A 56198-nucleotide genomic window follows, 5' to 3' on the forward strand; every position below is an offset into this window, starting at 1 on the left:
TCGTCGAGGCCGACGCCGCGCGCATCGTGCACCCGGTGCGTCCCGCGCGCTGGGGATCGAGCATCGGCGCGCAGTCGAAGGTGTATTTCGATGCGCTGCTGTACAAGAAGCATCGCACGACTTACCGGCGTCATATCCGGCCGATGCCGCCGTGGCATTACTACGCGGCCGTGCTGGCCGCGCTCGGTGCGCTCGGGTTTTTCGCCGCCGGCTGGCCGGCGCCCGCCATCGTGTGCGCGGCGGTGTGGGCCGCGATTACCGCGGCGTTCTGCGCGAAACGGTTGCGCGGCACGCAGCTCACGCCGTCGCACGTGGCCGAAATGATCGTCACGTCCATCGCGATTCCGCCCGTGTCGCTGTACTGGCGCATGCGCGGCGCGCTTCACTTCAGGGTGCTGTTTTTATGAAGCTCGAACCCAGCATCGATTCCGACGGCCCGCGCGGCCCGAAACGGATCGCGGTGTTCCGCGCGCTGCAGCTCGGCGACATGCTGTGCGCGGTGCCCGCGCTGCGTGCGCTGCGGCGCGGCGAACCGGATGCGCGCATCACGTTGATCGGCCTGCCGTGGGCGCGCGAGTTCGCGTCGCGCTTTTCGGACTACATCGACGGTTTCATCGCCTTCCCCGGCGCGGCGGGGCTCGGCGAACAGCCCGAACCCGACGCGGCCACGCGTGAGGCGTTCATCGCCGAATGCCGCTCGCGCGACTTCGACCTCGCGATCCAGCTGCACGGCAGCGGCACGCACACGAATGCGATCGTCGCGTCGCTCGGCGCGACGCGCACGGCCGGTTTCGTGCCGGCCGACGGCGGCACGGCCGCGCTCGACTGCACGCTCGTGTGGCGCGACGGCGAACCGGAAGTGGCGCGCTATCTGGCGCTCACGCGCAAGCTCGGTTACGCGGACTGGGGCGACTACCTCGAATTCCCGCTCGGCGGGCTCGACTACGCGCTGTGGCACGTGCTCTGCGACGAACACGCGCTCGATCCCGGCCGCTACGTGATCGTCCATCCCGGCGCGCGGATGGCGTCGCGGCGCTGGCCGGTCGAACGCTTCGCGCTCGCCGCGCGGCAGCTCGCCGACGACGGCTGGCAGATCGTGCTGACCGGCACGCGCGCGGAACTGGCGCTCGCGAGCGCGTTCGCCGAGCACCTCGGGCGGCCGTGCGTGAACCTGTGCGGCCGCACGCCGCTCGGCGCGCTGGCCGCGCTGATCGCCCGCGCGCGGCTGCTGCTGTGCAACGACACGGGCGTGTCGCACGTCGCGGCGGCGCTCGGCACGCCGAGCATCGTCGTCGCATGCGGCAGCGATACGGCCCGCTGGGCGCCGCTCGACGCCGAACGTCATCGCGTGCTCGCGAACTACCCGGCGTGCCGGCCGTGCATGTTCGATACGTGCCCGTACGGGCACGAGTGCGCGACGGCGATCGGCGTCGGCGAAGTGATCGATCGGGCGGGCGAGCTGCTCGCCGAGGAGAGACGTCATGTCACGTAAGCGATTGCGCGTGCTGACCTGGCACGTGCATGGCAACTACCTGTATTACCTGTCGCAGGCGCCGCACGATTTCTACATCGTGACGAAGCCGCAGCATCCGCCCGGCTATGCGGGCCGCGTCGGGCACCTGCCGTGGGGCGACAACGTGCACGAGGTGCCGGCCGAGTGCGTGCGCGACACCGCATTCGACTGCGTGCTGTACCAGCACGTGAATCATTACCGGAACGACCGCCTGCGGCTGCTGAGCGACGCGCAGCGCGCGCTGCCGACGCTGTTCGTCGAGCACGATCCGCCGCGCGAGCATCCGACCGACACGCTGCATCCGGTGCAAGACCCGAACGTGTTGCTGGTGCACGTGACGCCGTTCAACGCGCTGATGTGGGACAACGGCGTGACGCCGACGCGCGTGATCGAGCACGGCGTGCTGCTGCCGGAAGGCGTCGAGTATCACGGCACGCTGCCGAAGGGCGTCGCCGTCGTGAACAACCTCGCGCGGCGCGGCCGACGCCTCGGCGCGGACCTGTTCGAGGTCGTGCGGCACAGCGTGCCGATCGACCTGGTCGGGATGGGCTCGACCGAACTCGGCGGGATCGGCGAAGTGCCGAATCCGGCGCTGCCGCAATTCCTGTCGCACTACCGATTCTTCTTCAATCCGATTCGCTACACGAGCCTCGGGCTCGCGGTGATCGAGGCGATGATGATCGGGCTGCCGATCGTCGCGCTCGCGACGACCGAGATGGCGCAACTCGTGAAGACCGGCAGCAACGGCGTGGCCGACACGCGGCCGGCCGTGCTGATCGACGCGATGCGGATGCTGATTCGCGATCAGGAACTGGCGCGCGAGTGGGGCGCGGCGGCGAGGCGCGACGCCTGCGAGCGATTCGGCATCGAACGCTTCGCGCACGACTGGGACGCCGCGCTGCGCGACGTGACGGCGTGAGGTAACGGCGTCACGTCGCAATTCACTGCGTCGTCGCGGGCGGCGAAGCGGGCGGACTGCCGCCGTTCGCGGCGTTCGGCGCCGCCGGCGCGCTGCCGCTGGCTGCATTGCGCTCGCTTTCGGGCAGCAGCGCGAGGCGGTTGTACAGCGTTTTCAGGCTGATGCCGAGCGCCTTCGCGGTGCGCGGCTTGTCGCCGTTGAAATGGCGCAGCGACGCGACGATGAAGCGCTGCTGCGTATGCGCGAGCGTCGTGCCGATATGCAGCGTCATCGCGTTGTGGCGCACTTCCTCGCGCGGCGGCTGGCGGCGCGGCAACTGCAGTTCGATCTGCTCGTCGGCGAGGATGAACGCGCGCTCCAGCGCGTTGCGCAGTTCGCGTACGTTGCCGGGCCACGTGTACGCACGCAGCGCCTTCATCGCCTGCGTCGACAGGCGCTTCCTCGTGCGGTGCCGCGCGTTCAGCCGTTCGACGATCTGCAGCGCGATGTCGCCGACGTCGTCCTCGCGCTGCCTGAGCGCGGGCACGTGCAGCGCGATCGGCGCGATCCGGTAGAACAGGTCCTCGCGCAGCCGGCCGCTGCGCAGTGCCTCGACCGGATCGTGGTGGGTGGCCGCGACGATTCGCACGTCGAGCGGAATCGGCTCGTGGCCGCCCACGCGCACGATCGTGTTGGTTTCGAGCGTGCGCAGCAGCTTGACCTGCAGCTCGGCGGGCATCTCGGCGATCTCGTCGAGAAACAGCGTGCCGCCGCGCGCGGCCTCGAACATGCCCACATGTTGCGCGACGGCGCCCGTGAAGCTGCCTTTTTCGTGACCGAACAGCTGCGACTCCGCGATGTCCTTCGGAATCGCGCCGCAGTTGACGGGCACGAACGGCCCGCGCCGGCGCGGGCTCATGTCGTGAATGAGCCGGGCGACGATATCCTTGCCCGCCCCGCTTTCGCCGACCACCAGCACACTCACGCGGGTGGCGGCGACGCGCGACACTTTCAGCAGCAAATCCTGAATTGTTCGCGAACGCCCGAACAGTCGCGTGCCGTCATCGTCGGATTTCGACATGGAGTAGGACCGAGTTGGGAAGTTTTGACCGAAGGTGTCGTGATCAGGTAAAAAACGACGTGGCACACGTCGTCATTCACGTATGCAGGATACCTTTTATACCGATTCGTCGACATTGAATCTGGCAATGCGGCTGGCGTCGATAGATAGATTTATTCGATGAGCGGCGAATGCACGACACCGTTCTTCTATACTGCTAAGCACTCGTTTTCAGTGCAGGACCGCTTGTCTGCCCGATCGTGTGCAGCGTTGAAGATGCGTCGTGTGCCCGATGCGTGCATGACGCTGCACGTGTCGCGGTGCCGGCCCACGCATGCGCCGGGCCGCATTAAAAGGAGCCTCGATGCCTTACGTCCTGATCGTCGAAGACGATGCCGATACGCGAACGATGCTGGCCACGCTCGCGCGTACGCAGCAGCTTTCGTGCGATACGGCCGCGACGCTTGAAGAAGCGCGCACGCTCGTCTCGACGCATACCCCCGATCTCGTGCTGTGCGACCTCGTGCTGCCCGACGGCAACGGGATGGATCTGTTCGACGCATTGCCCAAGCGCGGGCATTGCGAAATGGTGTTGACCACCGGCCACGCGAGCCTCGAAACCGCGATCGACGCGTTGCGGCGCGGCGCGACCGACTATCTGGTGAAGCCGCTCAACATGCAGCGGCTGAACAGCATCTTCGCGCGCGTGCCGCGCACGACCGCGCTGCACGAGGAAATCGCGGAGCTGCGCTCGGAGCTGCAGCGGCTCGGCCGGTTCGGCCGCATGCTCGGCAGTTCGCCGGCGATGCAGGCCGTCTACGATGCAATCGGCCGCGTCGCGCGCACCGAAGCGTCGGTGCTGCTCACCGGCGAATCGGGCACCGGCAAGGAGCTCGCCGCGCAGACCGTGCACGACCTCAGCCTGCGTCGCCGCGGCCCGTTCCTCGCGGTGAACTGCGGCGCGATCGCCGCGAATCTCGTCGAGAGCGAGATGTTCGGCCACGACCGCGGCAGTTTCACCGGCGCGGAACGCCAGCACAAGGGCTTCTTCGAACGCGCGGACGGCGGCACGCTGTTTCTCGACGAAATCACCGAGATGCCGGTCGAATCGCAGGTCAAGCTGTTGCGCGTGCTGGAGACCGGGCGCGTCACGCGGCTCGGCTCGACGCGCGAGATCGACGTCGACGTACGCATCGTCGCCGCGACGAACCGCGATCCGGAAGCGGCGATGGCGGAAGGCAAGCTGCGGCCCGACCTGTTCCACCGGATCAACGTGTTCCCGATTCCGCTGCCGTCGCTGCGCGAGCGCGGCGACGACATCCCGATGCTCGCCGATGCGTTCCTGCAGCGCTACAACGAGGAGAGCGGCCGCAACCTGCGTTTCTCGCCCGCTGCCCGCGAAGCGCTGAAGGGCTACGAATGGCCCGGCAACGTGCGCGAGCTGCGCAACTTCGTGCAGCGCGCGAGCATCTTCACCGATGCCGACGTGATCGAAACACTGCCTCCGCCGATCATGGACGAGTTGTCGAGCATGGTCGATTCGCATGAAGATCGCGTGACGGTGCCGTTCGGCACGCCGCTCGAGGAGGTCGACCGCAAGCTGATCCTCGGCACGATCGCGCAATGCGGCGGCGTGAAGGCGCAGGCGGCCGAGGTGCTCGACGTCAGCCTGAAGACGATCTACAACCGGCTCGCGCAACTGGAAGACGAAACGGAAAAACCGGACTCCTGATGTGGCCCCGCTCGCGCTCAGGGTTCCGCTCATGGTCCCGTTTCGGCCTCGCGGTGCGCGTCGCGCTCGAGCCTCCGCCGCATGCGTTCGACATGCGGCGGAATCGCGCGTCGTTCGCGCACGATCCACGGCAGGCCGGCGAACGTGCGCACGATCGCCCGTTCGCGGCGCAGCAGCGGCAACATGCGCACCGTATGCAGCCACGCGGCCGCGGCCGGCCATCTGAGCCACGCCGTCCATACCGCGTTGCGGGCGGCGGTGCGCGCGCGCGTGGGCCGGTCGCGCTGCGCCGACGGGTAGTGATGGACCGTCAGGTGCGGCGCATACACGAGCCAGTGGCCGGCGCGACACAGATCGAGCGCGAGCAGCGCTTCCTCGCCGCCGAGAAAGTAGCGCGGATGGTAGCCGCCCGCGCGCACGAACGCGTCGCGCCGGAACGCGGTCGCGCCGGCCAGCAGCCCGAGGATCGGGCGGCCCGGCAGCGCGACGGGCGCGTCCAGCGGGCTGTCGGCCATCAGCCGGCAGGTCGGGTCCTCGCGTCGGTCGGGGCCGACGAGCACGCGTGCGGTGACGGCCGCGACGTGCGGATACGCGTCGAGCAGGTTCGCGGCTTCGGCGATCGAACCGGGCGCCCACCACGTGTCGTCGTCGCAAAACGCGACATGGCGCGTGCGCGCCACGGCGACGCCGAGATTGCGGCCGGCCGCGCCGAGGTTGCCCGGCGCATGCACGAGCGCGACATGCGCGAAGCGCTCGCGGATCAGCGCGGCCGTCTCGGCGTCCGCCGCGTTGTCGACGACGACGATCGCCGGCCGGTCGGGCAGCGCGGAAAGATGGTCGAGCGTGCGCGCGAGTTCGGCGGCGCGCCGGCAGGTCAGCACGATGGCGGTCATGCGCGGTTCGCCCGGCGGCAGCGCGATGCGCGCGGGCGTTACGCGGACGTGACGTCGCATTCGAGCCGCCAGATCGTTTCGGGTTCGTGGAGAGCGGCGCGCATATGAGGTTCGAACAGCGTTACCTGGCTCGCATAGGCATCGACGGCGGCGGCTTTCGCGGCGGCGCCCGTCGCATCGCGGCCGGCGGGCGGCGCGACCGGGTGCGCGATCCAGCCGCGCTCGCGCCAGCCGATCAGGCGCCTGGCCATCAGCCCGTCGATGCGGCGATACGGCACGTCCTCGTAGAAGCGCCAGATGCGCGCCGGATCGTCTTCGCGCAGCAGCGACAGCATGGCTTCCTGCACCTGCAGGTGATCGCGGTGGAACAGGCCGGCCGGCGCGAGCACGCCGACGCCCGGGTGCGCGTCGATCGTCGCGGCCACGCGCGCCGCGATCGCGGTCGACGTGGCCGGCATGCCGTACTGATCGTCGAGGAAGTCGAGCCACACGGGGCGTGCGTCGAGCAGCGCGAGCGCGCGGCGGTCTTCGTCGCGGCGCGTGCGCACCGCTTCGTCGGCGTCGCGAAACCCTGCGCGGCGATCCCACGGCGGCGCGGGCGTGCCGCGCGGCGGGATTCCCGCGAATACGGTGACGACGATCGAGCCGGGCGCCTGCGCGAGCAGTTGTCCGCAACTGAAGACGGCATCGTCGAGATGCGGCGAGACGACGAGCCAGCGTGTCGGGTCGGGCATGGCGTGAGGATCTCCATCGTGAGCGGCCGGGCCGCCGGTGCCGATCGGCCAGCATGCGCCGTGCCCGCCGGCGGCGCCCCCGGCGCCCGCTGTCGACTGTTCCCGCAGGAGCGTGTTCAATGACCGAAATTGCACGGCCGCAGGCCGGAAATTACGCAACGGCCGTGATGCTGGTCGCGATCGCGACCGTGCTGCAGACGCTCGCGATCCGGTTCGGCGGCGTGAATTTGCCGTTGGTGCTGTATTACCCGCTGCTCGCCGGCGCCGCGTGGGTGACATCGTTCCTGTTCGGCATCGTGTCGACCGTGGTCAGCGGGCTGCTCGTGTGGACGCTGTTCCTGTCCGACCCGGCCGCTTATACGGCGCCGCTGCCCGAGCGGCTCGTGCAGCTCGGCACGTTCATGCTGATCGGCGCGCTGGTGTGCGCGATCGCGTCGATGCTGCATCACACGCGCGTCACGAACGATCGCGCCGGCCGGCGCGAGGCGGCCGCGCGCCGGCAGCTCGAAGCCGTGCTGGGCGCGCTGCCGCACGGCGTGATCGCGACCGATGCGACAGGCCGGCTCACCTATCTCAACGCGGCCGCGGCCGAACTCGTCGGCTGCCGGCCGGACGACGCGATGGGGCGGCCGGTGCGCGACGTGCTGCGGATCGTCGATCACGAAGGCCGCCGCGTGCCGACCACGCCGCTCGATCGCGCGCTCGGCGGCGCCGAGGCGACGTCCGACCGGCACTGGCTGCAGGCCGGCAACGGCGATCCGGTGCCGATCGTCGCGGTCGCGTCGCCGATGGGCGATGCGGACGGCAATCTCGACGGCGCGGTGCTGTTGCTGCGCGATGCCGGCGCGGACCGTGCGCGCGTCGACGCGTCGCGGCTGCTGCATGCGGTCGTCGATGCATCGCCGGATGCGATCGTCGGGATCGACGCCGACGGCCGCATCGCGAGCTGGAACCCGACCGCGCAGCGGATCTTCGGGTACGACGAGGCCGATGCGCGCGGCCGCCGGTTCGACACGCTGATCGCGCCGCGCTGGTTGCGGCGCCATCCGCTCGCCCAATCGTTCGACGCGATGCGCGAGCCGGTCGGGCCGCTCGAACTGCTGTGCGTGCGGCGCGACGGCCGGCGGTTTCGGGCGACGGTATCGGCGTGCCCGGTGCAGGGCGACGCGCGGGCCTGCGTCGCGCTGTCGCTGACGCTGCGCGAAACCGGCGCGCAGCGCCGGCACGACCTCGGGGCGCGGCGCTCGTTGCAGGGCGCGCGCCATGCGCGCGAGCAGGCCGACACGTCGAACCGGCTGAAGGACGAGCTGCTGGCCACGGTGTCGCACGAATTGCGCACGCCGCTGAACGTGATCTACGGGTGGATCGAGGTGCTGCGCAATACCGGCGACCACGCGCTGCAGCATCAGGCGATCGACGCGATCGACCGCAGCGCGCGCTCGCTCACGCGGATGGTCGGCGACATCCTCGATGCGTCGTCGCTCGCGACCGGCAAGCTGCGGCTCGACACGACGCCGGTCGACATCGTCCGGCTGTTCTCCGACCAGGTCGGCACGTTCCAGACCGCCGCATCGTCGGCCGGCATCATGCTCGAATTCGACTGCGACGCGTCGGCGTGCATCGTGTCGGGCGACGCCGAGCGGTTGCGGCAGATGCTGTCGAACCTCATTTCGAATGCGCTGAAATTCACGCCGGCCGGCGGCAGCGTGAGGGTCGGGCTTGCGCGCGACGACGCGCATGCGGTGCTGACCGTCGCCGATACGGGGCAGGGCGTCGCGCCGGAGTTCGTCCCGTACGTGTTCGACATGTTCCGCCGTGCGGACGATTCGCCCGCGTCGCCGCGGCGGGGGCTCGGTCTCGGCCTGTCGATCGTGCGGCACATCGCGCAGCTGCACGGCGGCCGGGTGACCGTCGCGAGCGCGGGTCGCGATCGCGGCACGACGTTCACGGTGACGCTGCCGGCCGGGTGGCAGCCGGGCGGCGCGATAGCGTGGGGAATCGTGCAGGCGGGCAGCCGTCGCGACGCGCTCGTGCTCGATACGCAGCGCATCCTGATCGTCGACGACGATCCGACCACGCGTGCCAGCCTCACGGCCGCGCTGACCACGTTCGGCGCGGCCGTCGCGATCGCGTCGTCGGGGCGCGAAGCGCTCGCGATGGCGGCCGACATGCGGCCGACGGTCGTGCTGTCCGATCTCGCGATGCCCGACGGCGACGGCTTCTGGCTGCTGGACGCATTGCGGCGCGGCACGACGAACGGCGACAGCGGCCCGCCCGACGTGCGCGTGCTGGCCGTCACCGCGCACGCGGGCCTCGCCGACGAACGCCGCGCGCTGGAGGCCGGCTTCGACGGCTACCTGTGCAAGCCGGTCGACGTGCGCGAACTGGCGCACAAGATCGTGCACGTGACGAAGCGCGACGGCTGACGCGGCTGACGCGCTTTGCGCACCGGCCGCGTCAGGTGGTCGGCGCCGGCCGGTTCTGCGTGTGCACTTGCGCGAGCAGATGCGACGCGATGCGCGTGCTGCGCACGAGGTCGCCGGGCGTGTGGTGCGTGACCTGACGTTGAATGAAGTAGCGCGCGGTGTGCGCGAGCCCGTTCGCGAACGTCGTCGTCGCGCGCCAGCCGAGCCGCTTCTGCGCGGCGGCCAGATTCGGCCGCCGCTGGCGCGGGTCGTCGGACGGCAGCGGCCGGAATTCGATCGGTACGGTCGCGCCGACGATACGCACGACCTCCCGTGCGACGTCGATCATCGCGATCTCGACGTCGCTGCCGAGATTGACCGGCTCGCTCGCATCGCCCGGTTCGTCCATCAGCCGGACCAACGCATCGACCATGTCGTCCACGTAGCAGAACGAGCGCGTCTGCTTGCCGTCGCCGTAGACGGTCAACGGCTGTTCCGCGAGCGCCTGCGTGACGAAGTTCGACACCACGCGCCCGTCGGCCGGATGCATGCGCGGGCCGTACGTATTGAAGATCCGCGCGATCCGCACGTCGACGCCGTACTGGCGGTGATAGTCCGCGAACAGCGTTTCCGCGCAGCGTTTGCCTTCGTCGTAGCACGCGCGGATGCCGGTCGGATTGACGCGGCCGCAATAGTGCTCGTCCTGCGGATGGACGTCGGGGTCGCCGTACACCTCGCTCGTCGACGCCTGCAGGATGCGCGCCTTCACGCGTTTCGCGAGGCCGAGCAGGTTGATCGCGCCGTGCACGCTGGTCTTCGTCGTCTGCACGGGGTCGCGTTGATAGTGAATGGGCGACGCCGGGCACGCGAGGTTGTAGATCTCGTCGACTTCGACGTAGAGCGGAAACGTCACGTCGTGGCGCATCAGCTCGAAGTTCGGCGCATCGAGCAGGTGCGCGATGTTGTCCTTCGTGCCCGTGTAGAAATTGTCGACGCACAGCACGTCGTGGCCGGCCGTCACGAGCCGTTCGCACAAATGCGAACCCAGGAAGCCGGCGCCGCCGGTGACGAGGACGCGTTTTCGATCGTAGCCCTTCATTACGTATTCTCCTTGCGGTGTGCGAGCATGGCCGTCGCGGTGCCGACGGGCGTGCGCCGGCCGGTGCCGGCCGACGTGCCGGCGCGCTGCGCGTGCGCGACGTCGCGGTAGATGTCGACGAGCCGGTCGGCCACGCCTTGCCAGGTGTAGAAGCGATGCGCGCGCAGGTAGCCGGCGCGGCCGAGCGCCGCGCACAGCTCGGGCTTCGCACGCAGTTGCAGGAGGCGCGCGGCCAGCGCGGCCGGGTCGCGCGGCGGCACGAGATAGCCGGTCGTGCCGTCGTCGACCGTCGTGCGGATGCCGCCGACGTCGCTGCCGATCACCGCCGCCGCGCACGCCATCGCCTCGACCGGCGTGATGCCGAACGGCTCGTACCACGGCGTCGTCACGAACACGTCGGCCGCGCTGTAGTACAGGTGCAGCGCGTCGCGATCGCGCCGGCCGACGAAGGTCACGCGGTTGGCAATCCCGAGTTCGTGCGCGAATGCGGCGAGCCGCGCGAGTTCCGGGTCGCGGGCGGGGTCGGGCGTCGCCTGGCTGCCGCCGACGACGTACAGGTGCGTCGGCCGCCGCGGATCGCGCGGCATGCGCGCGAGCGCGTCGATCACGGTATCGATGCCCTTGCGCGGCACCAGGCGGCCCAGTTGCAGCACGACGAACGCGTCCTGCGGCCAGCCCAGCCGCGCGCGCGCATCGACGCGCGGCACCGGCCGGAATTCCCGCTCGTCGAAGCCGCACGGCACGATCTCGATGCGCGCGGTGTCGGCGCGATAGTGCGTCGTCAGATCGAGCGCATCCTGAGGGCATTCGGCGATCAGGCGGTCCGAGCGGCGCGCGAGCGTGTCCTCGATCGCGAAGCGCGCATCGGGGAAGCCGTCGGCCGTGCCCTGGTGCAGCCGCCGCACGCGGCCGAGCGCATGGAACGTCGTGACGAGCGGGATGCCGAGCGCTTTTTTCACGCGCAGCGCCGCGTCGCCCGACATGAAGAAGTTCGCGTGCATCACGTCGACCGGGTCGGGCTCGCGCCGCATTCGCGCGATCATGTATTGCGCGAATGCGCCCATGTACGGCAACAGCCGCTCCTTGGGCACGTCGGTCGGCGGCCCGGCCGGCACGTGGATCACGCGCATGTGCGAGCCGATCGGCACGACTTCCGGCAAATGCGGATTGTCGCAGCGCGTGTAGACGTCGACGTCGAGGCCGCGCTCCGCGAGCTGCTTCGCGACGTTCGCGACATAGATGTTCTGACCGCCGGCATCGACGCCGCCGATCACGCCCAGCGGCGATGCATGTTCACTGATCAACGCGATTCTTTGCATGGTCTTGCTCCCGATATCGGGGCCGCGCTCATGGGCCGCCGTCGTCGGTACATCGGCAATCGGCATGCCCGCCGGATTGCGGGGAAAACCGCTTCCCGGTGTGCCGAAAAAATTACAACGCGTTGGATGAAAGGGCGTCTGATCGCGGTTTCCCGCCGGCATGCGGCGCGCACGCCGCGGCACGCGATTTGCGCGACCTCTGTTCACCTGCCGGCTCGCCCGGCCCGATGAAAAGGAGGTCACGATGAAGGTATTCCAGCTGCAAGCCCGCTCCCCGCGCATCCGCCGCCAGCGCGCGATGCGCACCGGCATGGCGGTCGCGGCCGCCGCGGTCGCCGCGTGCATGGTCGTCGCACCGAACGCGGTCGCCGCCGGCGACGACGGCGCCGCATCGTCGTCGACGTCGTCGTCGCATTCGAGTACCGGCACGAAGATCCGCGACGCAACGATCACGACCAAGGCAAAAGCGGAACTCGTCGGCACGAGCGGCCTGTCGGCCGGCGACATCCACGTGAAGACGCGGCACGGCACCGTGACGCTGACCGGCAGCGTGCCCGACGAGCAGCAGCGCACGCAGGCCGTCGGCGTCGTGAAGCAGGTGGACGGCGTGCAGTCCGTGCGCGACCAGTTGACCATCCGGCCCAAATAACCGCGCGGCCGCAAAGGAGTCCAGCGATGAACTGCATGCTCAAACCCGTCGGCGAACAGACGATCGTCATCACCGGCGCGACCAGCGGCATCGGTCTCGTCACCGCGCGCAAGGCGGCACGGCGCGGCGCGAAGCTCGTGCTGTTCGCGCGCAACGAGGAAGCGCTGAACACGCTGTGCGAGGAAATCCGCCAGCACGGCGGCCTCGCGGTGCCGGTCGCCGGCGACGTCGGCAATATCGAGGATCTGCAGCGCGCGGCCGCGGCGGCGGCCGACACGTACGGCGGCTTCGACACCTGGGTCAACAACGCGGGCGTGTCGATCTTCGGCACGGCGGCCGCGGTACCGCTCGAGGATCAGCGCCGGCTGTTCGACACCAACTACTGGGGCGTCGTGCACGGCTCGCTCGTCGCGGCCGACCATTTCCGGCGCAAAAGCGATTTCCACGGCGGCGCGATCATCAACATGGGCAGCGAGGCGTCCGACGCGCCCGTGCCGCTGCAAAGCGCATACGTCGCGTCGAAGCACGCGGTGAAAGGCTTCACCGATTCGCTGCGGCTCGAGATGGAAGCGGACCACCTGCCGGTGTCCGTCACGCTGATCAAGCCGGCCGCGATCGACACGATGTTCGTGATGCACGCGAAGAACTACATGAACGTCGAGGCGAAGCTGCCGCCGCCGATCTACGACCCCGACCTGGTGGCCGACGCGATCCTGTTCGCGGCCGCGCACGCGCGCCGCACGCTGTTCGTCGGCGGCGCCGCGAAGTTCACGTCGGCGAGCGCGTACCACGCGCCGCGCCTGTTCGATCGCGTCGCGGCCACGCTGTTCTCGCGCGGCCAGCGCACGGTGCGCCCCGCGCGGCCGCGCGACGACAACGCGCTGTACGACTCGCGCCACGCGCTGCACGAGCGCGAGGGCATGGAAGGGCCGGTGCTGCGCAGCTGTGCGTACAACACGGTGGTGCAGCGGCCGAAGATGGCCGGCGCGGTCGCGCTGGGCGCGGCGGCGGTGGTGTTTGCCGCGTACGCGCGCTCGCGCCGCTCGTCCGCGTGATTTCATCGATTTTCCAAGGAGGCTTTCATGACATCCCGACAACATACGGGCCACGAATACAGCCACTCGCGCGCGCACGAAGGCGAGCGCACGCAGCAGGACCACGACAAGGGCGGGCACCAGACGGGGCACGGCAAACCGCCGAGCCCGGTCGACGTGCAGAAGGCGCTGAAGGGGATGGACTACCCGGCCAGCAAGTCGGACGTCGTGCAGTGCGCGGAACGCGCGCATGCCGACCGCGAGGTGCTCGACATGCTGCGCAAGATTCCCGAGCGCGAGTACGACACACCGGCGTCGGTATCGAAGGAACTCGGGCGGCTGATGTAGGCGCCGCCCCGTCGCGCCGCGTGCGCGAGCGCGAGCGCGAGCGCGCGGCGCACCCATCACGAGGAGCACGACCATGGCGATGATCGTCGCAGGCCGTTTCACGACGTTCGATGAAGCGGAAGGTGGGGCGCGTCACCTTTACGAGCGCGCGTTCGGGCGCGACGACGTGTCGATCTTCTTCCTGAACCCCGGCGGCCAGCACGCGCGCTTCCCGATCGGCGGCGACGTGTATGCCGATACGGCGGCGAAACCGGGCGGCCGCGGCGCGATGGTCGGCGCGATTCGCGGCTTGCTGATCGGCGTCGTCGTCGGATTGATCGTGTATGCGCTCGGCGTGCGCTACTGGTTCGTGCCGGCCGCGGGCGCGCTGGCCGGCGCGTATCTCGGCGCGTTCGGCGGCGCGCTCGGCCGGATGCGCGGCGAGCAGGCCGAAGGCAAGGGCACGCTCGCGCAGAGCGAAACCGGCGTGATCCTCGCCGCGCGCGTGACGCCCGACACCGCGACGACCGCGGAAGACGTGCTGCGCGCGACTGGCGCGAAGTCGATCGAGCGCGTCGAAGGCGACTGGCAGGACGGCGAATGGCGCGATTTCGATCCGGTGCGCCGGCCCGACGAAGCCGCGTCCGGCGGCCCGCGCTGACTACGCCCTTTTTCCAGACGCTTGCAACGCCAACCGTCGAAACACGCTCGCCGCGCGCAGGCCGGCGTGCGGCGCACGCGGCACGCCGCTTGCGCGGCATCGGCGGCATTCGTTCAAGGAGGAACCCATGACCCACGAACAGACCCCGCCGCCGCAGAAGCAGTCGCATCGGCCGGGCACCGAGCGCGAGATGCATCCGAAGCCGCGCGACGAAGCGGCCGACTACGTCGGCAGCGGCAAGCTCGCCGGCAAGGTCGCGCTGGTGACGGGCGGCGACAGCGGGATCGGCCGCGCGGTGGCGATCGGCTTCGCGAAGGAAGGTGCGGACGTCGCGATCGTCTACCTGAAGGAATCCGACGACGCCGCCCATACGAAGCAGCTGATCGAGCAGGCCGGCCGGCGCTGCGAGGCGATCGCATGCGACGTCGGCGATCGCCGGCAGGCGCGCGACGCGGTGGCGCGCACGGTCGAACGGCTCGGCCGTCTCGACGTGCTCGTGAACAACGCGGGCGAGCAGCATCCGCAGCCGGGCATCGAGGACGTGTCCGAGGAACAGCTCGAACGCACGTTCCGCACGAACGTGTACGGGATGTTCTTCTGCACGCAGGCCGCGCTGCCGCACCTGAAGCCGGGCGGGCGCATCGTCAACACGGCGTCGGTCACCGCCTATCACGGCAGCCCGAAACTCCCCGACTACTCGGCGACCAAGGGCGCGATCGTCGCGTTCACGCGGTCGTTGTCGATCGAGCTGGCCGAGCGCGACATCCGCGTGAACGCGGTCGCGCCGGGGCCGATCTGGACGCCGCTGATTCCGTCGACGTTCACGCCCGAACAAGTCGCGAAATTCGGCTCGAACGTGCCGCTCAAGCGGCCGGGGCAGCCGGACGAACTGATCGACTGCTACGTGCTGCTCGCGTCGGACGGCGCGAGCTACATGACCGGGCAGACGCTGCATCCGAACGGCGGCTCGATCGTCGGCGGCTGACGGCCGCACTCACGCAATGCCAAGGAGAAAGCAGATGAGACAACCCAACTGGACGATCGCCGCGCTCGCCGCCGGCGTGCTCGCCGTGTCGGGCTTCGCCCGCGCGCAGATGCCGAGCGAGCCGCCGGCGTCGAATTCGCATGTGCCGGGCGGCGTGATCAATCCGTCGTCGGGCGCGGGCGCCGCGGGCGATCCCGGCATCGCGAAAGCGCCGAAGGGCGCCGACGCGGAGTTCGTCGACAAGGCCGCGATGGCCGGCAAGGCGGAAGTGCAGGCCAGCCAGCTCGCGCTGAAGCAGGCGCAGTCGGCGGACGTGCGCGCGTTCGCGAAACGGATGGTCGCGGATCACGGCAAGGCGAATGCGAAGCTCGAGGAACTCGCCGCGCGCAAGGGCATGAAGCCGCAGGTCGATCAGATCTCGGATCCCGACGTGGAGGCGCTGCGCGGCAAGAGCGGGCGCGATTTCGACACCGCGTATCTGACGGCAGCCGGCCCCGATGCACACAAGAAGGCGGTCGCGTTGTTCGAAGACGAAGCGCGCGACGGCCAGGATGCGCAACTGCGCGCGTTCGCCAAGTCCACGCTGCCGACGCTCAAGCATCACCTGAGCATGGCAGAGACGGTTGCACGCAAGGTGGGCGCGCAATAACGCGCGCCCGGTTCCACCCTCGGGCCGCACGGGCGGCCCGCTTTTTCGGAGAAGCAGTCATGGCCCAACGGCAATCGAAGCACGAAGGCATCCTCGAACTGCTCTGCCAGGCATACGAGACCGAGCTTGGCGGTGCGCAGATCTACGAGGCCGCGCTCCAGTGCGCGACCGACGAGGATCTGCACAAGGAATGGGAGAAGTACCACCGCGAGACGCTGCATCACCAGGAGGTGCTGCGCAAGGTATTCGAAACGCTCGGCCTCGATCCCGATGCGCAATCGCCGGGACGCGCCGCGGTGGCCGCCACCGGAAAGTCGCTGGTGCAGGTGATCGAGCAGGCGAAGAAACAGGCCGACCCGGCCGTCGCGCAGGTGGTGGCAGCCGAGTGCGTGGTGCTGGCCGAAACCAAGGATCACCTGAACTGGGAGCTGATCGGCTACGCGGCCGACCAGTTGCCCGACAGTGACGCCGCGAAGGCGCTGAAGGCCGCGCACGACGAGGTGGAGGCCGACGAGGATCATCATCTGTATCACACGCGCGGCTGGGCGCGCGAGATGTGGATCGAGTCGATGGGCTTCAAGGCGGTGCTGCCGCCGCCGGAGGAAGTGAAGAAGGTGGAATCCGCCGCCGATGCGGCACGTGCCGAGCGCTCGCGCGGCAAGATGATGTAACGCCCGGGCGGGCGGCGTCGCGCTCCGCGCAGCGCCCGCCCGCCGCCCATGAAGGTTGCGTGCGCAACCGACATCGATCGATTGTGTCGGTCCTTCACGTCAGCAGGTCGACGAGCATCGTCACCACCGACGCCGCCATCAGCGCGACCGCCACCCAGCCGAACAGTTTCGATACCGGGCCGCTTCCGGGCTGGCCGGCCGCATCGCGCTTGCCCGACAGCAGCATCACGAGCACGAGCATCGGCACCGCCGCGACGCCGTTGAGCACGGCGCTCCAGTACAACGCCCGGATCGGGTCGATCGGGCTGAAGCAGATCGCGATGCCGACGATCACGCACAGCGCCAGCACCGTGTAGAACGCGGGCGCGCGCCGCACGGGCTCGTTCAGCCCTTCGCGGAAGCGCCAGGCTTCCGCGCAACCGTAGGCGGCGCTGCCCGCGAACGCGGGAATCGCGAGCAGCCCGCAGCCGACGATGCCGAACGCGAACACCAGGAACGCGGCTTCGCCGGCGATCGGCCGCAGCGCCTCGGCGGCCTGCGCGGTGCTGCCGATGTCGTGCCGGCCGTGCGCGAAGAAGACGGCCGCGCCGATCACCATGATGCAGAACGACACGGCGTTGGTGACGACCATGCCGGTCCAGGTATCGACCGTGACGCGCTGCTCGGTCTCGCGGCGCGTGTCGCGCTCGCCGTTCTTTTGCTCGGCCGTGGTCTGCTCGACTTCCAGCGCGGCCTGCCAGACGAACAAGTACGGGCTCAGCGTCGTGCCGAGCACGGCGACCGCGGTGGTCGCATACGCATGCGTGAACGCGATCTGCGGCAGCACGATCGCATGCAGCACGCCGCCCCAGTCGACGTGCACGAAGCCGAGTTCGAGCACGTACGCGATCAGGCCGAGCGTCATCCATTTCAGCCAGCGCGCGTAGCGTTCGTATGACAGCATCACCTGCAACGCCAGCGATGCGATTCCATAGAGCGGCGCATACCAGTAGCTGCGGCCGCCGACGACGAGCGCCGTCGCATCGCCCATCGCCGCGAGGTCGGCGCCGACGTTGACGACGTTGACGATCACGACCATTGCGATCAGCGTCTTCGCGACGCGATCGGAAAACCGTTCGCGGATGCCGGCCACGAGGCCTTCGCGATTGCGTCGCCCGACGAACGCCGCCGCGAGCTGCACGGCGACCATCATCGGCAGCGTGACGACGATCATCCACAGCATGTTGAAGCCGAACTGGCTGCCGGCCTGCGCGTAGACGGCGACGTTGCTCGGATCGGCGTCCGACGCGCCCGCGAGCAGGCCGGGGCCGAGCCGCCGATACCACGGTTTCGCGGCGGGCGGCGGCGCCTCGGCCGCCGCTCGCGCGCCATCGCCCAGTCCGCTCATCCGGCGTCCCCGTGCGACGGGCGAGCGCCGCCGCCGCGTCGCTCGCGCGCGAGGCGCGACGCGGTACGCAACGCGTCGACCAGCGTGCGGTACGCATGTTCGCGGGAATCGGCGCCGCGCGTGCGCAGCACGTACGACGGATGATAGGTGGCGACGACGAGCCGGCCGTCGTCGGTGCGCACCGGCGCGCGCGTGCGCTCGAGCGTCGCGTCGTTGTCCTGCAGGACCGCGCGCAACGCCGTCGCGCCGAGCGCGACCACCACGCGCGGCTGCACGGCTGCCAGCTCGCGTTCGAGCCAGTAGCGGCACGCGGCCACTTCGCGCTGCGCGGGCGTCTTGTGCAGTCGCCGCTTGCCGCGCGGTTCCCATTTGAAGTGCTTGACCGCATTCGTCAGGTAGACGTGCGAGCGTTCGATTCCGGCTTCGTCGAGCGCGCGGTCCAGCATGCGGCCGGCCGCGCCGACGAACGGCATGCCCGCGCGGTCCTCCTGGTCGCCCGGTTGCTCGCCGACCAGCATGATCGTCGCGTCGACGGGCCCGGCGCCCGGCACCGGCTGCGTCGCGTGTTCCCACAGCGCGCAGCGGCGGCACGCGTCGAGCGTGCGCGGGGCCTCGTCGTCGGGCGGCGGTGCCGGCGCGTCGGGCGCCTTGCGGGTCATGCGGCGGCTCCGGTGCGGGCCGGCGCGGCGGCGCGCGGCGAGCGGGCGGAACGCTTCGGCGATCGCATGGTCGCACGCGCAGAGGGACGCAAACGGGACGATTGATGCCGCATCGCACGCATGAAGGACTCCCGGATCGACGATGCGAACCATGCAGCAACCGGCATGCCGCATGCAGTCGGTATGGGCGCGCGCCTTGCGTGACAGGTCCGTCCAACGACAGGAGAAGCAGATGCTACCCGACCCCGGCGACGACCCGGCCGCCGACGACGTGCTGCTGTGGCGCGCCCCCGACAGCGTGCCGCGCCGCCCGCGCCGCGTGCTGGTCGTCGACGACTATCGCGATGCGGCGGACGCGCTGCGCCTGCTGCTCGAGGCGCGCGGCTTCGAGTGCCGGGTCGCCGACGATCCGTTCGCCGTGTGCGACGTCGCACGCGACTGGCAGCCGTTCGCGGTCGTGCTCGATATCGCGATGCCGGGCCTCGACGGACTGGAACTGGCGACGCGGCTGCGCGGCGATCCGCGAACGGCCGACATGCTGCTGATCGCGTGCAGCGGACTGGCGTCGCGGCGGGATCGCGAACAGGCGAAGGAGGCCGGCTTCGATGCGCATTGCGCGAAGCCGCTGACGCCGCACCGGCTGCTGGGCTACCTCGAATCGGCGAGCGGCGGCGCGGTGACGCCGGACGAGGGCGTTACACGACCCTTGTAAAAAGGCCGGCGGCGCGCCGCGGCGCGGGCAAAAAAACGCCCCGCGCGGGCGGGGCGTGGCGAACGGAAGCGCCGGCGAACCGGCGCCGCGTCGCGGTGCGGTCAGTGGCGGCCGCGCGTGCGCGGATCGTCGAGGTCTTCGGTCGGGTCGGTCAGCCCGAGCTCGTCGCCGGCACTCCAGTACGGGGTGCTGCCGTAGAACTCGTGCAGCGGCTCGGCCCATTGCGGATCGGCCATCGCCGGCCAGTGGTCCTTGTCGAACCCCGGCGCGTTGCGGATCCGCTCGGACGATACCGACAGCAGGAAGCACTTGCGCTCGGTATCGAGCGTCAGCGCGCTCCACGGAATCGCATGGAGCTTGTCGCCGATGCCGAGGATGCCGCCGCTCGACAGCACCGCGTACGCGATGCGGCCGGAACGCACGTCGAGCATGATGTCCTTGATCTTGCCGACATCGTCGCCGTCGGTCGTATAGACCTTGTCGCCTTCGAGCGTATCGGCCGCCATCACGTCGGGGCCGGGGCCGGCCGCCGTCGCGGCGCCCTTGCCGATGATGCGGGTCTGACCTTGATCGGGAGTCTGCATGGTTTCCTCCAGGCTGCGTGGGGCGCGACCGTGCCCGGGGGGCGGGCCCTGCGGGTCGCGCGGGTTGTCGGGGCGGGGCGAAAATCGCTCCGTCACGTCTGCTTCGGTTGCGACACGCCTTCCAGCGTGTTCGCCACGTCGTCGCGCTCCGGGCTGGCCGTGCGCGTCGCGATGTCGGCAAGCGACAGCATGCCGACCAGGCGCTTGTCGTGATCGACGACGGGCAGCCGGCGCAGTTGCGCATCGGCCATGTAATGCTGGATCTCGTCCAGCGAATCGTCGTCGAAGCACCATTCGATCGGGCCGGACGCGACCTCGTGGATGCGCGTCTCCGGCGGCTTGCCGGCCGAGATCGCACGCACCGCGAGATCGCGGTCCGTCACCATCCCGATCAGCCGGTTGTTGTCGCACACGGGCAGCGCGCCGATGTCGTAGCGCTCCATCAGTTGCGCGGCGTGACGGATCGAGTCAGTCGGCGAGATCCGCACGACGTCCTGCGACATGATTTCGTTGACGCGATGCATGAAATTCTCCTTGGCGGTGGGTGAAGCAATGGGCCGCTGCGGCCGCTGCGATCCAGCAAACCGCATGCCGTGCGCGGGGCGTCGCGTCATTCGTCGTCGCGTTCCCGCTTGTCCTGCCACGGCCCGTCGTCGTGCGTGCCGGGCGGCGTGTCGGGCTCGATGCGCGTGACGCCGCCGGTCGCGGGCGGGTCGCTCGCCGGAAACGTGTCCTCGAGCTGTTTGTCGATGTGACGCTCCGAGTGGCGCGTGTGCGCGCGGTCCTGGTCCTTCAGCGGCGGGTGCGGGTCGGGCTGCCGCTCGTGCGCCGGTGCGTCGTGGCCGTGCCGGGTCGAATCCTTCATGGCGGTGCTCCGTATCGGGAACGATGAGCCGCCTCCGGCGCAACGGGCGTTCCCGGTCCGCGCGCACGGCACGTGATTTGCCGCTCCCACGCCGACCACGACGACGACCATGACGACACGGCGCAACAGCAGGCCTGCTGCGCGCATATCGAGCGGGAGGTACGACGATGATTCCGAAACGACGACCAGGGGTGCGCTACGAGGTGAACGTATGCGGCGGCGGATTCGATTCCGTGAAGAGCCATTTCGATACGTGGAAGCACGAACCGCTGATCTACCGGCCCGAGCGCCGGATGTTCGAGGGCAAGGCCGACGTGCGGCCGCTCGGCGACGAGACGTTCGGGGCGACCGAGCCGGCGCGCTTCGCGCTGCAGCGCGCGTGCGAGCCGTCGGATCCGTACGCGCTCGCGGCGCGCGTGCGGGACGACGGCCGCGAGCTGTGGCTGGTCATGGCCGCGTACGACGCGTAGCGGCGTGCTTGCAAGTTTTGCAGCGAACGGTGTAGCGAAGGCATGGCGCGTCGCGTCGAGCCGCGCCGCAGCGCGTCGACGCCCGTGCAGGGGCGACGGAGCGGACGGCACGCGGTTTGCGAAGCTTCGGTTTGCGAATCGTCGATACGCGGCCGTCGCGCCGGTATCGATCCGAACCCCGCCACGACAGGAAATGCCGATGACACCCGAACTCGCACGGTGGCTGCAACGGCCCGAGCCACCGATCCCCGACATCGAGCCGGACCCCGAGCCGCCCGATCCCGACGACGTGCCGCCGGACATGCCCGAACCGTACCGGGAACCGGAGGGCGACCCGCCCGGGCATGCGCCGCCGGAACGCGATCCACCGTCCCCGGAACCGCCGGTGCGCGCGATGCCGCTCGTACGCAGGGAGGGCCTGCAATGAGCATTCGCGTGAAACCCGGCCTGCTGCGCGACATCGCGGAGACGCTCGGCCGCCATTTCGAGGCGCGCGAGATGCCGTTCCACGTCGAGGAGCAGCCGGCCGGTGCATTGCACGTCGGCTTTCACGTCGACGGCCATCCGGCGTCGCTGACCGTCACGTTCGACCCCGACGCCTTCGCCGCGCTCGAACGGGCCGATGTCGAACGGCAGCGCGGCGCGCTCACGCGCGTCGCGGCCGAATTCGACGCGATGATGGCGCGCCGCGGGCCGACCGCGTACGCGGGCGATTTCCATTTCAACCGGCTCTGAGCGGCGCCGCCGCGGCGTTGCTCCGGGCCGTCGACTCCCGGGAGGATTCGATGAACACGATCCAGACGATACGGGTGGGCGCCTGCGCGTTCGCCGCCGCGTGCGCGCTGGGCGCATGCACGCAACCGACCAGCGGCCCGTACGGCGCGCATGCGGCGCCGCCCGCGCCGCCCGACGGCCGCGGCGGGCAGTCGACCACGACGATGCCGGACGCGAATACGCGCTACGACACGCGTCCGTCGCCGGGCAACACGATGCCGCAGGGCGCGACCGTCGGCGAACCGGCCGACGTGCCGCCGCCCGGCCCGAACGGCACGCAGGGCGATCCGCCGCTGCCGGGCACGCCGCCGCCGATGCAGTACTGACCTGACGCGTCGTGACGCGACGCCGCGTCACGGCATGCCGCATCGCGATGCGGCCGGAGGAATGCGATGGCGAATCAGCACGAGCACCTGGAGGACTGGCTGCGCGATGCATACGCGATGGAGCGCCAGGCCGAGACGATGATCGACGCGCAGATGAAGCGGGTCGGTCACTATCCGCAATTGCAGGATCGGCTTCGGCTGCATCTCGACGAGACGCTCGGCCAGCAGGCGCTCGTCGAAGCGTGCCTGATGCGGCTCGGCACGTCGCCGTCGGCGACCAAGGATCTGTCCGCGCGCGTCGCCGCCTACGGGCAGATCGCGAGCGACATGCTGGCCGACGACGAAGTCGTGAAGACGGTGTTGGCCGGCTATGCGTTCGAGCAACTCGAAATCGCCGCGTACACGGCGCTCGTCGCGGCGGCGCAGGCGGCCGGCGAGGAAGAGATCCGCGCGTGTTGCGAGCGGATCCTGCAGCAGGAGCGCGACATGGCCGCATGGTTGCTGCGTCATCTGCCCGAGTTGACGACCGCGTTTCTCGATCGTTCGGCGGTCGACCGCATCGATGCGAAGCGGTGACGACGCGCGTTTTTTCCCCGAGCGAAATGCGTGCCCCAAACTTCCCCCCGCTTGTAAAAAAGCTTTCTCGGCATGGGGCGAGACGGGGTTCGAACCCGCGAGAGCCGCGACGTACCGCGCTTCGCGCGATTGGCACGGAAGCTGCATGACGTCCGGTAGAAGACATACCGCGAACCGAACCGTCAGGAGGCTTTCGATGCCCGTCTCGCTTGCGCTGCAGATGCGACAGCATCTGGCACTTACGCCGAGGCTTCAGCAGTCGCTGCGGCTGCTGCAGTTGTCCTCGCTCGAATTTCAACAGGAATTGCGTCAGGCGCTCGACATGAATCCGTTTCTCGAAGACGGTCTGGGCGACGAGGAAACGGTTGCCGGGACGCCCGAGCAGCCGACCGAAGCGACCGCGCCCGACGCGGCGCCCGAGCCCGACGAAATCCGTCCGCCGGATGGCGAGGTGCCGTTTACCGCCGCGCCCGCGCCGCGCGGCACGAGCCGCCAGGGCGAGGACGGCGACGGCCTGTCGCCCGGCGAATGGATGGCCGCCGAGCCGTCGCTGCATCAGCAGCTGCACGATGCGCTCCGGCTCTATCCGCTCAACAAGCGCGATCGCGAAGCCGCGCGCCTCGTGATCGATGCGCTGGACGACGACGGCTACCTGCGTCAGGCGCTACCCGAACTCCTGGTCGCCGCCGATCCGGCGTGGCTGCTGTCGGAGCAGGATCTCGCGGTCGCGCTGCGGCTCGTGCAGATGCTCGACCGGCCGGGGATCGCCGCCCGTTCGTTGTCCGAATGCCTGGTGTTGCAGCTCGATGCGATTCCGGCCGGCACGCCGGCGCTCGCGGAAGCGAAAGCGATCGCGCGCGAGCATCTGGAGCGGCTCGCGCGCCGCGAGACGGCCGAGATCCAGCGGCGCCTCGGCTGCAACGCGCAGACGCTGCACGCGGCCTGCGCGCTGGTGCGCGGGCTCGACCCGCGCCCCGGCAATCACTACGGCAGCACGCGCGGCGATTACGTGGTGCCCGACGTGATCGTGCGCCAGGTGCGCGACGAATGGATCGTCACGATCAATCCGGCCGTGCTGCCGCGTGCGCGCCTGCACGAGCGCTACGCGACGCTGTTCGCGCAGTCCAGCGGCGAGCGCGATTCGCCGCTCGGCCAGCAGCTGCAGGAGGCGCGCTGGCTGATCCGCAACGTGCAGAAGCGCTTCGACACGATTCAGCGCGTGGGCGAATGCATCGTCGCGCGACAGCGCGATTTCTTCCGCTACGGCGAGATCGCGATGAAGCCGCTCGTGTTGCGCGACATCGCGGAAGAACTCGACCTGCACGAATCGACCGTCTCGCGCGCCACCGGCAACAAGTACATGGCCACGCCGCACGGGACGTTCGAGTTCAAGCATTTCTTCCCGCGCAAGCTCGAGGCGGCGGGCAAGGGCGTGTGTTCGGCATCGGCCGCGAAGGTGCTGATCCGCGACATGATCGCGGCCGAGCGGCAGACCGATCCGCTGTCCGACGTCGCGCTCGCCGAGAACCTCGCGGGCCGCGGCATTCTTCTTGCGCGTCGCACGGTGACGAAGTATCGCCAGGCGATGAAGATTCCGCCGGCCGACCTGCGGCGTCGCGACGCCGCGTGACGGCCCGATTGTTCCAACCCGCGCGTGCCGCGCGTTGCGTCGGCTCGCGCGCCAACGAGAGGAGCGCAACCATGCCAGCCAAATCCCAGGCCCAGCAGCGTGCCGCGGGGGCCGCGCTGTCGGCCAAGCGCGGCGACGCGAAAATGAAGGATCTCAAGCCGCCGGCGAAATCGATGGCCAAGTCGATGAGCGAGAAAGAGCTCGAGAAAATGGCGTCCACGCCCACGCACGGCAAACCGAAACACAAGCACGATGCGTGACCGGCGCCGACGTTTAGTGACGACTGCTGTCATCCAGGAGGGTTCCATGCTTCGATACGCCATCATTTTCTTCGTCATCGCGATCATCGCGGCCGTGTTCGGCTTCGGCGGCATCGCCGCCGGCGCGGCCGAGATCGCGAAGATCCTGTTCTACATCTTCGTCGTGATCTTCCTGGTCACGCTGCTCCTGGGCGTCGTGCGACGATGAGCGTGACGCCCGACCGGTCGCAGCGCGTGAAGGAACTCGAGCACGCGTTCGCGATCGGCTTTCCGTCCCAGTCGACCGTCGTCGTGCATGCGGACGACGCATCGGGACGGCTGACGATCCACGTGTCGTGGGTGCGCGTACCGTCCGCCGAGGACGCGCGCGAATGGCGCTGCGCGGTCGACATGCGCTTCGATGCGGACGTGGTCGAACGCTATGCGTCGCTCGAAGCGGCCGACCGGCTGCGCGTGCGCACGCAGCTGTGCGACCGCGCGCGGCGCGCGGTGGACGAGCACAAGCCGCGCATCGAGGATGCCGCGATCGAATGCAACGTGGCGCTCGACGTGACGCGCGCCGAATTCGACGCGGCCCTGCGCGCGCCCTGACGCCACGGCCGGCCCGCGGTCGTTCGCGGCCATTCGAGACCGTTTCGCGGCATCGGGCCGGCTTTCCCTGCCGTCCGCACGCGCGCGCCGCGGCGCGTCGTCGTGCGGCGGTTCCCTAGCGAATCCCACGAGGACTCCTGACGATGACGAATCCCCCATCCGCCGGCCAGACCCCGCCGACGCAACCGCCCGACAGCGCGAAGTCGCGCCAGCTCGAAGAGAACCGCGCGCGGCCCGACGGCGAAGCGTTGCGCACCAACCAGGGCGTGCGGATCGCCGACAACCAGAACACGCTGCGAGGCGGCGCGCGCGGCCCGTCGCTGCTCGAAGACTTCATCATGCGCGAGAAGATCACGCATTTCGATCACGAGCGAATTCCGGAGCGGGTGGTGCATGCGCGCGGTTCGGCCGCCCACGGCGTGTTCCGCGTGTACGAGCCGATGGCCGACTACACGAAGGCCGCGTTTCTGCAGGACCCGGCCGCCGAAACGCCGGTCTACGTGCGCTTCTCGACCGTGCAGGGGCCGCGCGGGTCGTCCGACACCGTGCGCGACGTGCGCGGCTTCGCGGTGAAGTTCTATACCGACGAAGGCAACTACGACCTCGTCGGCAACAACATGCCGGTGTTCTTCATCCAGGACGCGATCAAGTTCCCCGACTTCGTGCACGCGGTGAAGCCGGAGGCGCCGAACGAGATGCCGACCGGCGCGTCCGCGCACGACACGTTCTGGGATTTCGTGTCGCTGGTGCCGGAAACCACGCACATGGTGCTGTGGCTGATGTCGGACCGCGCGTTGCCGGCGAGCTATCGCGCGATGGACGGCTTCGGCGTGCACACGTTCCGCTTCGTGAACGCGGCCGGCGTAGAGCGTTTCGTGAAATTCCACTGGCGGCCCGTGAGCGGCGCGTATTCGCTGCTGTGGGACGAGGCGCAGCGCATCGCCGGCCACGACCCGGATTTCAACCGGCGCGACCTGTGGACGGCGATCGAGCGCGGCGACTATCCGGAGTTCGAGCTCGGCGTGCAGATGATCGATCCGGCCGATGCCGACACATTCGACTTCGACCTCCTGGACCCGACCAAGCTCGTACCGGAAGAAATCGTGCCGGTGCGGCCGATCGGCCGGATGACGCTGAACCGCAACCCCGACAACTTCTTCGCGGAGACCGAGCAGGTCGCGTTTCACCCGGGTCACGTGGTGCCGGGCATCGATTTCACGAACGACCCGCTGTTGCAGGGGCGGCTGTTCTCGTACACCGATACGCAACTGAGCCGGCTCGGCGGCCCGAATTTCCACGAGATTCCGATCAACCGGCCGGTGTGTCCGTTCGCGAACAACCAGCGCGACGCGATGCACCGGCAGACGATCAACGTCGGGCAGGCGTCGTACGAGCCGAACTCGACGAGCGGCGGCTGGCCGCGCGAGACGCCGCCGGCGCCGTCCGGCGGCGGTTTCGAGACCGTGCCGGAGCCGCTCGAAGGTCACAAGGTGCGCGTGCGCAGCGAATCGTTCGCCGACCATTTCTCGCAAGCCGCGCTGTTCTACCAGAGCATGACCGAGATCGAGCAGCGGCATATCCGCGACGCGTACTGCTTCGAACTCGGCAAGGTGACGCAGCCGAAGATTCGCGAACGGGTGGTCAACGAGATCATCGCGCGCTTCGACGCGGGGCTCGCCGCGCAGGTCGCCGAACGGCTCGGGCTGCCCGCGCCGCAGGCGGCGGCCACGCCGGCCGTCGCGCAGCGCTCGCCCGCGCTGAGCCTGATCGGCCGCGCGAAGCCCGGCATCCGCTCGCGCAAGATCGCGCTGATCGCGACGCCCGGCGTGAATCAGGTGCTGGTCGAGCAGGTGCGCGACGCGCTGCAGGCCGCGCACGCGGTGCCGACGATCGTCGCACCGACGCTCGCGCCGATCGGCGGCATCGTGCCGGAGGCGACGCTGGCCGGCATGCCGTCGGTGATGTTCGACGCGGTGTTCGTGTGCGGCGGCGACGGCGATGGGCGCGACCTCGCGCACAGCGCCGAAGCACGCCACTTCGTGCGCGAGGCGTTCAAGCACCTGAAGCCGATCGCGGCCGTCGGGTCGGGGCGGCAACTGCTCAGCGCCGCCCACCTGCCGGATCCGGCCGAAGGCGTGTGCGTCGGGCAGGCGGTCGATCTCGACAAGGTGCTGAACGCGTTGTCGGATCACCTCGGCCAGCATCGCGTGTGGGCGCGCGAACAGCAGGCGGCGGAACTGCCGGCATAGGGCCGGCGGCGGCTAGCGCCGTACGGCGCGCCCGCTCTCGGGCGGGCGCGCATCCGGCAAGGAGGAACCACGCATGGCACCGCGGATGATATGGAAAGGCGCGATCAGCTTCGGGCTCGTGCACGTGCCCGTGCAGCTGTTCCCGGCGACGCGCACCGTGAAACCGTCGTTCCGGATGCTCGACAAGCGCTCGATGGACCCGATCGGCTATCGGCAGATCAACAAGCGCACCGGCAAGGAGGTCGCGCGCGAGGACATCGTGCGCGGCTACGAATACGAGAAGGAGCGCTACGTCGTGCTCAGCGACGACGAGATCCGCGCGGCGAACCCGGAATCGACGCAGACCGTCGACATCCTGACCTTCGTCGACGAGGATGCCGTGTCGTTTCTCTACCTCGACACGCCGTACTACCTGGTGCCCGACCGCAAGGGCGAGAAGGTCTACGCGCTGCTGCGCGACGCGCTGAAGGACAGCGGCAAGATCGGCATCGCGCTCGTGGTGATGCGCGACCGCCAGCATCTGGGCGCGCTGATCCCGGTCGGGCCGATGCTCGCGCTCGATACGCTGCGCTGGCAGGAGGAACTGCGGCCGCTCGACGAATTGTCGGTGCCGGCCGACGACGCGAAGGGCGCGGGCGTCACCGCGCGCGAACTCGGCATGGCGAAGAAGCTGATCGACGACATGTCCGGCAAATGGACGCCCGACGAATATCACGACACGTTTCGCGACGACATCCTCGAACTGGTCGAGCGCAAGGTGCGCGCGGGCAAGATCGAGGAGATCGAGGACCGGCCCGCGCAGACCGGCCGCGCGGCGAGCAACGTGGTCGATCTCACCGAGCTGCTGAAGCGCAGCCTGAAGGGCGGCGCGGGCGCGCGCGCGGCGGATCTGCGTGACGAGCGCGATGAAGCGGAGCGTGACGCGTCGTCGTCGCGGGGCGGCGCGCGCCGCAAGCCGGCGGCGAAAACCACGGCGAAATCCGCATCGAAAGGCGCGGCGACGAAAACCGCGGCGAAGCGAACCGCCGCGAAACGCGGCGCGGCGAGCGACCCTGCGGCGAAGAAGACCGCCGTGCGCCGCAAGCACGCGGCGTGATGCCGATGTCGCCGATTCCGACTCCGACTCCGACGAGGTGACGCGATGGCCGGCAAGCTCGATCCGTATCGCCGCAAGCGCCATTTCGGCGCGACGCCCGAGCCCGAAGGGGCGCACGGAAAGCGTCGCGCGCAAGCGCGGACGAAAGCGGACACGAAGCCTGCCGCGCGCACACGTCATCCGCTGCGCTTCGTGATCCAGGAGCACCACGCGCGACGGCTCCACTACGACTTCCGGCTCGAGCTCGACGGCACGCTGAAGTCGTGGGCCGTGCCGAAGGGGCCGAGCTTCGATCCGCGGGTGAAGCGGCTCGCCGTGCACGTCGAGGACCATCCGCTCGAATACGCGTCGTTCGAAGGCGAGATCCCGGCCGGGCATTACGGCGCGGGGTCGGTCGTCGTCTGGGACGAAGGTACGTGGACGCCCGATGGCGGCATCGCGCACGCGCGCGAAGGCTACCGGGCCGGCAAGCTGACGTTCCGGCTGGACGGCCGCAAGCTGCACGGCGGCTGGGCGCTCGTGCGCAGCGGCCGGCAGGAAGGGCGCCAGGAGCAGTGGCTGCTGATCAAGGAGCGCGACGACGAAGCACGCGGCGCGGATGAATTCGACGTCGTCGGCGAGCGGCCGGGAAGCGTGCACGACGGTGCGTCCAACGGCGCGGCGCGGCCCCGCGGATCGACCGGCGCGGCCCGCAACGCGCGACGCGACAGCCGGCGCCCTGCCGAACCGTCGCAAGTCGAAGGTGCGGTGCGTGCGCCGCTGCCCGAGCGCGTCGCGCCGCAACTCGCGACGCTCGTCGACGCACCGCCGACCCAGGCCGGTTGGGGTTACGAACTGAAGTTCGACGGCTATCGGATCCTGGCGCGTATCGCAGGGAAGGGCGCGCGCCGGCGCGTCACGTTGATGACGCGCGAAGGCCGGGACTGGACCGCGAAGCTGCGCGCGCAGCGCGACGCACTCGCGGCGCTCGACGTCGACGACGCATGGCTCGACGGCGAGGCCGTCGTGCTCGGCGACAACGGCCTGCCCGATTTCCAGGCGTTGCAGAACGCGTTCGGCACCGGACGGGCCGACGCGATCGTTTTCTTCGTGTTCGATCTGCCTTATCTCGACGGATACGACCTGCGCGACGCGCCGCTTACGGCCCGTCGCGCGCTGCTCGAACCGCTGCTCGCGAACAGCGATCCGGCGCGCGTGCGTTTTTCGCCCGATCTCGGCGAGGACGTCGCGTCGCTGATCGCGAGTGCCTGCGACACCGGCCTCGAAGGGCTGATCGGCAAGTGTGCGGACTCGCGCTATCGCGCCGGCCGTTCTCCCGCGTGGATCAAGCTCAAATGCCGGCGCCGGCAGGAGTTCGTGATCGGCGGCTTCACGGAGCCGTCGGGCAGCCGGCACGGCTTCGGCGCGCTGCTGCTCGGTGTGCACGAACCGGCGCCGGCCGGCAAACGGCCGCGCGGGGCCGGGCCGCTGCGCTACGTCGGCCGCGTCGGCACCGGCTTCGACGCACGGATGCTCGATCGTCTCGCCGCGATCCTGCGCCGGCACGAACGCGACACGATGCCGTTCGATGCGCCGCCGCGCGAACGCACGCGCACGCGCGTGCACTGGGTCGAGCCGGTCCTCGTCGCCGAATGCGAATTCGCCGAATGGACCGGCGACGGCATCGTGCGGCAGGCCGCGTTCATCGCGTTGCGCGAGGACAAGCCGGCGGAACAGATCGTCCGCGAGAGGCCGAAACACATGGAAACGGAGGGGGCGATGGATCAGCGTTCGACCACGCAGGACAAGCCGCGGCGGCCGTCGCGCAACGATCGTCACGCGAGCGCGGGCAATGCGCGCGGCGCGCGGGCCGATGCCGACACGCTCGGCCGCGTGCGCATCACGCATCCCGAGCGCGTGCTCGACCCGCAAAGCGGCACGCGCAAGATCGACCTCGCGCGGTACTGGCAATGGGTCGCGCCGTGGCTGCTGCCCGACCTGAAAGGCCGCCCCGTCTCGCTCGTCCGCGCACCGGGCGACATCGCCGGCGAGCTGTTCTTTCAGAAGCACGCGGAGCGCCGCGAGATCCCGTTCGTCACGCAGCACGAAGGGCTCGACCCGGGCCACGGGCCGCTGCTGTCGATCGACGGCGTCGATGCGCTGCTCGGCGCGGCGCAGATGGGCACGGTCGAACTGCACACGTGGAACGCGCACGCGTCGAACATCGAGCGGCCCGACCGCATCGTGTTCGATCTCGATCCCGACCCGGCGTTGCCGTGGCGCACGATGATCGACGCCGCGCAACTCGTGCGCGGGCTGCTCGACGAGCTCGGGCTCGTGTCGTTCTGCAAGACCAGCGGCGGCAAGGGGCTGCACGTCGTCGTGCCGCTTACGCGGCATGCGGGCTGGGACGACGTGAAGGACTTTTCGCGCGCGGTCGCGCAGCACGTCGCCGGCACGCTGCCCGACCGTTTCACCGCGACGATGGGGCCGCGCCACCGGCGCGGCAAGATATTCATCGACTACCTGCGCAACGGGCGCGGCGCGAGCACGATCGCCGCGTATTCGGTGCGCGCGCGCCCCGGCATGGGCGTGTCGGTGCCGCTCGACTGGGACGAGGTGCCCGACACGACGGGCGGCGCGCAATGGACGATCGACACGCTGCACGAACGTCTGGACACGTTGAAGCGCGATCCGTGGGACGGTTACGCGAAGGCGCGCCAGCGCATCACCGCCGCGATGCGGGCACGGCTCGGCGCCGACGCATGACCGACCGTCAGCGCCGATGCTGCAGCCGGTAATACCAGTTCATCAGCGGCGTCGCGGAAATCCCGTGCGCGACCACCGACGCGGACACGACCGCCAGCACCGGCGCCGCGAGCGGGCGCACGACGTCGGACGGTCCATGCTCGAGCGCGAACAGCAGGTAGTAGAACGAACCGATCCCGCGGATGCCGAACCACGCCATCAGCCGCCGCTGCGCATGAGTCGCACGCGAGCCGGCAAGCGTGACCAGCACCGCGAGCGGGCGCACCGCGACGAACAGCACGGCGGCCAGCGCGGCGGCGCCCCACGTGATCAGCGGGCCGGGCAGCGTCGCGAGCACGCTGCCGATCATCGTCATCACGATCGCTTCGGCGATCCGTTCGAGCTCGATCGTGAAGCCGAGCACCGATTCGGCCATGAACGCATGCGCTTTCTCCGGATGCTTTTCGGTGGCGACGACGTCTTCCGAATCGATCTGGCCGATCACTTCGCGCGGCGGGCGGTCGCCGCTCGCGCGATGCTCGACGCGCCGCATCGCGACGCCGGCGGCGAACGTCGCGATGAAGCCGAACGTATGCGCGAGCTGCGCGGCGCCGAACGACAGCACGATCAGCGCCAGCGCGAAGAAGCCTTCGAGGCCGAGCGCCTGCGCGTGGCGCGTGCGCAGCCAGCCGATCGTCTTCGTCGTGACCCAGCCGAGCCCGCCGCCGATCGCGGCCGCGCCCGCGATGCCCCACAGCGCGACGAGCGCGAACGTACCCGACAGCGGCGGGATGCCGTGCGTCGCGCCGGGGGCGCCGCACAGCGCGAGCCCCGCGAGCGCGAACGGCAGCGCGATGCCGTCGTTCATCCCGCCTTCGCCGGACAACGCGAAGCGCACCAGGTCGCGATCGCCCGGATCGTGCACCTGCACGTCGTGCGCGAGCACCGGATCGGTCGGCGCGAGGATCGCCGCGAGCAGCAGCGCCGGGCCCCAGCCGAGGCCCAGCGCGAGCACCGCGCACGCCGCGAGCAGCGGCACGGTGACGATCATCGCGAACAGCCCGAGCCGGCACGGCACGAGCCACAGCTTGTCGGACAGCGGCACGCGCAACCGCAGCCCGATCGCGAACAGCGACACGAGCAGCGCGACTTCGACGATCTCGCGCAGCAGGCGGCCGTCGCGTTCGAGGTCGAGGTGCAAGAGGCCGGCGCCGGCCGGGCCGAGCCCGATGCCGAGCACCAGGTAAATCATGGCCGAGCTGCATGGAAGGTGGCGCAGCGTGGACGTCACCACGCCCATGCCCAACAGCACCGCGCCGATGATCAGGTACCAGAGGGTTTCGTGCATGCGTGCGATCGCGGCAATTCGGATTGGATTGCGCGCCGATCGTCAGGGCTTGCGGCCGAACGCCTCGCGCAATTTTTTCTTTGCGCGTTCGAGCGTCGTGCGGCGCGTTTTGGGCAGGTTGCGACCCGCGCGGTTCACGTAGAAATTCAGCATCGACATCGCCGACTGGAACGGCGATGCCTTGCGGCGGCGGCTGTGTTCGGCCGAGCGCTTCAGCGACGCGGCGATCGCGGCGGGATCGTCGGATTTGAAGATGTCGGGCTCGAGGTCGAGCGCATCGCTTTTTTGCATGACTTCGCCGGACCAGCGCTTGCGGTGGGCCGGATCGGCGCTTCGCGCGCGGCCCGGGCGGCGCGTGTGGCGCTTGCCGTGCGAGTGGGAAGCAGAAGCGGAAGGCATAAGGCAGGGGCTCCGTATGGGATTGCGGGACAGGCGGACGGAAGGGGGCGACGCAAACCGCGTGCCGCGTCGCGCAGGTCGTCCGCGCTCCGGCATGGCCCTTGCTGAAAGATCGGAGCAGGAATCTCCATCACGCGATCATCCATAGGGAGAAAACGCCATGAAGTCAGCATTCGAATCGAAGTTCGTCGCGCGGCACGTGCTGGCCTGCGCGGCCGTCGCGATCGTCGCGGCCGCGCCGGCCGCGTGGGCGCAGAACTCGCAGCGCTCGGACGAGGGCACCGGCGCGCCGAATCCGTCGATGGACATGTCGACGCCGAGCGCCAACGGCAATACGGCCGCGCCGCCGCCGCCCGCGGGCACGCAACGGCACGGCGCGAAGCACGGGATGCGCTCGCACGGCGCGTCGGCCCGTCACACGAAGCCGGGCGGCGGCCCGAACGGCGCGGGCGAGGGCGGCAGCGGCGCCACGGGCGGCGGTGTCGGCGGCGGCTCGGGTGGGGCCGGCGGTGCGGGCGGCTCCGGCGGGACGGGTGCCGGCGGTATGGGTACCGGCGGCGGCGGTTCGGCGGGCTCGACGGGCTCGGGCGGCGGCGGGGCCGCCGGCGGCGGGTCCAGCGGTTATTGACGGTGTCGTGCCGGCGCGGCCGGCACGGCGCGATGGCGGCGCGGTTTCCCCGGACGGGCGCGCCGCCACCACGCAGGAGGACATCATGCAATCGAATTCCCGGATTTCCCTGGAGCACGACGGGCTCGACGACGATGCAGTCGACACGGACGATCTCGACACGACGGTCCACGTGGACGTCGAGACGGGCAGGGTCATGTTCCATGCGGCGTGGGCGAATGCCGTCGAGGCGCCGCCGGAGGCGGCCCGACATTCGGTCGTGCTCGCGCTCGAATGCTCGACGATGGAACGCTACGCGGACCTCGACGACGGCGCGCGCATGCGCGTGCACGCGATGCTGCACGATGCCGTGCAGCAGACGCTCGATCAATTGCCCGATACCGACGAGAACCTGACGCTGACGATCGAGTTGACTGACGCCATGCTCGACGCCGCACGCCATCTGCAGTAATCGCCGGCTCGACGCACGGCGTCGTGTTACATCGGGTTGAAATCTTTGCAGCGGGGCGGTGTCGTCACAGGGCGAGCGGCCTCGGTGGAGTATGTCTTACCCGATTGCGGGTCGTTCCCCGACCGATGTCGGAAAGGGCGTTGGGCGCGCCGCGGTCGGGCCGCCGGAACGGCGATTGCTGCATCACGGCACGGCACGACGTGTGCCGCCCTATCCCTATCCCCCATTCACGGAGGCATTCATGAGCGGCAGGCTGGATCATTGCAAGGTAGCGATTCTCGCGGTCGACGGCTTCGAGGAGGCCGAGCTCGTCGAACCGCAGCGCGCGCTCGCGGCCGAAGGCGCGCAGGTGGACGTGATCTCGCAGAAGCGCGGCGAGATCCAGGGTTTCCGGCACGTCGACAAGGGCGAGCGCGTGAAGGTCGACCGCACGTTCGACGATGCACGCGAAGGCGACTACGACGCGGTCGTGCTGCCGGGCGGCGTCGTGAACGGCGACGCGATCCGGATGCTGCCGGCCGCGCGCGAATTCGTGACGGCGGCCGTCGGCGCCGGCAAGCCGGTCGCGGCGATCTGCCACGGCGGCTGGCTGCTCGTGTCGGCCGGGCTCGTGGAGGGCAAGACGATGACGAGCTGGCCGAGCCTGCAGGACGATATCCGCCATGCGGGCGGCAAGTGGGTGGACGAGGAGGTCGTGCGCGACGGCAACCTGATCACTAGCCGCAAGCCGGCCGACCTGCCCGCGTTCAACGGCGCGCTCGTCGAGCGCCTCGCGTCGCGGGGGGCATGAGCCGATGCCGGCCGATTCCGCCCGCCCCGTGACGCTCGCCGACGAACCGCCCACGTTCGACGGTGCGGCGCTGCAGTTGCGCTTCGTCGTCGACGTCGCCGGCGTGCCACAGACCTGCGCGATCACCGTCGAGGCGCTGGAAGATCATTTCGGCGCGCAGTCCGCGCTGGAAGCCGACCTGCGCGACGCGTTCGAGCGCGGCCGCGCGCGTATCGAAGCCGCGTGCGCGGACGTGCTGGCGAGCGGCGACCACGACGTGGTGCTGCATAGCGGGTATTTCCGTGCGCCGGCCAAGCGCGGGCGGGGCGGGTTGTTTCGCCAGGGGTGACGGGATCGCGTTTGCCGGCGTGTTGCTTCCGCCGCCTTCACTCGCCCGCCTTCACTCGCCCGCCCTTACATGCCGTTGAAAACTTTGCAGCGGCTCCAACGCGCCGTCCGGTGCCACATCGCGCGGCGCGCGCACCGTACGGACGCCGGTCGCGCGACGCGGGTGGGCACGATCCCTGCATGCTCGTAACGTCGCCGGCGTGCGCTTCGCGCCGGCTGCCGATGCGACGCCGGTGTCGCGTCGCGCGTCGCCGCCAACGGGGAACGAGCATGCTGACCGCCCATGAATTTGCCGCGCTGTTCCTGGTGCACCGCGCGCCGGAACAGATCCAGATCGACCGCGACGACGTCGTCGCGCTCGTCGAACAAGCGCTGATCGTGCTGCAGCGCGACGACGCCTCGGGCGCGCGCCGGCCCGCGTTGACGGCCGACGGACTGTCGGTGCTGCGGTGCGTGCAGCGTCACGACGCCGACGAATCCCGAGCGCTCGACGTCGGCGACGCGTGACGCACCGCGCCGCGCGCGGCGCTCACCGCGCGATCGCGACGGACGCATTGACCTGCACGACCGGCGGCTGGCCTTCGAACGGCGGTGCGTGCAGGAAGCGGTCGATCACGCCGGCCTCGAACAGCAGGCAGTAGGTCGAGCCGCCGAACTGGAAATAGCCGATCTCGTCGCCCTTGTCGATGCGCTGGCCCGGCACGACCTCGATCACGCACGACGACACGTCGCCCATCCCGACGAACACGGCCGCCACGGTGCCGATGCCGGGATCGTCGCTCGCGATCGCGACCACCGCGCGCGCGGCGACCGCCGTCATGTAACCCTGCGAGTCGTTGAGTCCGGCCGGATCCGGGCCTTCCGCTTCGGCGACCGAGTAATACGTGCCGTCTACCCGATACGCGTGCGTGACGACGCCGCGCACCGGCGCATGCCAGCGATGGTAGTTGTACGCACTGAGATAGGCCTGGTAGACGTCGCCGCCGACGAAGCGCTCGGCGAGCGACAGCCAGGCGGGCGTGAACAGGTCGCGCAGCGAATACGGCTGCGCCTTGATCCAGAACGTGTCGCGCAGCTTGACGTTGGTTTCGGTGTGATAGGGCGCGGCCTCGCACGCGCTGACGATCACGTGCGGATCGTCGGGCGCCGCAACGGGCCGCGCACCGTCTCGAAAGCGGCGCGTGAAGAAATCGTTCCACGAATCGAAGCCCCAGTGCGGCTGGTCTTCGCGATACTGGAACTGCGACAGTCCCAGACGCTTGCGCGCGGCGTCGCAGAACCAGCCGTCGGGTGCCGACGTGTCGAGATGCGCGCGCGAATGCGGGCCGCCGAGGAAGTCGCACCAGACGTTCAGCACGCGTTTCAACTGCGCATTGACGGCTGCGTCGCGAAACACCGCGTGGCCCGACGGCATGCACATCGGCCAGTCGAAGAACGCGTTCAACGGGCACACGATCAGGCTTTCCTCGCTGAACGGCGGCGTGTAGGTCATCAGATGGTCGAGCACGGTCATCAGCTCGCCGATCGACGCGTAGCCGAGTCGGTATCCCGCTTCCCGCGCTTCGTCGATCGCGCGGCTCAGGCTCATGCGCAGCACGGCGTCGTCGTCGAACAGCCGCGCGAGTGCCTGCACGGCCGGCGTGCGCAGCCGGTCGCCGGCATGCGCGCGCGCTTCGCTCGCGATTTTTTCGCGGAACGCGGCCATGTGCGATTCCTCGGTGGCCATCCATCCGCCGAGGCGGCGGCGTGTGGCGGGCGGCGTGTTGCGATTCGTCGGCATCGTCACCTCCGGAACGGTTGCGGTCGAATCGGGATAGCAAGACGCTTGCCCGGCGGGCGGCACCGAAATTGCGGCGTTCGGGCGACCGGTTCCTTCGATGACTCAGGGAGAAAAAATGGCTACGGATTCGAACGCACGACAGACTAACGACGCAGCGACGGACGAACGCCGCCGCAACGGACAGCGGACCGTGACGCCGACGCGCACGCGAGCACGCACGCAGGCGGCGGGGGCGCGCGACGGCGCGCGGCGAGCCGGGCGCGGCAACGACGGCGGGAACGGCCCGGTGACGCCGAGCCGCGGAGAAGACGAGGGGAGGAAGCCGCTGTGGGAGGACGACCGCGGCGAGATGCCGCCGGAAGAGTGGTCGTGAGGGGGCGGCCGTTACTGGCCCGAAGGCCGTTCGGGCCGGTAACGATCGGCAATCGCGACGTTGACCGACTCACCGTCGCGAAATGCCGCGGCGACTGCATCGACGATAGCGGGCCAGATACCGGGTTGTTGCAGAACGGGCATTTCCTTCGCCAGGACGTTGCTGAGTTGTCCATGGTTTTGCTCGATCGAGCGCAGGACTCGATCGGCTTGGTGATCCGGCATTTCGACGATTCCCTCGAGCACGCAGAAGCGCCTGTCGGTCGGCTCGACTTCTGCGCAAAATCGATTAGAAACGTCCGGTTTGTACACCAATCGATTACGGATGCACAAAAATGATTATCTGCGGCCTGTTTTGCATAAATTTGATTACCCCCAATCTGCGGCCGTGGAAATCGATATCCTACCGCTCAACCGGGGCCTCCGTTTGGTAGGTGCCGACGATCCGACAGGATCGAGCTACCGGGCGCGTGCGTCGCGAAGACGATCCTGATTGGCCGATGCCGCGACGAGCACCGCCACCGGCAACTCGCCCAAACAGCGACCGAGCGCCAGCACGCCATCCGGCACGTCGAGCGCGTCCCGCGCATTCAGCCAGTCGACCCACGGCCCTTCCACCCCGCGCGGCAGCACGACCGCCGTATCGCCCCATTCGCGAGGCGCCACACGCGGCAACCCCGGCGCTTCGCCCAGCAACCGGCACGCGAGCCGCGTCGCGACCACCACCACGGTGGCCGCGTCGTCGCATCGCGCGAAGGCCACCGCATGCCGCCCGAGGGGGCCGCGCACGCGCAGCGGAACGTATGCGCCGTCCGCGAACGTCGTCGGCCACCGCGCCCGCAGCGCCAGCATCCGCTCGATCAGCGCGCGCTTCACGCGCGCATCGGCCCACGTCGGCAGATACGACGCGACCGGGCCGTCGACCGGCTGCGCCGCCAGCGTCGCGAACGGCACGTCGCGCCGGTTGTCCGGATCGACGAGCGAGTGATCCCATGACTCGGTGCCTTGATACAGATCGGGCACGCCCGGCGACGCGATCCGCAGCGCGGTTTGCGTCAGGCTGTTGACGATGCCGGCCGGCGCGATCCGCGCGACGAACGCGTGCAGCCGATGCGGAAAATCGCCCGCGCTGCGCGGCGTCAGGATCGCGCGAACGAACGCTTCGCAGCCGTGCTCGTAATCCGGCTCGGGCGCGAGCCAGTCGGTGTATTGCTTCGCTTCGCGCAGCGCCTTCGTCTGCCATTGCACGACGCGCGTCGCGAGCGCGGCGAGCCCGGTCGCATCGTCGGGTGCGAGCGCCGGCGGCCAGCAGCCGACCAGCGTCTGGTACAGCATCGCCTCGGCGGCCGGCCCGGGCGTCCACGCGAGGTCGCGGTGCGCGCCGCCGCGATGCGGCAGGTTCAGCGCCGACCAGTCGAGCGACACCGCGCGCCACGCATCGGGCGCTTCGCTCAGCACCGCGAGCCGCGCACGCGCGTCCTCGCCGCGCTTGTGGTCGTGCGTGGCCGTCGCGACGAGCCCGTGCGGCACGGTGCGCGCGCGGCGCCGGTTGCGCGCATGGAAGGCGCCGCGCGACAGGCTGAAGTCGCCGGCGTCGGCGCCGACCTCGTTGCGCGACAGCAGCCGGCCATAGCGATAGTTGGCCGTATCCTCCACGCCCTTCGCGGCCAGCGGCGCGGTGAGCTGCGCGAACGCGACACGCGCCGCGGCCAGCGCGTCGGGGTTCGCACGCGGCACGCGCACGACCGGCAGGCCGAGCCACGCGGCGACGCGCTCGAGCGCGAACCGGTCGGCCGGATCGACCGCCGCGTACGCACCGTCGTACGCATGCGCGAGCACGCGCCGGTCGGCCTCGGCGAGTTCGTCGCCCGGCGCCGGATACATCCGGTACACGGGCAGCCGCACCGCGAGTTCGCCGAGCACGCGCTGGATCGCGATTCGACTGACGTCGCGCGTCGCCGGCGATGCGCGCGCGATCCCGTGCAGCAAACGCGCGACCCGCGCATGCTCGACGGCGAGCTGGCGCATCAGCACGCGCCGCTTGCCGTCGAGGGCTTGCTGCGCGAACGTGCGCGCGCAACCCGATACGGCCGCCCAGTGCGCGGCCAGCGGTTCGGCGCCCGCCGGGTCGTGCAGCAGCGCGCCGACGTCGTTCATGAAGTCGTAGCCGGTGGTGCCGTCGACGGCCCAGTCGGTGCGCAGCGCCTCGCCGGGCGCGAGGATCTTCTCGACGACGACGTAGGGCCGCGCGTCGCGCTGCGCGGCGAGCCGCGCGTGCAGCCGGCGGCAATACGCGCGGGGATCGGCGAGGCCGTCGACGTGATCGACGCGCACGCCGTCGACGAGCCCGGCCGCATGGAGGCGCAGCGGTAGCGCATGCACGGCGTCGAACACCGCATCGTCGTCGACCCGCACGGCCGCGAGCGTCGCGATGTCGAAGAAGCGCCGCCAGTTCAGCTCGTCGGCGGCCGTGCGCCACCACGCGAGCCGGTAGTGCTGACGTTCGAGCAGCCGGTGCAGGCACGCGCGTGAGCGCGCGCGGCGCGGGTCGGCGCCGCGCAAGATCGCGTCGAACGCGTGCGGGCCGTGCGCGCGCCCATGGTCGCGCAGCGCCGCATGGGCGGCGGCGAGCCGCGCGCTGTCGCGTGCCGGCGCGGCGTCGAAGCGCTCGGCGAGCGCGTTCAGGTCCGCGCGGTTCGCGATGCGCAGGATCTCCGCGTAGGTGGCGACGGCGACCGGCAGCCGCCGCCCCGGGCACGCGATGGTGAAGCGGCCCGCGGCCGGATCGACACGCAGCGTGATGTCGCCGGCCGCGAGCGCGTCGCCGTACGGCGCGCCGAGGCACGGCAGCAGCACCTTGCCGTCGAGCGCCGGGTCGGGCGGATGCCAGTCGATGTCGAAGGTGCGCGCGTACGGGCTCGCCGGTCCCCATTCGAGCACGTCGTTCCACCAGCCGTTCGACGAGCCGCCGACGCCCATGTGGTTCGGCACGATGTCGACGATGACGCCGAGGCCGCGCGCGCGCAGCGCGCCGACGAGCCGCATGAAGCCGGCTTCGCCGCCGAGTTCCGCGCCGAGCGCGCCGTAGTCGACGGTGTCGTAGCCGTGCAGCGAGCCGGGTTCGGCCGTCGACACCGGCGACAGGTACAGGTGGCTGACGCCGAGCCGCGCGAAGTAGTCGACGTGCGCGGCCGCGTCGTCGAACGTGAAGCCCGCATGCAGTTGCAGTCGCAGCGTCGCGCGCGGGATCATGGGCCGTGCCTCGGCGCGCGGCGCGCGTGCACGATCGCGGCGATGCGCGTGCGTACGTCGGCGTCGAACAGCGCGTCGATCGTGCGCGGCAGCCGCTGCCGCCAGTTCGGATGGCCGCACGGCGGCCCCGGTAGATTCGGCTGCGCGTCGAGCGCGAGCAGATCCTCGAGCGGCAGCAGCGCGAGCGGCGACGGGCCGCTCGCGACGTATCCGAGGATCGCGGTCACCGGCGGCATGTCGGCCGGCGGCATCGCGGCGCCGGCCGGCACGCACCCGGCCTCCTGCAGCGCGCGCCACAGCGCCGTGCGCTCGCCGGCACGTTCCGCGTGCGCGGCGAGCAGCTCGGCAGGCGGCGCCGGCGGAGGCGTCGGGTTGCCGGGTTCGGGGCGCGGCACGGTGTCGTGCCCGAACGCCATGCTCTGCACGATCTCGTCCGAATCGTGCGCGCTCGCATCGTCCGGCGCCGGGGCGGCGACGTCGCGCGGCGGCGTGGCGTCGCGTCGTTTCGCGGCGTCGGCCTCGGCTGCAATACGCCGCCATCCGAGATCGACGCCGCGCCACCAGCCGGCCACGGTCGGCAAATCGTGCGTCGAGGTCGTCGCGATCGCATCGCGATCCCACGCGGACGGCAACCGGAACGCGCCATTCGCGTCGCGTTCGAACCACAGCACGCGCATGCCCGCGACACCTTGCGCGCCGAGCCGTTCGCGCAATCCGGCCGGCACGGTGCCGAGATCCTCGCCGATCGCGATCGCGCGATGGCGGGCCGCCTCGAGCGCGACAAGCCGCACCAGATCGTCGAGCGGATAGCGCAGGTACGCGCCGCTGCGCGGCGAGCCGCCGTCCGGCACGATCCACATCCGCGCGAAGCCGAGCACGTGATCGATGCGGATGCCGCCCGCGTGCGCGAACGCGGCGCGCAGCAGCTCGATGAACGGCACGAAGCCGTCCGCGCGCAGCGCCTCGGGCGACCACGTCGTCACGCCCCACGCCTGGCCGGCCGCGTTGAACAGGTCGGGCGGCGCGCCGAGCGACACGCCGCGCAGCAGCGTCGTGCCGTGCGCCCACGCGTCGCTCCCGGCGCGATCCGAGCCCACCGCGAGATCGGCGATCAGCCCGGTCGCCATGCCCGCGCCGCGCGCCGCGTGCTGCGCGTCGCCGAGCGCGCGCGACGCGCACCATTGCAGGAACGTGTGGAACGCGATCGTGTCGGCATGCGCGTGCGCGAACGCGTCGACTTCCGCCGATCCCGGCATGCGCCACGGCGCGGGCCACTGCCGCCAGTCCGCGCCGATGCCGTGCTCGATGCAGAACGCCTGCAGCGCATCGAAGCGCGCATGCGCGTCGAGCGCCGCGCCACCCGCCGCGCGAAAACGCTGGTAGGTGTCGCGCGACGGGTCGTCGCTGGCGCGCCACGCATCGAAGCACGCACGCAGGCGGCGCAGCTTCATCGGCAGCACGCGGGGCCAGTCGATCAGCGCGGTGTCGGCCGTGGCCGCGGATGCGCGAGACGCGGCCTCGGCGCCCGGCACCGCGTCGCAGTCGAGATACGCGACGTTGTGCCAGCGTCGCGACGACGGCGAATACGGGCTGTCGTGCGCGGGGAGCGCCGGATAGCCGGCGTGCGTCGGGCTGATCGCCACCGCCTGCGCGCCGTGGCGCGCCGCCTGCGCGGCCAGCCGCGCGAGCGCCGTGTAGTCGCCCGCGCCGTCGTCGCCGGCGCGGCGCAGGCTGTAGAGCTGCGCCGCGATACCCCAGCGTCTCGCGTCGGGCCGGCGTGCGAACCCGTCGAACGGCTGCGCACGCGGCGGGGCGATCGCCAGCCCGATGCGCTGCTCGCCGACGTCGAGCGCGTGATAGCCGGGCATCGCGAGCGGCGGCAGCGTGCCGTGTTCGCCTGCGTCGCCCACGCGCCCGTCCACGTGCCCGCCGGTTTCGAGCGAGATCCGGAAGCGCGCGCCCGGCGACGCGACGGTTGCGGGCAGCGTCAGCGGCAGGCCGGCGTCGCCGGTCACGACGCGCGGCGGCGACGCGTTCGCGTCGGCGAGCGCCGCCGCGCTGTCGACCCGCTGGATCGCGGTGCCGCACGGCCAGCCGAGCGCGTCGACGAGCGCGACGAGCGCGTCGTCGTCCACGCGCCGCGCGACGCCGCCCGCGTCGGTCCAGTCGGGCTCCAGCCCGGCCGCACGGGCGAGCGCCGCGATCGGGACGTCGGTCGTCATGATGGGCTCCGTCCGTTCGCGCGATGCTGCCGCGCATCCTGGTTGACCGCGCCGTCGCGCCACGCGATGCACGCGCGCGGCGGCAAGTGCCGGCCCGGCAGCCGGTCGCGTGCGCGCGGCGGCGTCTCGAACACGATCTTGCCGACCGGCAGCGCGGGCAGCGCCGCGTCGTGCGAGCCGAGATTCAGCGCGATCGTCAGCGTGCTGCCGTCGCCGAGGCGCCAGCGCGCGACGAGCGCCTGCGGATCGCCGTCGCCCGCGAGCAGGTCGACGCCGAGCGACTGCGCACCGGGCAGGTGCGGTGTCACGAGCGCCGCGCGCACCGCCAGCGCACTGCGGTAGAACCGCCGCCACGCGGCCGCGTCGGGCCACGACTCGTCGGGCGGATGGTGCGACGACGAACGCACGAACGTGGCGATGTCGTTCGGGTCGGGAATCGCGTCGCGATGCGCGGCGTCCGCGAACGCGGGAAACGCGGCGAATTCGCGGCGCCGGCCGTCGCGCACCGCGTCGGCGAGCGCGCCGCGATAGTCGGTGAAGAACTGGAACGGCTGCGTGCTGCCGTCTTCCTCGCCCATGAACAGCAGCGGAATCGACGGCGCGAGCAGCATCAGCGCGGTCGCCGCGCGCACCGCGTCGTCGTTCGCGAGCGCACGCAGCCGTTCGCCGAACGCACGATTGCCGATCTGGTCGTGGTTCTGCAGGAACGCGACGAACGCGGTCGGCGGCAAATGCGCGCTCGGCTCGCCGCGTGCGGCGCCGTCGTGCAGCGGCGACGGCTCGCCCTGGTACGCGAAGCCCTCGCCGAGCGTGCGCGCGAAATGGCGCAGCGGCGCGTCGGCGTACGCGCGGTAGTAGCCGTCGCGCTCGCCGGTCAGCAGCACGTGCGCGCTGTTGTGGAAGTCGTCGTTCCATTGCGCGTCGAAGCCGCCGGGGCCGAGCAGGCTCGCGGTATTGCGCTCGTTCTCCAGCACGAGATGCACGTGGCGCGCATCGCCCGCGTACGCGCGCACGCGGCGCGCGAGTTCGCGCAGCCACGCGTCGTCGTCGATCGCGTGCGCGGCGTCGATGCGCAACCCGTCGAAACGGTATTCGTCGAGCCAGTACAGCGCGTTGTCGATGAAGAACGCGCTCGTCTGCGGGCGGGAGAAGTCGATCGCCGGCCCCCACGCGGTCTGCCGGTCCGCGCGGAAGAACTCGGGCGCGTAGCGCGGCAGCAGGTTGCCTTCGGGGCCGAAGTGGTTGTACACGACGTCGAGGAACACCTGCAGCCCGAGCCCGTGCGCGGTGTCGACCAGCGATTTCAGCTCTTCGGGCCGCCCGTACGACGCATCGGGCGCGAACGGCAGCACGCCGTCGTAGCCCCAGTTGCGCGCGCCGGGAAACGCATTGACGGGCATCAGCTCGATCGCACTCACGCCGAGTTCGGCGATCGACGGCAGCCGCCGCTCGACGGCCGCGTAGCCGCCGCATGCGCCGACGTGCAGCTCGTACAGCACCGTCTCGTGCCACGGGCGGCCGCGCCAGCCGTCGTGACGCCAGCGGTACGCGGCCGGATCGACGACCTGGCTCGGGCCCAGCACGTCGTAAGGCTGGAAGCGCGATGCGGGGTCGGCCACCGCGAGCGCGTCGTCGAGCAGGTAGCGATACAGCGTGCCGGGGCCGCACGGCGCGACCGTCTCGAACCAGCCGTCGCCGGCCGGCGTCATCGGAATCGCGCGGCCGCCTTCGTCCTGCAGTTCGACGGCGGCCGTGCGGCTCGCGGGCGCCCACAGCCGGAAGCGCGTGCGCTCGGCATCGACGCAGGTCGCGCCGAACGACGATTCGAATGCATGCGTGCGGGTGGGGCGCGCGGAACGGGTGGTCATGGCGGTCCTCAGGAAGGGTGATCGGGCGGCACGGCCGCGACCGCGATCACGGCCGCGTGCGCGGCGACGTCGAGCCCGGCTTCCGGCCACGAACGCGGGCCGGCGTCGGGTGTGGCGGTATCGAGCAGGATGCGGTACTCGAGCACGGGCGCGGGCGGCATGAACGTGATGGTCGCGGCCGACGCGTTCAGCATCACGAGCAACGCCTCGGTGCGGCCGGTGCGGCCGGTGCCGACGCGCCGCATCGTCAGCGCGCGGCCTTCGCCGTCTTCCCAGGCGGGCACGGTGAGCGCGTCGCCGCGTTCGTCGAACCAGTCGATCTCGCGCATGCCCGGCGCGCCGTCGCGGTCGCCCGACGGATAGCGCGGCGCCGACATCACCGGGTACATGCGCCGCAGCGCGGCGAGCCGCGACACGAAGCGCGTCATCTGCACGCCTTCTTCGCTCTGCGCCAGGTCCCAGTCGAGCCACGACAGTTCGTTGTCCTGGCAATACGCGTTGTTGTTGCCGTGCTGCGTGCGGCAGAACTCGTCGCCGGCGACCAGCATCGGCGTGCCGAGCGCGGTAAACAGCGTCGCGAGCATCGAGCGGGCGACGCGTGCGCGCACGTCGCGGATCGCCGCGTCGTCGGTCGGCCCTTCGGCGCCCCAGTTCGCGCTGCAGTTGTCGTCGCGGCCGTCGCGGTTGTCCTCGCCGTTCGCGTCGTTGTGCTTGCCCGCATACGACACGAGGTCGGCCAGCGTGAAGCCGTCGTGCGCGGTGATGAAATTGACCGACGCCCACGTGCGGCGCCGCCCGTGGTTGAACAGGTCGGCCGAGCCCGACAGGCGCGCGGCCAGTTCCGGGCGCTGTCCGGCGTCGCCGCGCCAGAAACGCCGCACGGTGTCGCGAAACCGGTCGTTCCATTCGGCGAAACCGGGCGGATGGCGGCCGAGCTGATAGCCGCCGGGGCCGAGATCCCACGGCTCGGTGATCAGCTTGCGCTGCGCGAGCACCGGGTCCTGCCGCAATGCGTCGAAAAACCCCGCGCCCGGCTCGAAGCCGTGATCCTCGCGGCCGAGCGTCACGCCGAGATCGAAGCGGAAGCCGTCGATGTTGAACGCGGTCGCCCAGTAGCGCAGCGAGTCCATCACCATCTGCACGACGCGCGGATGCGACAGGTTCAGCGTGTTGCCGCAGCCGGTTTCGTCGACGTGGTAACGCGGATCGTCGGGCCGCAGCCGGTAGTAGCTCGCGTTGTCGAGGCCGCGCCACGACAGCGTCGGGCCGAGCTGATTGCCTTCGCACGTGTGGTTGTAGACGACGTCGAGCACCACTTCGATGCCGGCCGCATGCAGCTGGCGGATCGCGATGCGCATTTCGTCGAGCCGCCGGGTCGTGAGATACGCGGGCTCCGGCGCGAAGAACGCGGCCGTGTCGTAGCCCCAGTAGTTGCGCATCCCGCGATGCACGAGCGCGCGCTGCTGCAGGAACGCATGGACCGGCAGCAACTCGACCGTCGTCACACCGATCGACAGCAGATGATCGACGAACGCCGGATGCGCGAGCGACGCGAACGTGCCGCGCTCCGGCGGTCGCAGCCCCGCGCGGCGCATCGACGCGCCGCGCACGTGGGTCTCGTAGATCACGGTGCTGCGCCACGGCACGTTCGGGCGGCGATCGGTGCTCCAGTCGAACGCCTCGTCGACGACCACGGCCTTCGGCATCGCGGGCGCCGAATCGCGGCGGTCGATCGACAGGTCCGCCCGGTTCGAATGCACGCGATAGCCGAACAACGCGTCCGACCAGCGGAACTGGCCGACCAGCTTGCGCGCGTACGGATCGAGCAGCAGCTTGGTCGGATTGAAGCGGTGGCCGTGTTGCGGCTGGTACGGGCCGTCCGCGCGAAAGCCGTACACGGTGCCCGGATGCGCGTTGGGCAGGTAGCCATGCCACACCTCGTCGGTGCATTCGGGCAGGTCGAGGCGCGCGAGCTCCTTGCGGCCGGTCGGATCGAACACGCACAGCTGGATGCGCTGCGCATGCGCGGAAAATACCGCGAAGTTGGTCCCGAGGCCGTCCCACGTGGCGCCGAGCGGGTAGCAGCGGCCGGGTTCGAGACGGGCGGGCAGGGCGGTCGGCATGGGGCGGATCTCCGTGTCGAGGGCGCGGTAAATCAAGCAGGTGTCAGCCACAGCGTGGCGAGCGGCGGCAGTCGCAAGGTCGCCGACCACGCCTCGCCATGGGCGGGCACGGCTTCGGCCCACACGGCGCCGTCGTTGCCGGCGTTGGTGCCGCCGTACGACGCGGCATCGGTGTTCATCAGTTCGCGCCAGTGACCCGGCGCGGGCAGCCCGAGGCGGTATCCGGCGCGCGGCACGGGCGTGAAGTTGCAGACGGCGACGACCAGGTGTCCCGCGTCGTCGCGGCGCGCGAACGCGAACACGCTGTTGTCGCGATCGTCGCCGATCAGCCAGGAGAACCCGGCCGCATGGCAGTCGAGCGCATGCAGCGCCGGTTCGGCCGCGTACGCGCGGTTGAGGTCCCGCACGAGCCGCTGCACGCCGCGATGCGCGGGCGCGTCGAGCAAGTCCCAGTGCGGCGACGCATCGTGCGCGAACTCGGCCCATTGCGCGAATTCGCTGCCCATGAACAGCAGCTTCTTGCCGGGATGCGCCCACATGAAACCGAAATACGCGCGCAGCGTCGCGAGCCGCTGCCACGCGTCGCCGGGCATCTTCGCGACGAGCGAGCCCTTGCCGTGCACGACCTCGTCGTGCGACAGCGGCAGCACGAAGCGCTCGGAGAACGCGTACACGAGCCCGAACGTCATGCGGTCGTGGTGATAGCGGCGGTGGATCGGGTCTTCATGCAGATACGCGAGCGTGTCGTGCATCCAGCCCATGTTCCACTTGAAGTCGAAGCCGAGCCCGCCGTCGCCGGTCGGCGCGGTGACGCCCGGCCACGCGGTCGATTCTTCCGCGACGGTGACGACGCCGGCCGGCGCGCCCGCGCCGTGCAGCGTGTCGTTCAACCGGCGCAGGAACGCGACCGATTCGAGGTTTTCGCGGCCGCCGTATACGTTCGGCACCCATTCGCCTTCCTTGCGCGAATAGTCGCGGTACAGCATCGACGCGACCGCGTCGACGCGGATGCCGTCGACGTGATAGCGGCGCGCCCACGCGAGCGCCGACGCGACGAGGAATGCGCCGACCTCCGTGCGCCCGACGTTGAACACGCAGGTGTTCCAGTCGGGATGCATCCCCTCGCGCGGATCGGCGTGCTCGTACAGCGCGCTGCCGTCGAATTGCGCGAGCCCGTGCGCGTCGTTCGGAAAATGCGCGGGCACCCAGTCGACGAGTACGCCGATGCCGGCCGCATGCGCGCGATCGACGAACCGCGCGAAGCCGTCGACCGGTCCGAAGCGCGCGGACGGCGCGAACTGCGCGAGCGGCTGGTAGCCCCACGAGCCGCCGAACGGGTATTCGGCGATCGGCATGAACTCGACGTGCGTGAAGCCCATGCCCTTGACGTACGGAATCAGCCGCTCGGCCAGCTCGTCCCAGGTCGCGCTGCGCTCCATTTCCTCGGGGATGCGCAGCCACGACTCCGGATGGACCTCGTAGATCGACCACGGCGCGCGATAGCGATCGTGGCGCGGCCGCGCCTGCATCCAGCCGTCGTCGTGCCACGCGAACGCGTCGAGCGCCGCGACGTCGGCGACCACCGACGCCGTGCGCGGCGGCGCTTCGGTCGCGCGCGCGCACGGATCGGCCTTGTGCGGCAGCACGCGCCCGTCGGCCGCGCGCAGCTCGTACTTGTAGCGCTCGCCCGCGCCGATGCCCGGCACGAACAGCTCCCACACGCCCGACGGCCGCCGCAGCCGCATCGGATGGCGGCGCCCGTCCCAGCCGTTGAAATCGCCGACCACCGAGACGCGCTGCGCGTTCGGCGCCCAGACGGCGAAGCGCACGCCGTCGGTATCGTCGATGCGCACGGGCGTCGCGCCGAGGCACTCGAGCACGGCGGCCGGATCGCCGGCCGAGAAGCGCGCGAGCGCCGCATCGTCGAGCAGTGTGCCGAATGCGTACGCGTCGTCGGTTACCTGGTGCGCACCGGGCCAGTCGATCGCGAGCAGGTAATGGGGCCAGCCGCCGTCGTGCGCGATCGTCCCCGCGAAGCAGCCGGCGCGATCGACGCACGCGAGCGCGCCGAGCTCGGCGCCGTCCGGCGCCAGCGCGCGCACCCGTTCGGCGCCGGGTAGCAGCGCCCGCACGACGATCCGGTCGGCCTGTTCGTGCGGGCCGAGGCACGCGAACGGGTCGGGATGCCGGCCGGCGAGCAGTGCGTCGATGTCGGCGCGTTCGAACAGCGTGTCGGTCATGGGTGTTCTCCGTCGTCGGGCGGCACGCCGTCGTCGAGCAGGCGCTCGACCAGCGCCGCGAGCCCGCCGACCGGCACGCTCAGCCAGTCGGGCCGGTTCGAGGCTTCGTAGCACAGCTCGTACGACGCCTTGTCGATCAGGAACAGCGCGAGCAGGCGGTCCGCGTAGCGCGGGTCGACGAAGCGCGCGGGCGCGAGGTCGGCGGCCGCGCGATAGCATTCGACGAAGCGGTCGGCGGCGGCCTGCCCGAAGCGGTCGAACAGCGCGCGCTTGCGGCCGGCGGCTTGCGGCGGCGCTTTTTCGATCGCGAACTGCGCGGTCGCGCTCACGTACGACAGCGAGCGCAGCAGGCCGGCCACGTCGCGCAGCGGGTGCGATTTCGCGCGACGCCGCTCGAGCGGGCGCGCCGGTTCGCCTTCGAAGTCGATCAGCAGCGCGTCGCCCTGCACGTCGAGCACCTGGCCCAGATGAAAATCGCCGTGAATCCGCGTGCATTGCGCATCGAGCGTGCGCGGCACGAGCTCGCCGAGCGCCAGCACGGCCGCGTCGCGCGACGCGAGCAGCGCGTCGGCCGATGCGCGCGTGGCCGCATCGAGCGCGTCGAGCCGCGTGCGCAGCACGTCTAGCGCACGCTCGAACGACGCGATCGCGTCCACGCACCAGCCGTCGACGTGCTCGGGCGTCGCGCGTTCCGGCGCGAACGCGGGATCGTCGGACGGCTGCGCGAGCGCGACGTGCAACTGGCCGAGCCGCGTGCCGACGATGCCCGCGAACGCCGCGTAGCCGAGCAGCGCATCGGGCGCTTCGTCCGTCTCGGCGGCCTCGCCGTCGTCCGCGGCCGGCAGCGCGAGCTCGTCGATCGCGCGCCGCAGGAAATCGAACGAACGCGTCCATGCGTCGCCCTGGTTGTCGACGTAGCGCTGCAGGATCGCGACCGTGTGCGGCGAACCGTCCGGATCGACGTGCACGACTTCGCCGGCCAGCGTCGCGGTGTTCGCATAGCCGATGCGCGTCAGGTGCCGGCTCATTTCCGCTTCCGGATGAACGCCGTGCGCGACCTTGCGCACGAGCTTCAGCACGATCGCGTCGCCGATCACGAGCGAGCTGTTGCTCTGCTCGGCCGCGAGCCAGCGCACCTCCGCGTCGTCGCCCGGGTCCAGCCCGGCGAGCGCGTCTTCCGGAAGAAAGTCGAGCCGGCCGCCGTCGGCCGTCGGCACCGTCGCGCCGTCGCGCAGCTTGCGCAGCATCCCGCGCGCGAACGCCGGCAGCGCGAACGCGTCGGTCAGGTAGCCGACCGTGTGGCCGCGCCGCACGCGCGCCAGGGCCAGTTGCGTGAACAACGGATGAGACGTCTCGCCGCCCCACGCGGTCGCGAGCGGCACCACGTAGCGTTCGACGCCGCCGTCGCTCGCGGACACCCACGCCTCCGCATACTGGAACGGCTCGTCCGCCACCGGCGTGACGACGTTCAGCCACGCGTCGCCGATCGCGCGATCCTTCGACGCGAACCAGCGCCGCCGCGCGAGCCACGACGCGAGCGCGTCGTGCGCGAGCGCATGCAGTTGCGAGACGTCCGGCCGCGTATCGCCGCGCCGCATCACGAGCGTCACGTATTCGGGCAGCGGCTCCGCATGCGGCTGCCGCCACGACGGCTCGCGGCCGTGCTCGGCGAGCACGAACCACAGGAATCCGTACGGCGGGAAGGTGAGCAGATACGGGAGCTGGCCGATCGGCGGAAACGGCGAATCGGACGTCATCTCGATCGGCACGCGGCCCGCGAATTCGGACAGATCGAGTTCGACCGCCTGCGACGCGCGCGACAGGTTCGCGACGCACAGCACCGGCTCGTGACCGTCCAGCTCGCGCAGGTACGCGAGCACCTTGCGGTTCTCCGGACGCAGGAAGCGGATCGTGCCGCGCCCGAACGCCTGCGACGCGCGGCGCGTCGCGAGGATGCGGCGCGTCCAGTTCAGCAGCGAATGCGGATCGCGCGTCTGCGCCTCGACGTTGACCGCGTCGTAGCCGTACAGCGAGCCCATCACCGGCGGCAGCACGAGCAGTTCCGGGTCGGCGCGCGAGAAGCCGCCGTTGCGATCCGACGACCACTGCATCGGCGTGCGCACGCCGTCGCGGTCGCCGAGGTGGATGTTGTCGCCCATCCCGAGCTCGTCGCCGTAGTAGATGACCGGCGTGCCGGGCATCGACAGCAGCAGCGAATTGATCAGCTCGATGCGGCGCCGGTCGCGCTCCATCAGCGGGGCGAGCCGGCGCCGGATGCCGAGATTCAGCCGGGCGCGCCGGTCGCTCGCATAGGCCTGCCACAGCAGGTCGCGTTCCGAATCGGTGACCATCTCGAGCGTCAGCTCGTCGTGGTTGCGCAGGAACACGGCCCACTGGTTGCTCGGCGCGAGCGCCGGCGTCTGCCGCATGATGTCGAGGATCGGGAAGCGATCCTCGCTCGCGATCGACATGTAGATGCGCGGCATCAGCGGGAAGTGGAACGCCATGTGGCATTCGTCCTCGTTGCCGAAGTATTCCTGCACGTCCTCCGGCCACTGGTTCGCCTCGGCGAGCAGCATCCGGTTCGGATATTCGGCGTCGATCGTCGCGCGGATCCGCTTCAGGATCGCATGCGTCTCCGGCAGGTTCTCGTTGTTCGTGCCTTCGCGCTCGACCAGATACGGCACCGCATCGAGCCGCAGCCCGTCGATGCCGAGGTCGAGCCAGAAGCGCATCACCTGGATCACTTCGCGCACGACGGCCGGGTTGTCGAAGTTCAGGTCCGGCTGGTGCGAATAGAAGCGGTGCCAGTAGTACTGGCCGGCCACCGGGTCGTGGGTCCAGTTCGACGTTTCGGTATCCAGAAAGATGATCCGCGTGCCCGCGTATTTCGTGTCGGTGTCGGACCACACGTAATAGTCGCGATGCGTGGAGCCCGGCTTCGCGCGGCGCGCGCGCTGGAACCACGGGTGCTGGTCCGACGTGTGGTTGATCACGAGCTCGGCGATCACGCGGATGCCGCGCGCATGCGCTTCGCGGATGAAACGCCGCACGTCGGCCAGCGTGCCGTAGTCGGGATGCACGTCGCGGTAGTCGGCGATGTCGTAGCCGTCGTCGCGGCGCGGCGACGGATAGAACGGCAGCAGCCAGATCGTGTCGACGCCGAGTTCGGCGATGTAGTCGAGCTTCGCGATCAGGCCGGGGAAATCGCCGATGCCGTCGTTGTTCGAGTCGTAGAACGACTTCACGTGCACCTGGTAGATGATCGCGTCCTTGTACCACAGCGGATCGTCCGCACAGAGCGCGGTTTCGCGGCGGCGCGCGCGGCGCCGGCGCGGCGTGCCGGCCGGCGCGAGCGACGGGAACTGCGCGCGCCGTACGTCGTCGAGGGAATCTTCGCGTTTCATCATCCGTGGGCTCCCGAGGAGGGTCGGGCGTCGTCCGCTGCGGGCGCCGCTGCCCGCGCGGCGCCCGGAGACGGCGCGAGCCGCCAGATTGCGTAGGGCCGCACGTGCGGATCGAGCGACACGTACTGGCGATGACCGCGCCAGGTTTCCGCGTGCGCGGCGTCCTGTTCGAGCGCATCGAGCGGTTCGCCGTCGGCCAGCCCGAGGCCGCGCCACAGCGCCGCATCGAGCGTGAAGTTCGCGGCCTGCGGATGCCACGGGTCGAGGCTGATCGCGACGGCCACCACGCTGTCGAACGCGGGCGTCGCCTTCGTGAAGACGAGCACCGAATCGTTGTCGGCCTCGACGAACGCGAGCCCGAGATGCGTCTGCAGCGCCGGATGATCGCGCCGCGCGCGGTTCAGCCGCGCGATTTCCGTGCCGATGTGCGCGGCCTTGCTCCAGTCGCGCGCGCGCAGCTCGTATTTCTCGGCATCCGCGTATTCCTCGCTGTCCGGCAGCGGCGCCGATTCGCCGAGCTCGAAGCCCGAGTACAGGCCCCACGAGCCGGCCAGCGTCGCCGCGAGCGCCGCGCGGATCACGAACTGCGAGCGCGGCGCGTTCTGCAGGTGGCGCGGGTTGATGTCGGGCGTGTTGACGAAGAAGTTCGGCCGGAAGAATTCGCGCGCGGGGCCGGCCGTCAGCTCGGTCAGATAGTCGATGAAGTCGCGCTTCGACTCGCGCCACGTGAAGTACGTGTACGACTGCGAGAAGCCGACCTTGGCGAGCCGGTACATCATCCCCGGCCGCGTAAACGCCTCGGACAGGAACACGACGTCCGGATGCCGGCCGCGCACGTCGGCGATCATCCACGCCCAGAACGGCAGCGGCTTCGTGTGCGGATTGTCGACGCGGAAGATCCGCACGCCCGCGTCGACCCAGAACAGCACCGCGTCGCGCAGCGCGAGCCACAGGTCGGGCAGCGCGTCCGGCGCGTAGAAATCGGGGTTCACGATGTCCTGGTAGCGCTTCGGCGGATTCTCCGCGAACCGCAGCGAGCCGTCGGGCCGCCATGCGAACCAGCCCGGATGCGCGGCGAGCCACGGATGGTCGGGCGAGCACTGGATCGCGAAATCGAGCGCGATCTCGAGCCCGTGCCCGCGCGCGGCGTCGACCAGCGCGCGGAACGATTCGAGCGTGCCGAGTTGCGGATGCACGGCCGTGTGCCCGCCGTCGGGGGAGCCGATCGCGTACGGGCTGCCGACGTCGTCGGGGCCGGCGGTGAGGCTGTTGTTGCGGCCCTTGCGGGCGGACGTGCCGATCGGGTGGATCGGCGGGAAATACAGCACGTCGAAACCCATGTCGCGGATGCGCGGCAGATGGGCGATCACGTCGTCGAACGTGCCGTGCCGGTGCGGGTCGTCGCTCGCCGAGCGCGGAAACATTTCGTACCAGCTCGAGAAGCGAGCCTTGCGGCGCTCGACGTCGACCGGGTAGGTCGTCGCGTCGTGCGTGACGAACGGGCGGTAGCGCAGCGCCGCGAACGCGTCGGCGAGCGCGGGCGCGCCGATCAGCGCGAGGCGGTCGTCGGGCGACGCGTCCTTGAGCTCGGCGGCGAGCCGTTCCATCTGCGCGACCGCGCGCGGATCGGCCGGCTCGGCGAGCTTCAGCGCGGTCGCGAGCAGCAGTTGCGCTTCGCGCACCTCCAGCGTCACGTCCTGGCCGGCCGCCCGCTTCTTCGCGATGTCGGTGACCAGCGACGCCCAGTCGTCGCGCCACGCGAGCACGCGAAATTCATGGCGACCGAGCCGGTCGAGCATGACGCGCGCATGCCAACGGTCGTTCGGCTCGGCTTCGAACGGGATTTCGCGCCAGGCATCGTCGTCGGCGGCGCGCCACTGGAGCACGGCCGCCAGATGCGCGTGCCCGTCCGTGAAGATCGACGCACGAACGACGAGCGGCTCGCCGATCACGCGCTTGATCGCGAAGCGGCCGTCGTCGACCGACGGCTCGACGCGCTCGATCGCGATCCGGTCGGCCGCGAGCGCCGCCGACAGCACGGTGCGCTCGCGCGCGGCGTCGGGGCGCGCGGTGACGGGCGGCGCCTGCCACGCGTGCAGCAGCGCATACGCGCCGGGCGCGAGCGTGAACGGCTCGAGCGCGGCCGGCGGATGCGTGTGCGCGCCGTCGTGCGTGGCGACGCGCGTGAAACCGCCCGGCACGCCGGGCAGGATCGTCGCCGGATCGACCGTGGCCGGAGCGTCGAGATCGGGATTCAACGCGATCAGCAACGCCGTGTCGTCGTGTTCGAGCAACGGGCCGGTGCCGCGCAGCAGCGCGGTCGCATGCGCGCCCGTCGCGCTCAGTTGCACGATCTCGCCGCGGGTCGCCACGACGGGCGTGGCGCGGCGCCACGCATTCGCATCGGCGACGGTGCCCGACAGGTCGAAACGGGCGTGCTCGAACGCGGCGCGGTAGCGTTCGGCATCCGCGTCGCGGGCCATCAGCGGCACCGTCACACCGCGCTCGAAGCCCATCGGCACGAGCCAGCCGGTGCCGACGGCGGCGGCCGTCCACAGCGCGCGGCGATACGCGCGGGCGACGGTGTCGTCGGGTGCGTCGGGCCAGTCGTCGGCGAGACGCGGGCCGTCCGGCGCATCGGGAAACGCGATCGGCGCGCCGATGCGCCGCAGCAGCCGGTGTTCGTCCGCGAACCACGGCGCGCGCAGGTCCCACCAGCGCACCGAGGAGAACACCGCGTCGAAGCCGGCGGTTTCGAGCTGCGCGAGCGCGTCGCGCGCATGGCCGGGCACGCCGGCGAGCACGGCGACGTCCGGGCGCGCACGGCGCAGCGCCGCGCGCCAGCCGGGCCACCAGTCGGCCGGCAGATGATGGGGGGCGTCGATCAGGAAGCCGGCCGCGCCCGCGTCGGCGAACGTCGCGAGATGCGCGCACCACCATGCCGAGAGCGCGTCGCGCGCCGCTGCGTCGCCGGCGTTCGCCTGCGCGATATCCAGTGCGTGCGCGGTGCCGCGCGGGTCGATCAGCGCGTCGTCGTGCGTGTGCTCGACGTACCAGTCGGGATGGTCGGCGCGCAGCGGGTTCTCGCGTGCGATGCGATCCGGCACGACTTCGAGCAGCAGGCGCAGCCCGTGGCCCTTCGCCAGTTGCGCGAGCCGCGAGAAGGTTTCGAGTGCGCTCGCGCGCGTCGCGAACGACTGCGCCGGCCGCCGGAAATCGGCCACGTGGCGCGGAAAGCCGGCGACGCTCGCGGCCCAGAACGCACCGACGAGCACGTGATCGAAGCCCATGCCGGCGATATGCGCGAAGGTGGCCGGCCACGCGTCGAGCGGCCCCACGAGGCGGGCGTCGCAGAAGTAGAGGTGCGGAGCGAACGGCGGTGTGGAGTCCATGGCGTGGCGCGGGCGAGTGGCGGCGAGCGGTAAAGCCGGTGCGTCGCAACGCGCGTGCCTGCTG

52 protein-coding genes (1 of these 52 running past the window's edge) are annotated in these 56198 nt (G+C 70.5%); 31 read left to right on the forward strand and 21 right to left on the reverse strand.

The window, feature by feature from the left end; all coding sequences use genetic code 11:
* The 3 genes in view from WT53_RS30055 to WT53_RS30065 are tightly spaced (each overlapping or abutting the next) and all read left to right on the forward strand, a layout consistent with a single transcriptional unit that may run on beyond the window.
* Window positions 1-407 carry the 3' end of a glycosyltransferase family 2 protein gene (locus WT53_RS30055; RefSeq protein WP_034209273.1) on the forward strand. Its footprint begins 595 nt before the window's first position, so only the last 407 of its 1002 coding nucleotides appear in the window; its start codon lies off the left edge, out of view; it ends in the stop codon at window positions 405-407.
* On the forward strand, window positions 404-1492 hold the full coding sequence (locus WT53_RS30060; protein WP_034209272.1) for a glycosyltransferase family 9 protein: 1089 nt from the start codon (window positions 404-406) through the stop codon (window positions 1490-1492). The genes WT53_RS30055 and WT53_RS30060 overlap by 4 nt, the downstream gene beginning before the upstream one ends.
* Window positions 1482-2432, forward strand: a complete 951-nt coding sequence (locus WT53_RS30065; RefSeq protein ID WP_034209271.1) for a glycosyltransferase — start codon at window positions 1482-1484, stop codon at window positions 2430-2432. The genes WT53_RS30060 and WT53_RS30065 overlap by 11 nt, the downstream gene beginning before the upstream one ends.
* Before the next feature lie 22 nt (window positions 2433-2454).
* Here the strand turns inward: WT53_RS30065 and WT53_RS30070 are convergent, their stop codons facing one another.
* Window positions 2455-3492: a sigma-54-dependent Fis family transcriptional regulator gene (locus tag WT53_RS30070; RefSeq protein ID WP_034209270.1), complete on the reverse strand. Its 1038-nt coding sequence runs from the start codon at window positions 3490-3492 to the stop codon at window positions 2455-2457.
* A 343-nt stretch (window positions 3493-3835) separates the two neighbouring features.
* On the opposite strand from WT53_RS30070, the gene WT53_RS30075 reads away from it, so the two are divergent.
* Window positions 3836-5203: a sigma-54 dependent transcriptional regulator gene (locus WT53_RS30075; RefSeq protein ID WP_034209269.1), complete on the forward strand. Its 1368-nt coding sequence runs from the start codon at window positions 3836-3838 to the stop codon at window positions 5201-5203.
* Between the two features lie 29 nt (window positions 5204-5232).
* Here WT53_RS30075 and WT53_RS30080 read toward each other — a convergent pair whose 3' ends face one another.
* A complete protein-coding gene (locus WT53_RS30080; protein ID WP_034209268.1) occupies window positions 5233-6156 on the reverse strand; it encodes a glycosyltransferase family 2 protein in 924 nt (307 codons plus the stop codon).
* Window positions 6135-6830, reverse strand: a complete 696-nt coding sequence (locus tag WT53_RS30085; RefSeq protein WP_034209267.1) for a PIG-L deacetylase family protein — start codon at window positions 6828-6830, stop codon at window positions 6135-6137. The genes WT53_RS30080 and WT53_RS30085 overlap by 22 nt, the downstream gene beginning before the upstream one ends.
* A gap of 119 nt (window positions 6831-6949) precedes the next feature.
* Between WT53_RS30085 and WT53_RS30090 the strand changes: the two genes are divergently transcribed.
* Window positions 6950-9256 (forward strand): ATP-binding protein, encoded by a 2307-nt coding sequence (locus WT53_RS30090; protein WP_034209266.1) that lies wholly within the window; start codon window positions 6950-6952, stop codon window positions 9254-9256.
* 31 nt (window positions 9257-9287) lie between these two features.
* Here WT53_RS30090 and WT53_RS30095 read toward each other — a convergent pair whose 3' ends face one another.
* Both WT53_RS30095 and WT53_RS30100 read right to left on the reverse strand, forming a co-directional pair.
* The gene (locus WT53_RS30095) at window positions 9288-10334 is read right to left on the reverse strand and encodes a UDP-glucuronic acid decarboxylase family protein (RefSeq protein WP_034209265.1); all 1047 of its coding nucleotides are present in this window, start codon (window positions 10332-10334) and stop codon (window positions 9288-9290) included.
* Window positions 10334-11653 carry a glycosyltransferase family 1 protein gene (locus WT53_RS30100; protein WP_034209494.1) on the reverse strand — a complete coding sequence of 440 codons (1320 nt, stop codon included), beginning with the start codon at window positions 11651-11653 and terminating at the stop codon, window positions 10334-10336. The genes WT53_RS30095 and WT53_RS30100 overlap by 1 nt, the downstream gene beginning before the upstream one ends.
* A gap of 244 nt (window positions 11654-11897) precedes the next feature.
* On the opposite strand from WT53_RS30100, the gene WT53_RS30105 reads away from it, so the two are divergent.
* The 7 genes from WT53_RS30105 to WT53_RS30135 all read left to right on the forward strand — a co-directional run bounded on the left by WT53_RS30105 (window position 11898) and on the right by WT53_RS30135 (window position 16629).
* Window positions 11898-12302, forward strand: a complete 405-nt coding sequence (locus WT53_RS30105) for a BON domain-containing protein (protein WP_034209264.1) — start codon at window positions 11898-11900, stop codon at window positions 12300-12302.
* A 26-nt stretch (window positions 12303-12328) separates the two neighbouring features.
* On the forward strand, window positions 12329-13357 hold the full coding sequence (locus tag WT53_RS30110) for an SDR family oxidoreductase (protein WP_034209263.1): 1029 nt from the start codon (window positions 12329-12331) through the stop codon (window positions 13355-13357).
* A 27-nt stretch (window positions 13358-13384) separates the two neighbouring features.
* Window positions 13385-13684 (forward strand): DUF2795 domain-containing protein, encoded by a 300-nt coding sequence (locus WT53_RS30115; RefSeq protein ID WP_034209262.1) that lies wholly within the window; start codon window positions 13385-13387, stop codon window positions 13682-13684.
* Window positions 13685-13757: 73 nt separating this feature from the next.
* A complete protein-coding gene (locus WT53_RS30120) occupies window positions 13758-14324 on the forward strand; it encodes a hypothetical protein (protein WP_034209261.1) in 567 nt (188 codons plus the stop codon).
* 127 nt (window positions 14325-14451) lie between these two features.
* Window positions 14452-15309 carry an SDR family oxidoreductase gene (locus WT53_RS30125; RefSeq protein ID WP_060262559.1) on the forward strand — a complete coding sequence of 286 codons (858 nt, stop codon included), beginning with the start codon at window positions 14452-14454 and terminating at the stop codon, window positions 15307-15309.
* Between the two features lie 34 nt (window positions 15310-15343).
* Window positions 15344-15958 (forward strand): DUF4142 domain-containing protein, encoded by a 615-nt coding sequence (locus WT53_RS30130; protein ID WP_060262561.1) that lies wholly within the window; start codon window positions 15344-15346, stop codon window positions 15956-15958.
* Between the two features lie 59 nt (window positions 15959-16017).
* On the forward strand, window positions 16018-16629 hold the full coding sequence (locus WT53_RS30135) for a hypothetical protein (RefSeq protein WP_034209258.1): 612 nt from the start codon (window positions 16018-16020) through the stop codon (window positions 16627-16629).
* Window positions 16630-16723: 94 nt separating this feature from the next.
* Here WT53_RS30135 and WT53_RS30140 read toward each other — a convergent pair whose 3' ends face one another.
* Together WT53_RS30140 and WT53_RS30145 are read right to left on the reverse strand one after the other, a co-directional pair.
* Window positions 16724-18016, reverse strand: a complete 1293-nt coding sequence (locus tag WT53_RS30140; protein ID WP_060262563.1) for an NRAMP family divalent metal transporter — start codon at window positions 18014-18016, stop codon at window positions 16724-16726.
* Entirely contained in the window at window positions 18013-18675 is a 663-nt protein-coding gene (locus WT53_RS30145; protein WP_059821765.1) for a UdgX family uracil-DNA binding protein, read from the reverse strand. The genes WT53_RS30140 and WT53_RS30145 overlap by 4 nt, the downstream gene beginning before the upstream one ends.
* A gap of 232 nt (window positions 18676-18907) precedes the next feature.
* Between WT53_RS30145 and WT53_RS30150 the strand changes: the two genes are divergently transcribed.
* Entirely contained in the window at window positions 18908-19387 is a 480-nt protein-coding gene (locus tag WT53_RS30150) for a response regulator (protein WP_059821646.1), read from the forward strand.
* A gap of 101 nt (window positions 19388-19488) precedes the next feature.
* Here WT53_RS30150 and WT53_RS30155 read toward each other — a convergent pair whose 3' ends face one another.
* The 3 genes from WT53_RS30155 to WT53_RS30165 all read right to left on the reverse strand — a co-directional run bounded on the left by WT53_RS30155 (window position 19489) and on the right by WT53_RS30165 (window position 20836).
* Window positions 19489-19971, reverse strand: coding sequence for a PRC-barrel domain-containing protein (locus tag WT53_RS30155; protein WP_006498342.1), 483 nt, complete (start codon window positions 19969-19971; stop codon window positions 19489-19491).
* Between the two features lie 92 nt (window positions 19972-20063).
* Window positions 20064-20495, reverse strand: coding sequence for a CBS domain-containing protein (locus WT53_RS30160; protein ID WP_034209255.1), 432 nt, complete (start codon window positions 20493-20495; stop codon window positions 20064-20066).
* A gap of 86 nt (window positions 20496-20581) precedes the next feature.
* Window positions 20582-20836, reverse strand: a complete 255-nt coding sequence (locus tag WT53_RS30165) for a hypothetical protein (protein WP_060262565.1) — start codon at window positions 20834-20836, stop codon at window positions 20582-20584.
* Window positions 20837-21003: 167 nt separating this feature from the next.
* On the opposite strand from WT53_RS30165, the gene WT53_RS30170 reads away from it, so the two are divergent.
* The 12 genes from WT53_RS30170 (at window position 21004) to ligD (ending at window position 31556) form a co-directional block, all read left to right on the forward strand.
* Entirely contained in the window at window positions 21004-21306 is a 303-nt protein-coding gene (locus tag WT53_RS30170; RefSeq protein WP_034203633.1) for a hypothetical protein, read from the forward strand.
* A 199-nt stretch (window positions 21307-21505) separates the two neighbouring features.
* Window positions 21506-21733, forward strand: a complete 228-nt coding sequence (locus WT53_RS30175; protein WP_059780011.1) for a hypothetical protein — start codon at window positions 21506-21508, stop codon at window positions 21731-21733.
* Window positions 21730-22041, forward strand: coding sequence for a hypothetical protein (locus WT53_RS30180; RefSeq protein ID WP_059502851.1), 312 nt, complete (start codon window positions 21730-21732; stop codon window positions 22039-22041). Before WT53_RS30175 ends, WT53_RS30180 begins: the two co-directional genes overlap by 4 nt.
* 50 nt (window positions 22042-22091) lie before the next feature.
* On the forward strand, window positions 22092-22406 hold the full coding sequence (locus tag WT53_RS30185) for a hypothetical protein (protein WP_034209252.1): 315 nt from the start codon (window positions 22092-22094) through the stop codon (window positions 22404-22406).
* A 66-nt stretch (window positions 22407-22472) separates the two neighbouring features.
* Complete coding sequence (locus WT53_RS30190) at window positions 22473-22982, forward strand: DUF892 family protein (protein WP_059821645.1); 510 nt, start codon at window positions 22473-22475, stop codon at window positions 22980-22982.
* 196 nt (window positions 22983-23178) lie between these two features.
* Complete coding sequence (gene rpoN / locus WT53_RS30195; RefSeq protein ID WP_034209250.1) at window positions 23179-24612, forward strand: RNA polymerase factor sigma-54; 1434 nt, start codon at window positions 23179-23181, stop codon at window positions 24610-24612.
* A 71-nt stretch (window positions 24613-24683) separates the two neighbouring features.
* Window positions 24684-24872 carry a DUF3008 family protein gene (locus WT53_RS30200; RefSeq protein ID WP_034209249.1) on the forward strand — a complete coding sequence of 63 codons (189 nt, stop codon included), beginning with the start codon at window positions 24684-24686 and terminating at the stop codon, window positions 24870-24872.
* 46 nt (window positions 24873-24918) lie between these two features.
* On the forward strand, window positions 24919-25080 hold the full coding sequence (locus tag WT53_RS33175) for a DUF1328 family protein (protein ID WP_006498332.1): 162 nt from the start codon (window positions 24919-24921) through the stop codon (window positions 25078-25080).
* Window positions 25077-25463 carry a DUF3022 domain-containing protein gene (locus tag WT53_RS30205; RefSeq protein ID WP_034209248.1) on the forward strand — a complete coding sequence of 129 codons (387 nt, stop codon included), beginning with the start codon at window positions 25077-25079 and terminating at the stop codon, window positions 25461-25463. Before WT53_RS33175 ends, WT53_RS30205 begins: the two co-directional genes overlap by 4 nt.
* A gap of 143 nt (window positions 25464-25606) precedes the next feature.
* The gene (gene katE, locus WT53_RS30210; protein WP_034209247.1) at window positions 25607-27712 is read left to right on the forward strand and encodes a catalase HPII; all 2106 of its coding nucleotides are present in this window, start codon (window positions 25607-25609) and stop codon (window positions 27710-27712) included.
* 73 nt (window positions 27713-27785) lie between these two features.
* A complete protein-coding gene (locus tag WT53_RS30215; protein WP_034209246.1) occupies window positions 27786-28808 on the forward strand; it encodes a Ku protein in 1023 nt (340 codons plus the stop codon).
* A gap of 45 nt (window positions 28809-28853) precedes the next feature.
* On the forward strand, window positions 28854-31556 hold the full coding sequence (gene ligD, locus WT53_RS30220; protein WP_034209245.1) for a DNA ligase D: 2703 nt from the start codon (window positions 28854-28856) through the stop codon (window positions 31554-31556).
* A gap of 7 nt (window positions 31557-31563) precedes the next feature.
* Here the strand turns inward: ligD and WT53_RS30225 are convergent, their stop codons facing one another.
* Together WT53_RS30225 and WT53_RS30230 are read right to left on the reverse strand one after the other, a co-directional pair.
* A complete protein-coding gene (locus tag WT53_RS30225) occupies window positions 31564-32883 on the reverse strand; it encodes a cation:proton antiporter (RefSeq protein WP_034209244.1) in 1320 nt (439 codons plus the stop codon).
* Between the two features lie 42 nt (window positions 32884-32925).
* Complete coding sequence (locus WT53_RS30230) at window positions 32926-33282, reverse strand: DUF3175 domain-containing protein (protein ID WP_034209243.1); 357 nt, start codon at window positions 33280-33282, stop codon at window positions 32926-32928.
* A gap of 160 nt (window positions 33283-33442) precedes the next feature.
* Between WT53_RS30230 and WT53_RS30235 the strand changes: the two genes are divergently transcribed.
* The 5 genes from WT53_RS30235 to WT53_RS30255 all read left to right on the forward strand — a co-directional run bounded on the left by WT53_RS30235 (window position 33443) and on the right by WT53_RS30255 (window position 35985).
* On the forward strand, window positions 33443-33910 hold the full coding sequence (locus WT53_RS30235) for a hypothetical protein (RefSeq protein ID WP_034209242.1): 468 nt from the start codon (window positions 33443-33445) through the stop codon (window positions 33908-33910).
* A gap of 85 nt (window positions 33911-33995) precedes the next feature.
* Window positions 33996-34361: a DUF3022 domain-containing protein gene (locus tag WT53_RS30240; RefSeq protein WP_034209241.1), complete on the forward strand. Its 366-nt coding sequence runs from the start codon at window positions 33996-33998 to the stop codon at window positions 34359-34361.
* A gap of 241 nt (window positions 34362-34602) precedes the next feature.
* Complete coding sequence (locus WT53_RS30245) at window positions 34603-35151, forward strand: type 1 glutamine amidotransferase domain-containing protein (RefSeq protein WP_034209240.1); 549 nt, start codon at window positions 34603-34605, stop codon at window positions 35149-35151.
* Window positions 35152-35155: 4 nt separating this feature from the next.
* Window positions 35156-35479: a DUF1488 domain-containing protein gene (locus WT53_RS30250; protein ID WP_034209239.1), complete on the forward strand. Its 324-nt coding sequence runs from the start codon at window positions 35156-35158 to the stop codon at window positions 35477-35479.
* Between the two features lie 269 nt (window positions 35480-35748).
* Window positions 35749-35985 (forward strand): hypothetical protein, encoded by a 237-nt coding sequence (locus WT53_RS30255; protein ID WP_034209238.1) that lies wholly within the window; start codon window positions 35749-35751, stop codon window positions 35983-35985.
* A 22-nt stretch (window positions 35986-36007) separates the two neighbouring features.
* Here WT53_RS30255 and WT53_RS30260 read toward each other — a convergent pair whose 3' ends face one another.
* A complete protein-coding gene (locus tag WT53_RS30260; RefSeq protein WP_034209237.1) occupies window positions 36008-37258 on the reverse strand; it encodes a phosphatidylserine decarboxylase family protein in 1251 nt (416 codons plus the stop codon).
* Window positions 37259-37373: 115 nt separating this feature from the next.
* Between WT53_RS30260 and WT53_RS30265 the strand changes: the two genes are divergently transcribed.
* Entirely contained in the window at window positions 37374-37631 is a 258-nt protein-coding gene (locus tag WT53_RS30265; protein WP_034209236.1) for a hypothetical protein, read from the forward strand.
* An 11-nt stretch (window positions 37632-37642) separates the two neighbouring features.
* Here the strand turns inward: WT53_RS30265 and WT53_RS30270 are convergent, their stop codons facing one another.
* The 8 genes from WT53_RS30270 to WT53_RS30305 all read right to left on the reverse strand — a co-directional run bounded on the left by WT53_RS30270 (window position 37643) and on the right by WT53_RS30305 (window position 56134).
* Window positions 37643-37942 (reverse strand): hypothetical protein, encoded by a 300-nt coding sequence (locus WT53_RS30270; protein WP_230624963.1) that lies wholly within the window; start codon window positions 37940-37942, stop codon window positions 37643-37645.
* A 147-nt stretch (window positions 37943-38089) separates the two neighbouring features.
* Window positions 38090-40882, reverse strand: a complete 2793-nt coding sequence (gene treY, locus WT53_RS30275) for a malto-oligosyltrehalose synthase (protein WP_034209234.1) — start codon at window positions 40880-40882, stop codon at window positions 38090-38092.
* On the reverse strand, window positions 40879-43104 hold the full coding sequence (malQ, locus tag WT53_RS30280) for a 4-alpha-glucanotransferase (RefSeq protein WP_034209233.1): 2226 nt from the start codon (window positions 43102-43104) through the stop codon (window positions 40879-40881). The genes treY and malQ overlap by 4 nt, the downstream gene beginning before the upstream one ends.
* A complete protein-coding gene (gene treZ, locus WT53_RS30285) occupies window positions 43101-44972 on the reverse strand; it encodes a malto-oligosyltrehalose trehalohydrolase (RefSeq protein ID WP_034209232.1) in 1872 nt (623 codons plus the stop codon). The genes malQ and treZ overlap by 4 nt, the downstream gene beginning before the upstream one ends.
* Window positions 44973-44980: 8 nt before the next feature.
* A complete protein-coding gene (glgX, locus tag WT53_RS30290; RefSeq protein WP_034209231.1) occupies window positions 44981-47095 on the reverse strand; it encodes a glycogen debranching protein GlgX in 2115 nt (704 codons plus the stop codon).
* Between the two features lie 32 nt (window positions 47096-47127).
* Window positions 47128-49335, reverse strand: a complete 2208-nt coding sequence (gene glgB / locus WT53_RS30295; RefSeq protein ID WP_060262568.1) for a 1,4-alpha-glucan branching protein GlgB — start codon at window positions 49333-49335, stop codon at window positions 47128-47130.
* Window positions 49332-52742: a maltose alpha-D-glucosyltransferase gene (treS, locus tag WT53_RS30300; RefSeq protein WP_060262674.1), complete on the reverse strand. Its 3411-nt coding sequence runs from the start codon at window positions 52740-52742 to the stop codon at window positions 49332-49334. Before treS ends, glgB begins: the two co-directional genes overlap by 4 nt.
* Window positions 52742-56134 (reverse strand): maltotransferase domain-containing protein, encoded by a 3393-nt coding sequence (locus WT53_RS30305; RefSeq protein WP_060262570.1) that lies wholly within the window; start codon window positions 56132-56134, stop codon window positions 52742-52744. The genes treS and WT53_RS30305 overlap by 1 nt, the downstream gene beginning before the upstream one ends.
* Window positions 56135-56198 lie beyond the last annotated feature (64 nt).

This window comes from Burkholderia sp. MSMB2157WGS (assembly GCF_001532755.1).
In the GTDB taxonomy this organism is placed as follows: domain Bacteria; phylum Pseudomonadota; class Gammaproteobacteria; order Burkholderiales; family Burkholderiaceae; genus Burkholderia.

Bases quoted from the DNA above. Each gene is read 5' to 3' on its own strand.
- katE (WP_034209247.1), top strand. From the start codon at position 25,607: ATGACGAATCCCCCATCCGCCGGCCAGACCCCGCCGACGCAACCGCCC.
- WT53_RS30125 (WP_060262559.1), top strand. From the start codon at position 14,452: ATGACCCACGAACAGACCCCGCCGCCGCAGAAGCAGTCGCATCGGCCG.
- WT53_RS30060 (WP_034209272.1), top strand. From the start codon at position 404: ATGAAGCTCGAACCCAGCATCGATTCCGACGGCCCGCGCGGCCCGAAA.
- WT53_RS30165 (WP_060262565.1), bottom strand. From the start codon at position 20,836: ATGAAGGATTCGACCCGGCACGGCCACGACGCACCGGCGCACGAGCGG.
- WT53_RS30155 (WP_006498342.1), bottom strand. From the start codon at position 19,971: ATGCAGACTCCCGATCAAGGTCAGACCCGCATCATCGGCAAGGGCGCC.
- WT53_RS30245 (WP_034209240.1), top strand. From the start codon at position 34,603: ATGAGCGGCAGGCTGGATCATTGCAAGGTAGCGATTCTCGCGGTCGAC.
- WT53_RS30200 (WP_034209249.1), top strand. From the start codon at position 24,684: ATGCCAGCCAAATCCCAGGCCCAGCAGCGTGCCGCGGGGGCCGCGCTG.
- glgB (WP_060262568.1), bottom strand. From the start codon at position 49,335: ATGACCGACACGCTGTTCGAACGCGCCGACATCGACGCACTGCTCGCC.
- WT53_RS30185 (WP_034209252.1), top strand. From the start codon at position 22,092: ATGAACACGATCCAGACGATACGGGTGGGCGCCTGCGCGTTCGCCGCC.
- WT53_RS30145 (WP_059821765.1), bottom strand. From the start codon at position 18,675: ATGACCCGCAAGGCGCCCGACGCGCCGGCACCGCCGCCCGACGACGAG.
- WT53_RS30075 (WP_034209269.1), top strand. From the start codon at position 3,836: ATGCCTTACGTCCTGATCGTCGAAGACGATGCCGATACGCGAACGATG.
- treS (WP_060262674.1), bottom strand. From the start codon at position 52,742: ATGAAACGCGAAGATTCCCTCGACGACGTACGGCGCGCGCAGTTCCCG.
- WT53_RS30100 (WP_034209494.1), bottom strand. From the start codon at position 11,653: ATGCAAAGAATCGCGTTGATCAGTGAACATGCATCGCCGCTGGGCGTG.
- WT53_RS30175 (WP_059780011.1), top strand. From the start codon at position 21,506: ATGACACCCGAACTCGCACGGTGGCTGCAACGGCCCGAGCCACCGATC.
- WT53_RS30190 (WP_059821645.1), top strand. From the start codon at position 22,473: ATGGCGAATCAGCACGAGCACCTGGAGGACTGGCTGCGCGATGCATAC.
- WT53_RS30205 (WP_034209248.1), top strand. From the start codon at position 25,077: ATGAGCGTGACGCCCGACCGGTCGCAGCGCGTGAAGGAACTCGAGCAC.
- WT53_RS30065 (WP_034209271.1), top strand. From the start codon at position 1,482: ATGTCACGTAAGCGATTGCGCGTGCTGACCTGGCACGTGCATGGCAAC.
- WT53_RS30090 (WP_034209266.1), top strand. From the start codon at position 6,950: ATGACCGAAATTGCACGGCCGCAGGCCGGAAATTACGCAACGGCCGTG.
- WT53_RS30255 (WP_034209238.1), top strand. From the start codon at position 35,749: ATGCTGACCGCCCATGAATTTGCCGCGCTGTTCCTGGTGCACCGCGCG.
- WT53_RS30110 (WP_034209263.1), top strand. From the start codon at position 12,329: ATGAACTGCATGCTCAAACCCGTCGGCGAACAGACGATCGTCATCACC.
- WT53_RS30180 (WP_059502851.1), top strand. From the start codon at position 21,730: ATGAGCATTCGCGTGAAACCCGGCCTGCTGCGCGACATCGCGGAGACG.
- WT53_RS30095 (WP_034209265.1), bottom strand. From the start codon at position 10,334: ATGAAGGGCTACGATCGAAAACGCGTCCTCGTCACCGGCGGCGCCGGC.
- WT53_RS30215 (WP_034209246.1), top strand. From the start codon at position 27,786: ATGGCACCGCGGATGATATGGAAAGGCGCGATCAGCTTCGGGCTCGTG.
- WT53_RS30080 (WP_034209268.1), bottom strand. From the start codon at position 6,156: ATGCGACGTCACGTCCGCGTAACGCCCGCGCGCATCGCGCTGCCGCCG.
- WT53_RS33175 (WP_006498332.1), top strand. From the start codon at position 24,919: ATGCTTCGATACGCCATCATTTTCTTCGTCATCGCGATCATCGCGGCC.
- WT53_RS30120 (WP_034209261.1), top strand. From the start codon at position 13,758: ATGGCGATGATCGTCGCAGGCCGTTTCACGACGTTCGATGAAGCGGAA.
- WT53_RS30235 (WP_034209242.1), top strand. From the start codon at position 33,443: ATGAAGTCAGCATTCGAATCGAAGTTCGTCGCGCGGCACGTGCTGGCC.
- WT53_RS30160 (WP_034209255.1), bottom strand. From the start codon at position 20,495: ATGCATCGCGTCAACGAAATCATGTCGCAGGACGTCGTGCGGATCTCG.
- glgX (WP_034209231.1), bottom strand. From the start codon at position 47,095: ATGCCGACCGCCCTGCCCGCCCGTCTCGAACCCGGCCGCTGCTACCCG.
- WT53_RS30230 (WP_034209243.1), bottom strand. From the start codon at position 33,282: ATGCCTTCCGCTTCTGCTTCCCACTCGCACGGCAAGCGCCACACGCGC.
- WT53_RS30170 (WP_034203633.1), top strand. From the start codon at position 21,004: ATGATTCCGAAACGACGACCAGGGGTGCGCTACGAGGTGAACGTATGC.
- malQ (WP_034209233.1), bottom strand. From the start codon at position 43,104: ATGACGACCGACGTCCCGATCGCGGCGCTCGCCCGTGCGGCCGGGCTG.
- WT53_RS30140 (WP_060262563.1), bottom strand. From the start codon at position 18,016: ATGAGCGGACTGGGCGATGGCGCGCGAGCGGCGGCCGAGGCGCCGCCG.
- WT53_RS30070 (WP_034209270.1), bottom strand. From the start codon at position 3,492: ATGTCGAAATCCGACGATGACGGCACGCGACTGTTCGGGCGTTCGCGA.
- WT53_RS30130 (WP_060262561.1), top strand. From the start codon at position 15,344: ATGAGACAACCCAACTGGACGATCGCCGCGCTCGCCGCCGGCGTGCTC.
- WT53_RS30240 (WP_034209241.1), top strand. From the start codon at position 33,996: ATGCAATCGAATTCCCGGATTTCCCTGGAGCACGACGGGCTCGACGAC.
- ligD (WP_034209245.1), top strand. From the start codon at position 28,854: ATGGCCGGCAAGCTCGATCCGTATCGCCGCAAGCGCCATTTCGGCGCG.
- WT53_RS30225 (WP_034209244.1), bottom strand. From the start codon at position 32,883: ATGCACGAAACCCTCTGGTACCTGATCATCGGCGCGGTGCTGTTGGGC.
- rpoN (WP_034209250.1), top strand. From the start codon at position 23,179: ATGCCCGTCTCGCTTGCGCTGCAGATGCGACAGCATCTGGCACTTACG.
- WT53_RS30260 (WP_034209237.1), bottom strand. From the start codon at position 37,258: ATGCCGACGAATCGCAACACGCCGCCCGCCACACGCCGCCGCCTCGGC.
- treY (WP_034209234.1), bottom strand. From the start codon at position 40,882: ATGATCCCGCGCGCGACGCTGCGACTGCAACTGCATGCGGGCTTCACG.
- WT53_RS30115 (WP_034209262.1), top strand. From the start codon at position 13,385: ATGACATCCCGACAACATACGGGCCACGAATACAGCCACTCGCGCGCG.
- WT53_RS30250 (WP_034209239.1), top strand. From the start codon at position 35,156: ATGCCGGCCGATTCCGCCCGCCCCGTGACGCTCGCCGACGAACCGCCC.
- WT53_RS30085 (WP_034209267.1), bottom strand. From the start codon at position 6,830: ATGCCCGACCCGACACGCTGGCTCGTCGTCTCGCCGCATCTCGACGAT.
- WT53_RS30135 (WP_034209258.1), top strand. From the start codon at position 16,018: ATGGCCCAACGGCAATCGAAGCACGAAGGCATCCTCGAACTGCTCTGC.
- WT53_RS30150 (WP_059821646.1), top strand. From the start codon at position 18,908: ATGCTACCCGACCCCGGCGACGACCCGGCCGCCGACGACGTGCTGCTG.
- WT53_RS30305 (WP_060262570.1), bottom strand. From the start codon at position 56,134: ATGGACTCCACACCGCCGTTCGCTCCGCACCTCTACTTCTGCGACGCC.
- treZ (WP_034209232.1), bottom strand. From the start codon at position 44,972: ATGACCACCCGTTCCGCGCGCCCCACCCGCACGCATGCATTCGAATCG.
- WT53_RS30265 (WP_034209236.1), top strand. From the start codon at position 37,374: ATGGCTACGGATTCGAACGCACGACAGACTAACGACGCAGCGACGGAC.
- WT53_RS30105 (WP_034209264.1), top strand. From the start codon at position 11,898: ATGAAGGTATTCCAGCTGCAAGCCCGCTCCCCGCGCATCCGCCGCCAG.